Genomic DNA, 57,671 nt, shown 5'->3' with positions numbered 1-57,671 from the left:
AGGCGCTTGCTTGATCAGGCAAACCCACATAATTTGACGAAGAACTGTTTAACATCTATTGCTGTATTTCTGATAATACGGCTATCTTGTCGCGATTTACAAAGTTGTGTTTACACCCGGAAAGCTGACCAGCTCGTCTCGTTAGGATGCCATTATCTAGATAATTTTAATTAAATACGAAATATTACTAATATTTATATTCATTGAATTACCGATAACGAATCATGGCAGACTTACTCTTCTGGATACCAGTAGAATAAGTGTAACATAGCGCAATTCCAACAACTAGCCAGAGCAATCTTGCCGAGTACCCCTTTATTATAAATGGTTCTTTAAACTCAGAAATAAACATTAACATGATGAACACGATCCACAAACTTTTTAACTTAGTGATCACCAGAACTTTTATCGTCACGAAAATAACAAAGCCATAAAAAAGCAAAGAAAGTGGTAACCCTAACGCGGTCAACATTTTCATATATCCCGGATCGGCTCTGAGCTCTGCTGAAAATCCACCTGAATGAGATCCGATACCAAATATCAACTCTGCCCAATCATCAGAAATATTAAACATGGTAATTAATGCATTGATAGTTCCCTCCTCTTCTAACCCCTGCGCTCCATCGTAAAACATGTTCATTGAGTACATAATTACATTTCCAGGGAATAGCAGAGAAAACAATAGGGGTAACGTGAAAAATGAAGCTATTAATAATATATAGAGAAAAACTCTGCGCGAGGAAGCTTTCCTAGGTTCCAGCATTAGATTTAGCATATGAAACATAGCAATACCAAGAAAAGATATCAATATCCCCGTCCTGCCTATCAAAAGCAAAGATATGAAAATTATTATTGAAGATACACACAAACTTATTAAACCTATTTTTTTATTGATGTAGAGCGCTTGCAAAATTACCAAAGTAAGTCCATGAAATAATGAAAGGCTAGCTGCACCTGCTGAGGCTATACCTCGCAAACGGTACTCTCTCGTCAAATAGTTTATATTAGATTCCTCTGAGGTATAGAGAAACGACTCGACTAGTTTTCGAAAATCTGGGAAATAATATTCTGCTATAATGACCAGCGAGTTAATAAAAATAATAAATGAAGTAAATTTTAACAGCAACATAAGTGCTTCATCAAAACCATACCCCTTTCTTTGAATATAAAACCCTACAGAAACGCCCAAGAAAATATAAATACATACCTGAAATATATACACCTGGAAGGTAATGCTTAAAACTCTCAAACTGAATACCGAAACAAAAAGACTATAAAGCGCAAACAAGGAAAAAATAAAGATTAAATTATAAAATGATCTTACTTTTATGGCTTGCATCACTAAATTCGTTTTTACAAAAAAGAATAAAGCAATGGAAATTATCCCACCATGTAGCATAATGCCTGATATCACAAAATAAGGACTTAGCAAATAAAGGTAAACGAAGATCCCAAAAAATAAAATTTCGTGCGCCTTTATTCCTGGAATATCTCCCGGAAAACTTGTAGAAAATCCTTCATCACGCTGACTAATTAAAAACATATGCTACCTCACTGTACAAGATAATACTCAACCTTGTTTTATGTTTTTATTTTCATTTTTTAATGAACATGCCTTATTTCTTTAGGCTCCATACACTAACGTGTGACCATTCTCAAACGGTTAGTGTTGAAAATGGACAACGTGCACATATTTCAGCAGTATATATTATCATTTATTTAATGAAACAAACTGATTGAATACGCTATATTTTGCCGATTATTTGGAAAGATTTCATAGCCATCGCCAGCGGTAACTTTAAGCGCTTAACGTGGCACCATTAATTTTTAATCTTAGTCAATCTGGCAATTCATCCAATAATGAGCCATCGTGACTGCTAGTTCAGGAAGTCCTTGCGGACGTTGGCCAGCCGCTCGTATGCCTTGGCGACGGCCAACCGCGCCCTGGCACGGCAGCGACTGCCCTTCTGGCAGCGGGAGAGTGCCTTCTGCTTGCGCCGCAGGTTGGCGGATGCCTTGCGGAGGAAACATGGGTTGGCGATCTCGTGGCTGTCAAACCCGATTAAATGCCCGCTTTATACCGAGCTAAGCTGTCCGGTCATTACCGATGGATGGCCAGTCCAAACAGGTCTCGATCTCGGCCTCGGCTGTCTCCTCTTGGTCAGCGGTGCCGGAGACGCCTACCCGGTCTCCACCAGCAACGTGGCGTAATACTTGCCGGTCGCGGTGCGGGTGAGTGTGATGCTTTTCAGTTCGCCGACCAACTGACGATGAATGCGGGCCTTCATGGGCCCGGGCCTGGGCACCTTTATCCAGTCCTCACCGGCCTTGACACCGACACAGTCATAGCTCGACTGCTTGCCGCGTTTGCTTTTGAAGCGCGCATAACGCGCCTGAGTTTGGTTTTTTAAGAAATTCTGGAAGGCCTTTTCAAGATTGATGCAAGCCTGCTGGAGAACAATGGAGTCTGCTTCACGCAGCCATGCATTTTTGAAGCCCGCTTGAGAACCGCGGTACTGGAAGAATTTATATACATTGTGCCCTGCGCACAACGAACTCTAGGACGTACTTGATCTGTTCGGGCGTAATAACTATATCGCCAGTTATACCCTGTTCCTGTGTTGACACTTGCTTACATACGATAGGATGATAGACAAGACCAGTCTGCCAAGACAAGTCACGGAAACATGGCACCAGATAATTTTCAGAGAGTAGTTCAACCACTACGGTTCCCGGCTGACACCACACTACATTTGTCAATGCCGCACCATGAGGGGCAACTATAACCGCAGCTTCTGAGAATAAATGTTGTTGTTCCCTGACACTTAGCCCGTCGAGTGTATGAACGACGAACCCCTCTTTTAAGAGCGGCTCAAGCAGTATGTGTTCGTTTGAAAGACGTCTACGGGGAGCATTAGCCCGAGACAGATAGATCAAACGGTTACCAGCTATTCGTGTTTCCTTCCAGCCAACACTACTCCGAATCGCTTTAGATAGCCATGGCGGCAAAGTCCCGGCCCCTTTATCTCTAATTGGTACAATCAAGGATTCTACAGCTATGTGGTCGTGCTGATGAAAAGGAATTACCTTATCCATATTGATTCCACATAACTCCAAGATTTGCCTTTGCCATGGTAAGTCCACAAAAGGTATTAGATATCGTTCTGGCCTTTTATCTTCTGGCAATATTTGATTGATGAACCAGATATCCGCAATCGTATCTGCCCAAAAATGATAGTAATTATAGCTATCCATAACAAAGTTTCCTAAAATGGCGACACGACCTTGGAAGTTATTCCTTTTATTTTTATCAAGCAACCATGAGCGCCATTGACCACGAAAAATATATGGTAGCACCCGGCGGCCGCCAGGGCAGGATATACGTTTTCCATTCCGATTAAAAATTATAGCTTGTCTAAGCATCTGATCACGAAATAATGAGTCTTTGGGTCGCAACATCCACACTGCGGCATCTTCTACGACACAAACACCCGAGTTTTCAATAGGTTTTTGTCCCTTCCAGATTCTGCCAGCCTTACTATAGGTTATCCTTTCAGAATGGTTAGCCTCAAATATATTATCCGTGGGGATTTGCTCTAGCCAAATTGCCCTTCCAGAGTCTTGAGGAGCAACCGTACAACAATCTTCGATGAGACTATAAAAACGGCGCGCCAGACTACGTACCGAATAGTTTTTTATCTTCATGGGAAGCCTAAATTATGATAAATAAAAAGACGAAATTCTAGAAAGCTCTCTGTATACCAAGCTGTTTTACCCCAAAATTTCTTGCCACCGTATTACGAAGCCATCCGATGAAGCTGAATTCGTTCGTCCAGGCTGAGCACCAGGAAACAAGAAGAAGGTTATCCTCCGAGAGCGGTCCTGACCCAGATGGATGCCCTGGTGCCATGGCAACAACTGATCGACGCACTGTCGCCATCCTACTTCCCCAACGCGGCGGACAAGCTTGGCCAACCGCCGGTTAGTCTGGAGCGTATGCTGCGGATCTAACCCTCCAGCAGGATAATCCTCAGATGCATCTACATTTTTCTTAATTCTAGAAGTCCACATTTTTTTATCAATCCTGAACGATATATCTTATTCCAGACCCCCCTGTGCCAAATCTTTTATAGCAAAAATATTTAAAAACATCACAAAAAACTAAAATTACATTATCATGATTGAACAAAACCTTTCTCAATTAGTGATTCTTCTTTTCCATTTTTTTTCAATACCACATATCACTATATTCAATCCGCAATCGGAAATTGATTTAACCACTTACATATACATTGCTGGCTTAACCCAGTCATCACTGTCAACAAGCCCTATTAACTCACCATTAGCCACTGTTACTCCTGATTTACGTGAAGAATGTATTCTTGATTTTTTTGAGCGTATCATTTTTAGATGCTGATCATATCTTTTCAGATCTGTGAAAATTTCCACATTATTGTATATCGAACAATCGTCAACCGATGTTAATTCATTATTATGGCATATTTGTTTTTAAATAGAAATCGCATAATAATATAAAAACTAGCATTATATCCAATAACGAAAAAAGAGATTAACAGGTTTCGAATCGCCATAACAAATCTTTCAATTAAGCTTCGTTATGGCAGAATATTATTTGCAATATTATCTAGGAGTTTCTGCTAAGGCTACATATTATTTTCAGCTTTATTTTTAATATTACTTTCTTCATGAGTTATTGATGAATTTTTTTTATCATCATGATGAAATATTGAGGTGTCGTATTCTGATATAAAACAATTTATATCTTTCCAGGCTTTATCATTTCCTGTTAAAGAGAAGCCGAGGTTTCCAAGGATTAAGCTTAGCAATTTATTATAAATTTTCAGAGGTAGTATTTTCCCTTTATATGAGAACAGATTATTATTTGCCAATCCTTTGTTATGCGGGAATTTAATATTTTCAGTATCAAAACTCGGATTAACATATACGGGCACGTTGTTTAACATGCTAGCTATTCTAAACCATAAGTCATCATTCACGCTGGCAATATCCAGGAATTTTCTATTATAAAAAAACTCTTCGAATAGCAAATGCTTCCTATAAACCACACCCGAACACCCTATTGGCAATAACCAAAACGAAGTAGTTGCATTACGAACGCGCTTCCAATTATTATAGTTTACCCATTTTCCAAATATATTTTTTTTAATGATCCTTGCCCTGGCGCATACGATAGCGTCAGGATGTTGGTCAGCTGCACCGACCATCATGCTTAGCCATTCTTTATGGTAAATCACATCATCGTCTATTGTAATTATTAAATCATCATGGCCAGCCATTCCATATGTTGGTATGAGCTTTCGATAAGAGCCTAGATTTTCTACAAAGTTAACCTCAATTAGTTCACTTTCTAGCCAGTCAGGTTTGGAGTCTACACCACTATCTCTAAGGTAAGGAGTTTTCGATAAATTTACATGTATAACATCCGGCTTAAATGTCTGCCTCAAAATCGACTGCAAGGAATAGTAAAGATATTCCATACGATCATGGGTTGATGTGCAGCTTATGATTACTTTCCCATGTCTTAACATTGGCACCTCCCAATATAATAGTTTTAAATATATACCTAGCCGTGCGCTTCCGAGTGTTGTCGCGGGGCCATCCAGGCACAAGTCGATTCAAGCAACGAAGGCAATAAAAATATGGAGTCATATCGTATAATGCCTGGTACTAGTATGTCATAAACAACACCATTGGCTATGCATGAACACCATAGGGCTTTGCGAGGGGTGTCAGTTCAGAGTGACGTGGTCAGTAACGCTCCAAGAGGTCTCGCCAATAGGCCCCTGAGCACATGATCCAGAGGATTCCATTTTGCACTTGTTACCATCACGACAGAGCCGGCCCACGGATTGCGGCGGCGTCATGATATCTTCGATCAGCGACACCGGCCTTTGTCAGAGTAATGCCAGTACCGTCATACAATAGGTAACCTGAACTGCTGCGCGTAGACGACGTAAGCCGATTCGACATTTCAGATAAACCCATTTATATGCGCTACTTGTTTTCACGCATGTTGCACCATACGTTGAAATATGTCATTTCTCTTTCTCAGCTCTTCATAGCATCCTTTATCTACTACACATCCATTTTTTATAAGGTATATACAGTGGCATTGTTTTACTGTTGCTAATCGGTGGGCAATCATAACAATAGTTTTTTTACCGAAAAAGTCATGGATTGCATCCATTACTAGCTTTTCTGTAATACCATCTAAGGCACTAGTTGCTTCATCAAGAACGAGTATTTCAGCATCATTGTAAAGAGCACGTGCTATGCCGATACGCTGACGTTGTCCACCTGATAGCTGTACACCACGCTCTCCAACACGAGTATCTAAACCATGCGGTAGTTCCATGAGAAGTTCATTTAAATGTGCCATTTTAGCTGCCCGACTAACGCGCTCCTCATCAATTTCTTTTGGTGGTAAGCCGAAAGCAATATTTTCACGAATGCTTGAATCAGAAAGAAAAATCGACTGTGGAACAAACCCGAGCATATTTTGCCAAGCTCTTTTTTTTGCCTTAGTCAAGGCCACACCATCGATTAGTATCTCACCACTATCAGGTTCTATTAGGCCCAGAAGGAGATCTATTGCAGTTGATTTACCAGATCCAGTTGCACCCACCAAACCTATCACTTTATTAACGGGGATCTCCAAACTGAGACCATCGAGTGCAGGTTCACTTTTTCCAGGATAGCGGAACGATATATTATTTAGCACTATAGATGACTTAACACTTAAATTTTCTTCATCTTCAAGGATTTTATAGCTTGTTTTTTGTTCATCCACTTCTGCGCTATTTCTCAACTCATCTCTAATGGCTTCAAATGCTGCCAGATTACCTCTAATTTTAGATATACTTGAATAAATTTGCTGAAATGCTGGCAATAATTTGAATCCTGCCAATGCGTAAACGGACAGAACTGGTAATATAGTCCCCAAATTCCCTTTGTGTGCAACTAAAAGATAAAGGACTAGAAATATTATACTCCCAAAGGCCACTAACTCCATTGCATAGCGAGGTACTAAACCGAGTGCCTGATTAGTACCCTGTGCAATAGCAAATTGATTGCTACTCTTAATGAAACTTTGTGTGAATTTTTGCTGACGCCCGAGAAGAAGAGTATCTTTTATTCCACCAAAACCCTCCGCCATAATTTTAAATCTTGATGTCTGAGCATCGGATATTTTTTTTCCGTTTTTCATTAATCTATTGCGTACTATTCGATACAGCAACATGTATGAAATGAAGAAAGTAGCCAGACCAACAAATGCAACCTTGGGGTTATAGAAAAATACGGCAATCATCATAAAAAAAGCCATCACCACCTTTGCATTCATTTGCATCAATGGTGTAATTATTGAATTTGTAACGCGTATGCACTCTTGTGCAATTTGCTTCGTTAGTTGGCTGCTACTTCCTGTTGCATGAAATATCCATGGCTGATGCATATAATAGCTAAAAAGACGATTACCTAGTTCTGCACCAACTTTTGACGCGTACATAGAAAGCCGCCATATCGTGTACATAGATATAGATGCAGAAATTGTAAGAACAACTAGAACACATACTCCCACCCAAAATAGAAAATCCGTTGGATTATCCATGCCACTAGCTTTATAAAGATCGGCAGCGAGGCCATCACCCTGCAATCGAGTCATGTCACCTACAATCGCCATGAAAGGACCAATAGCTAATACTCCGACTAACTCAGCGAATGACATCAATACGATAAGAATCTGAAGAAAGAAAAACTTCTTTCGCTGCTCTCTAGTCAGGAGGGAATAGAATTCTCTGAGGCTATTGATCATAATATGACATTCCGGTGATTGCACAATAGATCTTCAAAATTAATCGCTCGATCAGTGACATTACTTTAATCAGATTCAGCTCTGGAGAGTACGCCGATAGATAGACTAGATGCACATGACGTGACATCCACTCCATTATCTTCTCACTGAAGGCTTTCGAGCGATGCATGCAGGCATTATCGAGCACAACGACGGCGAAGGTAACGGAGTTTTCTGGACCACAAACTGGTCGAACGCCTCGATGCCCGTTTCGGTGGTCACTGGTTCGGTGGCCGTGTGGTAGACCAGCATTGCGACTCGGCTCAAGGTACGTTCAGTCTTTTGCTGTGTGAGTAGGCGTTTACCTCACAGGGCTTGCCGACAGGACTCCATGCATAGGGCACCGGTGATGATTGGGGAGCCCGATTCATCAAAGTAATTATGCCGAGGGCGGCGTCTGCTATTCAGCCTCAGTGAGAGGGGAAACGAAGCGGCGCCTTGTCATGGGTTAATCCGTATCTGAAATCCAAACACCGTCTTTACACGAGAACTTCAGATCAGGCACTTACCACAAGGTTCGCTAAAAGTGGCTGGCCAAAACATGAGCAACTCTTCATCCTGTTTGCCCTCGGCAATCTGGTGCTGGTTGGACGCTCCCAAATCCATGTTGACGGGTTCAGTGTGGCTTGAATCCGGCTGTCATGTATAACAAACCACTTGCAGTGGTCAGACAATGATCAGTGAGACGATGATCTGGACAATCCAAACGCTTCAGTCGCCCAGATCTTCATTGTTCACTTGTTACTAACATTAGCTCTAAGACTTTTTTGGTAATTGATCTCTTCTGGAATTCTTTCTTTCCTTTTAACAAGTGTTTCAAAGTATTCAATTGTTTTTATAAGCCCTTCTTCCAAAGAAACAGTTGGTTCCCATGATAGTATTTCTTTAGCCAAAGTAATATCTGGCCGTCTTTGCTTGGGATCATCCATCGGTAACGGACACATACTTAGTGTGCTATTGCTTCCTGTCAGCCGAATAACAGCCTCGGCAAGTTCAATCATTGTAAATTCACCACAATTTCCGAGGTTGATAGGACCGACAGTGTCTTCACTATTCATTAGTCTAACCAGGCCATCTACTAGATCGTCTACATAGCAAAAACTACGTGTCTGACTACCATCACCATAAATGGTAATGTCACACCCCTGTAGCGACTGAACGATAAAATTGCTTACAACGCGCCCATCATCTGGATGCATACGGGGTCCATATGTATTGAATATACGGGCCACCCTTATATCAACACCATGCTGGCGATGATAATCAAAAAACAATGTCTCTGCGCACCTCTTTCCTTCATCGTAGCAACTTCTTATTCCGATCGGGTTTACCAGCCCGCAATATGATTCAGGCTGAGGGTGCACCTCTGGATCACCATATACCTCGCTTGTAGATGCCTGGAGAATTCTAGCCTTTGTTCTCTTGGCCAGTCCGAGTAAATTAATAGCGCCGTGCACACTCGTTTTAACTGTTTGCACAGGATCGAGCTGATAATGAACTGGGCTCGCTGGACAAGCAAGATTATATATTTGTTCCGCCTCAACATAAAGTGGAAAGTTAACATCGTGCCGTATCAATTCAAAATAAGGGTTATTCATTAGATGTGCAATATTATTCTTACTTCCAGTATAGAAATTATCTACACATATAACTTCATTACCTTCGCTAAGAAGTCGCTCGCACAAATGCGAGCCTAGAAAGCCAGCCCCACCAGTAACAAGTATACTTTTTCTCATTTCACTACCCCTGCCTTATTTTTAAAGAAACTTAATAATCAAAATTGCTTAACAGTCTGTCCATTATTTTAAATATGCTTATGAAACTTTTAATGCTTTCACACTACCGGATACAGGCAATTTAATGCAGTAAATGTCCAAGCCTGCCGTGCCCATAAGCGCAGCCACTGCTGGCGATGAAGACCCACGTCCATCATCTCTCAGTCTTGGAGCACTATATGCAATACATTGCATAAAATAATTTTGACGTTTCCAAGCACGCTACCGCCGGGGAGTTGTTCCGGCGCTCTCCATTGCCTGCATCATTTACCGCTTTTGGTCTTGCAATTTTTTCTAGCCTTTGCGCACCGACAGGGGCGTCGGTAAACCTAGATTAAAAGCTATATTTTGAAACGTCCACACAACTATCGCTCACATAAAGTTACATAACGAGCGATTATTTTACCTCCTCAAAATCACCATCACTGATGTTTAGATATATACTTAAATAAGTATTAAAATTTTGGTGCAGGTTGGCATTACTTTTATCAACAATTCACACTGTGTGATCATCGACACACCAGCGCTTCTTTCGGCGCGTTTTCTTCATCTCTATGAAAATCCAATAGTTTTACATTTTCAGGTTATTACGCACGATCTGCTCCTGGGCGTCGATGACCTGCAAATCGTCGCGCAAGATGACGCGGATTTGCACGGTCTGGCCGCACAAGGCGTCTGGCACACTGTAGCGGCTGCCCCGCACCTCGACGTAGCCGTCCCATGCCACCTGTCGATGGTCGTGATAGGCGGTATCGAAACGCTGTCAGGGCAAGTAGCTGAACACCAGCTGCTTGTCCCGCTGGAAGCGCTCGTAAACGATCTCGCCATGGGTGCGATGTCGGCGTTGGTGGGCCGATTCGGCCAGCCACTGGTTCAACTGGCGGTTGATGTCGGCGTGGCGCAGCATGCATCTGCCGCGAGTAGCCCTGCACATTGTCGGCGATGTTGGCACTGGTGGGCTGGCTATCGATCCCGACCTTCAGCTCGCCCCAGTCATGCTGGATCTGGTGGCCGGGGCGCGTCTCGAAACGCACCGTCGCCTTCGACGGCGACAGCAAGCGCTTGGACCGGATGTAATCGAATAGCGTCATTCATTGCGGCGGCGCAGCCCGGTGAAGATCACCACGCTAAGAAGCTGGGGGGGGGGGGGGGGCGTAACGCCACAGCTGTGGCCTGGATCACCAAAGCGATCATGCATAAGCGGTCGCCAAGCGGGGGGCAACTTCATCGTCATGATCTACCTGATCAGCAAGCCGGTTGGCAGCTTGCTCGATCAGGTCAACTCCACATATTGTGACGAGGATCCTGAATTCTGCTTCAGAACACCCGATTCATCCCGTTCTGTGCGGCAACCCGGTAGGCCTCGGCCATGGTCGGGTAGTTGAAGGTGGTATTGATGAAGTACTTGAGGGTGTTGGCCTCTCCCGGCTGCTGCATCACTGCCTGGCCGATGTGGACGATCTCGGAGGCCTGGTCGCCGAAGCAGTGGATGCCGAGGATCTCGAGGCTGTCCTGGTGGAACAGTATCTTGAGCATGCCCACGGTGTCGCCGGTGATCTGCGCCCGGGCGGTATCCTTGAAGAAGGCCTGGGCGACCTCGTAGGGCACCCTGGCCTCGGTGAGTTCGCGCTCGGTCTTGCCCACCGAGCTGATCTCGGGAATGGTGTAGATCCCGGTGGGCACGTCGTCGACGAAGCGGAAGTCCTCCTCGAGCATGTCGTCGCTGGCGTTCTTGCCCTGGTCGTAGGCGGCGCTGGCAAGGCTGGGCCAGCCGATCACGTCGCCCACCGCGTAGACTGTCGGCACCGCGGTACGGTAATGGTCATCGACTTGGAGCTGGCCGCGGCCGTTAGCCTCCAGGCCGATGTTCTCCAGCCCCAGCTGGTCGGTATTGCCGGTGCGGCCGTTGGCCCACAGGAAGGCGTCGGCGCGCAGCCGCTTGCCGGACTGGAGGTGCACGGTGACCCCGGTGTCGTCTCCCTCGACCCGTTCGTACTCCTCGTTGTGGCGGATCAGCACGCCATGCTTGCGCAGGTGGTAGGAGAGCGCATCACTGATCTCGTCATCGAGGAAGGAGAGCAGGCTGCCGCGGTTGTTGATCAGGTCGACCTTGACGCCGAGCCCCGAGAAGATCGAGGCATATTCGCAGCCGATGACCCCCGCGCCGAAGATGATCAGGGTGCGCGGCGTATGGTTGAGGCTGAGGATGGTGTCGGAGCAGTAGATGCGCGGATGGCGGAAATCGATGTCGGCCGGGCGATAGGGGCGCGACCCGGTGGCGATGATGACCTTGTCGGCGACCAGCTCTTCCATGCCTTCGTGGTCGTCACGCACCAGCAGTGTGTGCGCGTCCTTGAAGCGGGCCACGCCGCGGAACAGGTCGATACGATTGCGGGCATAGAAGTTGGTGCGCATCGCCACCTGCTGGTCGATGGTGACGCGGGAGCGTGCCATCACGCGGGAGAAGGAGAACCAGCGGGGCTCGCCGATGTCGCGGAACATCGGGTTGGTGTTGAACGAGAGGATCTGCTTGACCTGATGACGCAGCGCCTTGGAGGGGATGGTACCCCAGTGGGTGCAGTTGCCCCCGACCTGCGCCTGCTTCTCGACCACCGCGACCCGCTTGCCGTGCTTGGCGGCATTGATCGCCGCGCTCTCCCCCGCCGGTCCGGTGCCGATCACTACCACGTCGTAGTTGTGGACTGCCATTTCTCCACCTTATTTTCCTAGCTAACATCATTGGGGTCAGACCCTTAAGCGGCCTTTGGGATTCTATCCCAAAGGCCGCTTAAGGGTCTGACCCCGAATCCACGAATCCACAAAAAAGATCAAGAGCCGCCGGCCCTTGATCCTCGTCGTTCATTTCTCGGCCTTCAGCGGCGGGTGGCGTCGTAGCCGAGGTCCGCCCCGCGGCTTTCGTCGCTGCGGCGACGCGCGCTGGCCTGCTTGCGGTTCTCCTCCTCGCAGACCTCATCCTTGCCGCCGCAGATGTCACAGCCATCCTTCATGCCGAGCTGGTTGAGGCCGCCACAGGAGCCGGCGATGGGCTTGCGTCCCATGATAACGCCCACGGCCATGGCGGCGACGATCAGCAGCATGAAGGCGAATACCACCAGGTAAATTGTCATTGCAACGCTCCTCGAGATCGGAAAAGGTTGGTCATCCTGCCTGTGTGACAACACGCTAGCGCTCGAGGTCCACAGTGCGGGAGGATCTGGTGCCTGAGATGCCGACAGGCGGCGTTGAGCCTGGCTATCGGCATGTCGGGCAGCAGAATCGAGGGGGACCGGCCTCTCGGCCGGCCCCGGGGTCGCCTTGCGGCGATCGAGATCAGCCGCCGAAGTCGTCCAGCAGAATGTTCTCGGGTTCCACGCCCAGGTCGACCAACAGCTTGATCGCCGAGGCGTTCATCATGGGCGGCCCGCACATGTAGTACTCGCAGTCCTCGGGGGCCGGATGGTCCTTGAGGTAATAGTCGTAGAGGACGTTATGGATGAAGCCGGTCGGCCCATCCCAGTTGTCCTCCGGCTGCGGGTCGGAGAGCGCCAGGTGCCACTCGAAGTTGGGGAACTCCTCGGCCAGCTGGTCATATTCCTCGTTGTAGAAGGTCTCGCGCCAGGAGCGCGCGCCGTACCAGAACGAGATCTTGCGGTCGGTCTTGAGCCGCTTGAGCTGGTCGAAGATGTGGCTGCGCATCGGCGCCATGCCGGCACCGCCGCCGATGAAGATCATCTCGGCATCGGTGTCCTTGGCAAAGAACTCGCCGAAGGGCCCCATCACGGTGACCTTGTCCCCCGGCTTCAGGCTGAAGACATAGGTCGACATCAGCCCCGGCGGGTGGTTGGTGTTGGGCGGCGGCGTGGCGATACGGATGTTGAACTTGAGGATGCCCTTCTCATCCGGATAGTTCGCCATGGAGTAGGCGCGGATGACCTCCTCCGGATTCTTGTGGGAGATGTCGAAGAGGCCGAACTTCTCCCAGTCGCCCCGGTACTCCTCGTCAATATCGAAGTCCTTGAAGGAGATGTCGTAGGGCGGTGCCACCAGCTGCACGTAGCCGCCGGCACGGAAGGCCACTTCCTCGCCCTCGGGGAGCCTCAGGTTGAGCTCCTTGATGAAGGTGGCGACGTTGGGGTTCTCGATGACCTCGCATTCCCACTGCTTGACGCCGAAGACCTCTTCCGGAACCTCGATCTTCATGTCCTGCTTGACCGGCACCTGGCAGGAGAGGCGCCAGCCTTCCTTCTTCTCGCGCAGAGTGAAGTGGGACTCCTCGGTGGGCAGGATGGCACCGCCACCCTCCTCCACGCGGCACTTGCACTGGGCGCAGGAGCCACCACCGCCGCAGGCGGAGGAGAGGAAGATGCCGTTGGCGGCCAGGGTGTTGAGCAGCTTGCCGCCGGCCTGGGTGGTGATGGTGTGATCGGGATCTTCGTTGACCTCGATCTGTACGTCACCGCTGCTGACGAGCTTGCTGCGGGCAGCCAGGATCACCACCGTCAGACTGATGACGATAACAGTGAACATGACCACACCGAGCAAGATGACTACTGAATCAACCATGTCGGTTTCCTATTGCTTGCGTTGCCTGGACCCCAGCGGCACGCCCGGCCGCCGGGAGAACACGACCTGCCTCAGAGCTGGATGCCGGAGAAGGACATGAAGCCCAGCGACATCAGCCCCACGGTGATGAAGGTGATGCCCAGCCCCTGGAGGGAGTCGGGGACGTCGCTGTACTTGAGCTTCTCACGAATGCCGGCCAGCGCGGTGATGGCCAGCGCCCAGCCGGTGCCAGCGCCGAAACCATAGACCACGGACTCGCCGAAGTTGTAGTTACGCTCGACCATGAACAGCACGCCACCCAGGATGGCGCAGTTCACGGTGATCAGCGGCAGGAACACGCCCAGCGCGTTGTAGAGCACGGGCACATACTTGTCGAGGAACATCTCGATGATCTGCACCACCGCGGCGATGACGCCGATGTAGGAGAGCAGCCCCAGGAAGGAGAGATCGATGTTCTCGGCGCCGGGAATGCCCGTCCAGGTCAGGGCGCCTTCCGCCAAGAGGAGGTTGAGGACCAGGTTGTTGACCGGCACGGTGATCGTCAACACCACGATCACGGCAATGCCCAGGCCGAAGGCCGAGGAGATCTTCTTGGAGAGCGCCAGGAAGGTACACATGCCCAGGAAGAACGCCAGGGCCATGTTCTCGACGAAGACCGAGGCAACGAAAAGGCTCAGATAGTGTTCCATGTTACACGGCCTCCTTCGGCTGGGTGTTTTCCTTCATCTTGAACTCGTTCTCCTCGACCTGCTCCGGGTTGACAGCACGCAGCACCCAGATGATCAGGCCGATGATGAAGAACGCCGACGGCGGCAGCAGCAGCAGACCGTTGGGCACGTACCAGCCACCATCCTGCACCGGTTGCAGCACGGTGAAGCCGAACACGCTGCCGGCGCCGAGCAGCTCGCGGAAGAAGCCCACGACCATCAGGATGAAACCGTACCCGATCCCGTTACCGATGCCATCCAGGAAGGAGAGCCCCGGGGGGTTCTGGGTGGCAAAGCCTTCGGCACGACCCAGTACGATACAGTTGGTGATGATCAGCCCGACGAACACCGAGAGCTGCTTGGACATCTCGTAGGCGTAGGCCTTGAGGATCTGGTCAACCACGATGACGAGGGAGGCGATGATGGTCACCTGCACGATGATGCGGATGGACGACGGGATATGGTGACGGATCAGCGACACGAACAGGCTCGAGAAGGCCGTCACGAAGATCACCGCCAGCGTCATCACCAGCGAGACGCTCATGCTGGTGGTCACCGCCAGCGCCGAGCAGATACCCAGCACCTGCAGGGCGATGGGGTTGTTCTTGAAGATTGGCGTCGTCAGGACGCTCTTTGCGCTCACATCAGACATGATCAGGCTCCTTCACTTTCGAGTTCGACGTCGGTGCCCTGGACCTCATCCTGGTCGACCCCGGCACGGAACCTGGCCAGGTAGTCACCGAAGCCTTCCGGGCTGAGCCAGAACTGCAGCATGTTGGTCACGCCCTTGCTGGTCAGGGTGGCACCCGAGAGGGCATCGACCTCGGTCTTCTCGTCGGCGCCGCCCTTGACCAGGCTGATCGCGGGCGCGATCTCGCCCTGCTCGTCGAAGATCTCCTTGCCTTCCCACTGGGCCTGCCAGCGCGGGTTGTTGACCTCGGCGCCCAGCCCGGGGGTCTCGCTGTGCTCGTAGTAGGTGATGCCGATGATGGTGTTGCCGTCGCCTTCCACGGAGAGGAAGCCACGCATCAGCCCCCACAGGCCCTGGCCGCGAATCGGCAGGATGATCTGCTCGGGATCGTCCGGGTCGCCCACCAGGTAGACGGTGCTGTAGAGCTCCTGACGCGTCAGACCGGCGATATCCTTCTCCCCCGACAGCGTCCGCCCGCTGGCCGGATCGCGGCGCGCCTCGAAGGCATTGTAGGTCGCCGGGTCATGCTGCTCGCTGTATTCACCGGTATCCAGATTCACCACTCGCGGCGTGATCATGGACTCGAAGGTCTCGTTCACGTCCATGCCGGGCTCGTAGAGCTGGGCCACCTCGAGAATGTTGGACTTGCGGTCGAGCTCCTGGTTGAACTGCTGCTTCGAACGCAGGGCCACCGCCGCGGTGGAGACGATGATCGAACACACGATACAAAGTGCGAACGCCACCGTCAGGATCTTCTTGATGGAGTTGTTGCTCTGTGCCATCAGGCAGTCTCCTCGGCCGGAACACCGGTGCGCTGCAAGCGGCGCTTGATGTTGGCCTGTATAAAGAAGTTGTCGATCAGCGGGGCGAACAGGTTGGCGAACAGGATCGCCAGCATGATGCCTTCAGGGAACGCCGGGTTGACGACGCGGATCAAGACCGTCATGACGCCGATGAGCGCGCCGAAGATCAGGCGGCCCTGGTTGGTCATGGAGGCGGAGACCGGGTCGGTCGCCATGAACACCATGCCGAAGGCGAAACCGCCCACCACCAGGTGCCAGTACCAGGGCATGGCGAACATCGGGTTGCTGTCGGAGCCGATCAGGTTGAAGAGCGCGCTGGTCGCCACCATGCCCAGGAAGACACCGAGCACGATGCGCCAGGAGGCGATCTTGGTCCACAGCAGTACCACCGCACCGATCAGGATCGCCAGGGTCGAGGTCTCGCCCACGGAGCCCGGCACGAAGCCGAGGAAGGCATCCCACCAGCTGAACTGGCTGGAGAGGGCCGCCATGCCGTCCTGGAAGGCGATGGAGAGCGCGGTTGCCCCGGTATAGCCGTCGGCCGCCACCCAGATCGCGTCACCGGAGATCTGTGCCGGATAGGCGAAGTAGAGGAAGGCACGACCGGTCAGCGCCGGGTTGAGGAAGTTCTTGCCGGTACCACCGAAGATCTCCTTGCCGATCACCACGCCGAAGGTGATGCCCAGTGCCACCTGCCACAGCGGGATGGTAGCGGGCAGGATCAGGGCATAGAGCACGGAGGTGACGAAGAAGCCCTCGTTGACCTCGTGGCCGCGCTTGATGGCGAACAGCACTTCCCAGAAGCCGCCGACCACGAAGGTCACCAGGTAGATCGGCAGGAAGTAGGTGGCGCCGAGCACGAAGTTGGCCCATAGGCTGCCCGGGTCATGGCCGCCGGCGAGCGTCATCATGATCGCCTCGCGCCAGGTACCCATGGAGTTGAAGCCCTCGGCGATGGCCATGTTGGCCTGCCAGCCGGCGTTCCACATGCCAAAGAACATGGCCGGGAAGGTACAGGCCCAGACGGTGATCATGATGCGCTTGAGATCAACGCCATCACGCACGTGGGCGGTGGTCTTGGCCACGTCGGGGGGGGAGTAGAAGATGGTGTCAACCGCTTCGAAGAGCGGGTAGAACTTCTCGTACTTGCCCCCCTTATGGAAGTGGGGCTCGAGATTGTCGAGTGTCTGTCGAATCGCCATCATCAGGCCTCTTTCTCAATCATGGTGAGATTGTCACGCAGGATGGGACCGTACTCGTACTTGCCGGGGCACACATAGGTGCACAGCGCCAGGTCCTCTTCATCCAGCTCCAGACACCCGAGCTGCATTGCCGTCTCGATGTCGCCGACGATCAGCGAGCGCAGCAGCTGAGTGGGCAGGATATCCAGCGGCATTACCTGCTCGTACGCGCCGACCGGCACCATGGCGCGCTCTGACCCGTTGGTCGAGGTGGTCGGCGCATAATGGTTCAGACCGGTGATCTTCGACAGGTAGATCCCCATCACGGAGTGGCGGTTCTTGCCGGGGGACAACCAGCCCATCCAGACGCGCTTGTTGCCCTCTTCGAGCAGGCTGACCTGGTTATGGAAACGGCCCAGGTAGCGCAGGCTGCCCTCGCAGATGGCACCGGCAAATACCGAGCCGGAGATCACGCGCGTGTCTTCCGGGTCGACAACTTCGCCGGCCAGCAGTTCATCGGTGCTGGCGCCGATGCGGGTACGCAGCAGGCGCGGGTTCTCGGCACGCGGGCCGCCCACGGCGATCACGCGGCTGACGTCCAGCTTACCCTGGGCGAACAGCTTGCCGAAGGCGATGACGTCCTGGTAGCCGATGTGCCAGACGCGCTTGTGCAGGGCCACGGGCGAGAGGTGGTGGATATGAGTACCTACCAGGCCGGCAGGATGCGGGCCAGCGAAGGTCTCGTGCTGCACGCCCTTGACGTCGGCCCCCGGGATGCGGGCATCCGGCGCCGTGCAGAGATAGACCTTGCCCTCGGTAAGGCGGGCCAGCACCTTGAGCCCATCCTCGAAGGTCTCGGCCTGCGCGTTGACGATCTCGGCAGGGTTCGCGGCCAGCGGGTGGGTGTCGATGGCCGTGACGAAGATGTCGGTCGGCGAGCTATCGACGGCCGGGGTGCGCGAGTAGGGCCGCGTGCGCAGCGCGGTCCACAGCCCCGACTCGACCAGTTGGTCGACGACGGCCTGGCGCTCGAGTCCCTCGAGCTTGTCGCGCCCGTGGGCGGTGAACTCGACCGCCTCCTCGGTCTCGTCGACCTTGATGACCACCGAGAGCAGCTTGCGCTTCTCGCCACGGTTGATGGCGACGACCTCGCCAGCCGCCGGCGCCGTGAAGCGTACCCCATCGATCTTCTTGTCGGTGAAGAGCAGCTGGCCCAGCTTGACCCTGTCCCCCTCACTGACCTCCATGGTCGGCTTCATGCCGACATAGTCGGTACCCAGGACGGCCACATGGCGCACCGGTCGCGCGTCCTCGATACGCGCTTCCGGCATCCCCGCGATGGGGAGATCCAGGCCTTTCTTGACTTCGATCATAGTCTCGCCCAGTTGATGGATCGGATAGCTGAAGAAAGGGGTTCGAATGGATTCGAATTCTTCTGTTTTCAGTACGTTACCAGTCAGGCCCGAGGCTCGCTCGAACCACCCCGAAAAATCCACCGTATTATAAAGAGAAGCGTAAGGGATGACCACCTGCCCTATGGTCGCAAGGCGTGATACGGGGCAAGAGAAAAATTGTCGCACCACCAAGCTGCCAAGCTGCCAAGCTGCCAAGCTGCCAAGCTGCATGATGGCTCTGCCACTCCTGGCATCAACACAAAGCCCCCATTGGATGCTTGATCCAGTGGGGGCTCGTTCTACCTCAGCACCTGCCGCCCGTCAGGGATCAGCTTGGCGGCTCGGGGCTTGGCCGCTCGGGGCTTGGCCGCTCGGCGCTTGGCGCTTGGCCGCTTGGCGCTGCCCGAAGGGCATCAGCCCTTGGCGCGCGGGAGCTTGAGGAAGTGCACATTGGAGACGTGCTGCAGGATACGGATCACCTGGCAGCTGTAGCCGAACTCGTTGTCGTACCAGACGTAGACCACGGCGTTCTTGCCGTTGGCGATGGTCGCCTTGGCGTCGACGATGCCGGCGTGGCGGTTGCCGACGAAGTCGGTGGAGACCACCTCGGGCGAGTCGACATAGTCGATCTGCTTCTGGTAGGGCGAGTCCAGGGACATGCGGCGCAGGAAGTCGTTGAGCGCCTCGGCGTCGGTCTCCTTCTCCAGGCGCAGGTTGAGGATCGCCATGGAGACGTTGGGCGTGGGCACGCGGATGGCGTTACCGGTCAGCTTGCCGGCAAATTCCGGCAGGGCCTTGGCCACCGCCTTGGCGGCGCCGGTCTCGGTCAGCACCATGTTGAGCGGGGCGCTGCGACCGCGGCGGTCACCCTTGTGGTAGTTGTCGATCAGGTTCTGGTCGTTGGTGTAGGAGTGGACGGTCTCGACGTGGCCATGCTCGACGCCGAACTCGTCGTTGAGCACCTTGAGCACCGGCACGATGGCATTGGTAGTGCACGAGGCCGCGGAGAGGATGCGATCCTGCTCGCCGATGTCCTGGTGGTTGATGCCGTAGACGATGTTGGCGATGTCGCCCTTGCCCGGCGCGGTGAGGATCGCCTTGGCCACCCCCTTGCACTGGATATGCTGGCCAAGGCCCTCCTCGTCGCGCCAGATGCCGGTGTTGTCGACCACCACGGCGTTGTTGATGCCGTAGTCGGTGTAGTCGATCTCGGCCGGCGAGTCGGCGTAGATCACCCGGATGACGTTGCCATTGGCGGTGATGGTGCGCGCCTCGGCATCCACGCTGATGGTGCCGTTGAAGGGGCCGTGCACCGAATCGCGGCGCAGCAGGCTGGCGCGCTTCTCGAGGTCCTTGGCGATATCGCCGCGGCCACGCACCACGATGGCACGCAGACGCAGCAGGTTGCCACCACCGGCCTTCTCGATCAGCACGCGGGCCAGGATCCGGCCGATGCGCCCGAAGCCGTAGAGCACCACGTCCTTGGGCTGGCCGTTGTGACCGGCTGCATCGCGGCCATCGACGATCTCGGCCAGTTCGTCACGCAGGAAGGCCACCGGGTCGCCGCCGTGCGCCTTGTAGGCCACGCCGAGCTTGCCTACGTCGACATGCGCCGGCCCCAGGTTGAGCTCGGTCATCGCCTTGACCAGCGGGAAGGTGTCCTGCACGGAGAGCTCGGTTCCCTCGATCTTGCGTACGTAACGGTGATCCTTGAGGATGCTGATCACGCTGCGGTTGAACAGCGAACGCCCGAACATGGTCACCACCACGTTGTTGTGGCGGTAGAGGCTGCCGACCATGGGGATCATCTGCTCGGCGATCGCCTGGTTGTCGTGCCATTCCTGGAAGACGGTATCGAGGGATTGCTGACTCACGGGTGGCCTCTCCTTGGTGAGAATAGTGGGATAGGGATACCCGGGCATTATCCGGGGCGGCACCTGCCGGGGCAATCGCAGGATGGTCGCAGCCGCTGTAGGGGGATTACAGGAACGGCCGTTTGACTACAAGAAACCGACGGACTGGTATGATGCCGTCACCTACGCACGCCGCTCACGACCACGGTTGGGTAACCGATAGCATGCCGAACTTCTCGCCGCTCGACCCGCCTCGCCCCCAGGGGCTTCGCGACATTCTCTACTGGCAGACGCCCCCGGGCAGCGCCACCGCCCTGGCCCTGGCCCATCTGGCCGAGGATGCCCCGCTGCTGGTGATCACCCCCGACACCGCCTCGGCACAGCGCCTGGAGAGTGATCTGGGCTTCTATGGCCACCTGCCGGTGCTGCCCTTCCCCGACTGGGAGACGCTGCCCTACGACAGCTTCTCGCCCCACCAGGATATCGTCTCCGAGCGGCTGCGCACCCTGCGCCGGCTGCAGGACGGCGAGCATGGCATCGTGCTGGCGGCCATGAACACCTTGATGCAGCGCCTGCCGCCGGTCGAGTATATCGCCGGGCGCGTGATGACCCTGGAGACCGGCCAGACGCTGGACCGCGAAGGGTTCCGCGACGCCCTGTCGCGGGCCGGTTACCGGGCCGTGGAGACGGTCTATGAACCCGGCGAATATGCCCTGCGCGGGGCGCTGATCGACCTCTTCCCCATGGGCGCCGAGGCGCCGCTGCGCATCGACCTGTTCGACGACGAGATCGACACCCTGCGCCACTTCGACCCGGACACCCAGCGCAGTCGCGACAGGATCGCGCGGGTCGAGCTGCTGCCCGCCCACGAGTACTCGCTTTCGCGCAGCGCCATCGCCTGCTTCCGCGAGGGCTTCGAGACCCTGTTCGACGTCGACCCGCGCCAGTGCCCGCTCTATGTGGACGCGCTGAAGGGCATTCCCTCGCCTGGCCTGGAGCAGTACCTGCCGCTGTTCTTCGAACGGACCGCCACGCTCTTCGAGCACCTGGCCGAGGGCACCCGGGTCGCCATGCTGCCCGGGGTGTTCGAGGCCGCGGAGCATCACTGGGCGGCCATCGAGAGCCGCTACGAGAACCTGGGGGTCGATCCTACCCGGCCGCTGCTGCCACCCCACCGCGCCTTCGTGCCCGTGTCCGAGGCGTTCGGCGCCATCAAGGGCCACCCACGGGTGGCCCTGACCGGCGATGCCGACCACCGGCATGCGGTGGCGCCGGCCACCCGCACGCCGCCGACGGTGACGGTGAATGCCCGGGCGAAGCAGCCGCTTTCCGCCCTGGAGGACTTCCTCGCCGACCACCCGAGCACGCGGGTGCTGTTCGTCGCCGAATCGCGGGGCCGCCGAGAGGCCCTGGAGGAGACCCTGGGGCCGCTGCGGCTCGATCTTCGCCATGTGCAGGACTTTCCAGCCTTCCTGGCCTGCGGCGACCGCCTGGCGATCACCGAGGGCGAGATCGATGCCGGCCTGTGGCTGACCGACCCGGACCTGGCGGTGATCAGCGAGACCGAGCTCTACGGCGAGGTGGTCCGCCAGAGCCGCCGTCGCGAGCGGGCCACCGATGACAACGAGATGGCGATCCGCCACCTCTCGGAGCTGCGCCCCGGCGCCCCGGTGGTCCACCAGGCGCATGGCGTGGGCCGCTACAAGGGGCTCGAGACGATCGAGGCCGGTGGCCAGGCGGCCGAGTTCGTGACCCTGGAGTATGCCGACGGGGCACGCCTCTACGTGCCGGTGGACAGCCTGCAGCTGATCTCGCGCTACGCCGGGGCCGACGATGAGCTGGCGCCACTGCATCGGCTGGGCTCGGACCAGTGGGAGAAGGCCCGGCGGCGCGCCGCCGAGAAGATCCGCGATACCGCCGCCGAGCTGCTCGACATCTACGCCCGTCGCGAGGCCCGGGAGGGCTTCGCCTGCGCCCCGCCCGACGCGGAGTACGCCCGCTTCGCCGCCAGCTTCCCGTTCGAGGAGACCCCCGACCAGCGAGCGGCCATCCAGGCCGTGATCGGCGACATGACCGCCCCGCGTCCCATGGACCGGGTCGTCTGCGGCGACGTGGGCTTCGGCAAGACCGAGGTCGCCATGCGCGCGGCCTTCCTGGCCGTGCACTCCGGCCGCCAGGTGGTGGTGCTGGTGCCCACTACCCTGCTCGCCCGCCAGCACTACGAGAACTTCCGCGACCGCTTCGCCGACACCGCGGTGAACATCGAGCTGATCTCGCGCTTCACCGCGGGCAAGGGGCAGGCCGCGTCGCTGAAGCGCATCGAACAGGGCCAGGCGGACATCGTCATCGGCACCCACAAGCTACTGTCGAAGAGCACGAAGCTTCCCCACATGGGGCTGCTGATCATCGACGAGGAGCACCGCTTCGGCGTGGCCCAGAAGGAGCGCCTCAAGAGCCTGCGGGCCGAGGTGGACATCCTGACCATGACCGCCACGCCGATCCCGCGCACGCTGAACATGGCGATGAGCGGGATCCGCGACCTGTCGATCATCGCCACGCCCCCGGCCCGGCGCCTGTCGGTGAAGACCTTCGTCCAGCAGCGTGACGAGGCGGTGATCAAGGAGGCGATCCTGCGCGAGATCCTGCGCGGCGGCCAGGTCTACTACCTCCACAACGAGGTCAAGACCATCGAGACCGCCGCCGAGAAGGTGCGCGAGCTGGTGCCCGATGCCCGGGTCGGCGTCGCCCACGGCCAGCTGCCGGAGCGCTCCCTGGAGCGGGTGATGTCCGACTTCTACCACAAGCGCTTCAACGTGCTGGTGTGCTCGACCATCATCGAGACCGGCATCGACGTGCCCAGCGCCAATACCATCGTCATCGAGCGGGCCGACAAGTTCGGCCTGGCCCAGCTCCACCAGCTGCGCGGCCGGGTCGGGCGCAGCCACCACCAGGCCTACGCCTACCTGCTCGCCCCGCCGCCAAGGGTGATGAGCAAGGATGCCGTCAAGCGGCTGGAGGCCATCGCCGGTGCCGAGGACCTGGGCGCGGGCTTCACCCTGGCCAGCCACGACATGGAGATCCGCGGCGCCGGCGAGCTGCTCGGCGAGGAGCAGAGCGGGCAGATGGAGGCCGTTGGCTACGGCCTCTATATGCAGATGCTCGATCGCGCCGTGACGGCGATCCGCGAGGGCCGCACCCCCAACATCGAGGCGCCGCTGGACCAGGGGGTCGAGGTGAGCCTCAACCTGCCGGCCCTGATTCCCGACGACTACCTCCACGACGTCCAGCAGCGCCTGGTGATGTACAAGCGCATCGCCAGCGCGGCCGACGAGGCCGAGCTCAAGGAACTGCAGGTGGAGATGATCGACCGCTTCGGCCTGCTGCCGGACCCGGTCAAGACGCTGTTGCGCCAGACCAAGCTGCGCCAGCGCGCCGAGCGGCTGGGCATCACCCGCCTCGAGGCCGGCCCCGAGAAGGGTCGGGTGATCTTCGCCGGCCAGACTGTCGTCGACCCGCTGGTGCTGGTGGAGCTGATTCAGCGGGCACCCGAGCACTATCGCCTGGATGGCGCCGACACGCTGCGCTTCGAGGCGGAAATGGAGAAGGCAGAGACCCGCTTCCAGGCGGTGGAACAGCTCCTAGACACCCTCAACCTCAAGGCCGAGGCGGCGTAAGGGCCGGAAAGATTGCACCGGGGTCAGCCCCCAACGGATTGCACCGGGGTAGTGGCGGATGTCTACCCGTCCGGGCGATACTATAGGGTCAGGACGCCCAGGATGGGCCCATCGCAGCCCCCGACCCACGGCAACCACGAGAACATGACGTCGATGAAGCACTCTTCCCCGCTCGGGCACGCCGCCCGATTCGCCATGACGCTGGGGCTTTGCGCCGCGCTGGCGACGCCGCTCCATGCCAGCACCGAGGAGTGGCCCCGCGGCCACTACCCCCTTCCCGAGGAGGGGGACCTGGTCGGCGAGGTCTATACCGTCGTCGCCGAGAGCGGCGACACCCTGATCGATATCGGCCACGAGCACGGCATCGGCTACGAGGAGATGGTGCGCGCCAACCCGGAGATCAGTATCTGGGCGCCCTTCGAAGGCACCGAGGTCGTGATTCCCGGCCGTTTCATCCTCCCCGAGGGGCCCCGCGAGGGCCTGGTGGTCAACGTGGCGGAGATGCGTCTCTACTACTATCCCCCGGCGGATGAGGGCGAGATGCAACGCGTCGAGACCTATCCCATCGCCGTCGGGCGCATGGACTGGAAGACCCCCCTGGGCACTACCCACATCACCGAAAAGGTCAAGGACCCGGCCTGGTATCCGCCGGCATCGATCCGTCGCGAGCATGCCGAGGCCGGCGACCCTCTCCCCAGCGTGGTGCCACCGGGCCCCGACAACCCGATGGGCACGCGCAAGATGCGCCTGGGCATCCCCGGCTACCTCATCCATGGCACCAATCGCCCCGAGGGCGTGGGCATGCGCGTGACCCACGGCTGCATCCGCATGCTGCCCGAGGACATCGAGGCCCTCTTCCCGCGCCTGCCCATCGGTACCCAGGTCACGCTGATCAACGAGACGCTCAAGCTCGGCTGGGCGAACGGCACCCTGCACGTCCAGGCCTACCCCTACCTGGACGAGGAGGACGGCACCACCATCCAGCGCATCACCGAGGCCCTCGACCAGGTGGACACGGCGACCGACGGCCTCGACTACCCGGTGGACTACGCCCGTCTTCGCGAGGTCGTGGAGGTCCCGCGGGGCATGCCCGTGGCCCTGGAGGTCACCGTACCCGAGACGCTCTGGGACCGTCTGGAGCTGATTGCCGCCGATACCGAGTCCCGCGAGAGCCAGGCCGAGGAAAGCTGAGCCTCTGCTAGCCTGATCGCGCAGCAAGCTGTGCTCCCACAACATCATGTTGTGGGAGCGATCTTCAGATCGCGAAGAAGTGGCCACCCCATCGCGCAGCATGTCGAAGCGTCGAACCGTTCGCTCCCACAAGGGCACGGGGCCATCAACATGTCATGTGGTGGGAGCGACATCCGCCAATGACAAGGGCCTCGCCGTTACCGGCGAGGCCCTTGTCTTGAACGTACTACTACCGCCCTACCGGGCGGTGGAGAACGATCACTTGCGCATGGAACGCTCGAACATGCGGTTCATCTCTTCGCGGTTCTGCTCGGACATCTGCAGGGCCGCCTGAGCGTCGCGCTGTGCCTGGTTGGCAGTGTTCTGCGCCTGGGTGGCGATGCTGCGTGCTTCGGCAGCGTCGGCCTGGGCAGACTCGGCGGTCATGCGGACTTCTTCCAGAGCGCTGTTGGAGGCACAACCGGCCAGAACGGCCAGAGAGGCGGCAGCGGCGGTCAGCTTCAGGGTAGTCTTCAGAGTCATGGTGTTCTCCTTGAGTCTTCCTTGGGTACTGCGTTGGTGTTGCCTGAAAATCAGGCTTCCTGCGGAAGCAGGCCTTAATGCAGCGACTTCTGCTGCGAAGCACAGGAGTCAAACGCTGTTTTATAATAAGCAGCGGCGATTGTCCATAGCTTAGAACGTCCCTAGCGCATGTAAAGCCTAGCGGATCACGACGCGTGTGCCAATGTCGATCAACGACGACAGCCGTTCGACCTGCGGGTCGGTCACCGCCACACAGCCATCGGTCCAGTGGAAGCGCTGGTGGATGTCGAGATCCCCCTTACCGACACCATGGATGCCGATGAAGCCGCCGAGCACCGTATCCTGCGGCGGGTAGCCGTGTCGACGGTAGTAGGAAAAGTAGTCGTCATAGTCCTGCTGGCTGTACACCCCGGCCTCCAGCGCCATGCGGGCGTGAGTCGGCGTGGGGTAATCCAGGCCGATGAAGATGTGGAACTTGCTGCGGCGGTTGAAGCGGTTGACCCGGAACTCGCCGAGCGGCGTGGCCCGGTCGCCCCGCTTGCGCTGTGGCCTGGCTCCCCCTCGGCCCAGGGAGATCGGCTCGAAGCGCTCGACAAGCCGGTTGCCCCGGTAGACGCTGAGTGCCACCTCGCGGTCCTCGACCAGCACCCACAGCTCGCCGTCATGGCGAGGGACGATGGCCCGGGACAGCAGGCTGTCCATCAGGCTGGCAGACGCAGGCGGGGCCAGCAGCAGCAGGGGCGAACTCAGTGCCAGCAGGCCGAAGCGGCGACGGGAGAGATGCTTCATCGGTGATGTCTCTGGAACATGCAGGAAATGAAAGGCTTCGCACTGACCGCCGTTATACCGGATTGCCCCCCGCCTGTCAGGGGGGTAGCAATAACAGCCGGCAGGCCCCATCCGGGGTCATCAGGCGGGCAGGATGGCGCCCATCCGGAAGACCTCGCGCAGGGTGGTGATGCCGGCGCTGGCCTTGGCCAGGCCATCGGCAAACATCAGGGTCTCACCGCGTTCCAGCAGGCTGCGTCGCAAAACGGCGTCATCGGCATGGCGCAGCAACAGGCCGTGATCCTCCGGAGTGGGCTGCCAGATCTCGAAGACGCCAGTGCGCTCCCGGTAGCCCAGGCCATCACAATGCTCACACCCCACCGGTACCCACGCATGCTCGGGCACCTCGAGCCCCACCGCCTCGAGCCACTGGGCATCCTGGGACGGTGTCAGGCGCTGTTCACGGCAGTGTTCGCAGAGCCGGCGAACGAGCCACTGGGCATCCTGGGACGGTGTCAGGCGCTGTTCACGGCAGTGTTCGCAGAGCCGGCGAACGAGACGCTGGGCGATCACCAGGCCGAGGGTGGCGCTGATCTCGGCATCTTCTAACTCCAGTTGTCGCAGTGTGGAGACAGCCCCCACGGCATCGCGACTGTGCAGTGTACCCATCAGCGACCGACCGCTGCCGGCCACACTGACGGCGGCCGCGGCGGAGCCGGGATCACGGATCTCGCCGATCAGCACATAGTCCGGGTCCAGGCGCAGCGTGGAGCGGGTACCGGTGGCGAAGTCCAGCCCGTTCTCGGCGTCCACCTGGATCTGGTTGATGCCGGGAATGGCATATTCCACCGGGTCCTCGAGCAGCACATGGGCCATCAGGGTGTCATCGTCAGGCCCCGGCGGGTCGGCCAGCAGGGCCTCGAGACGTGGCAGGAGCCGACGCCCTGCCGGCTGCCGTTCTTCGGCCATCAATCGCGACGCTCGACGATGAACTGGGACATCAGCTTGTCGGTGCGGCCGCGCAGGTGCATCTCGGTGGTGTCGAAGGGAAAGCGATCGATGTAGTCACGGTTCAGCGGCGGCTTGTGGACATTCACCAGCGCCGCCTCGAGCCGTTCACGGTAGACATAGGTTGCCGCCGCCACGCTATAGCAGAGCACCTCTCCTGCTTCCAGCCGGCTGGCCCACGCCTCACGCAGCTCGTGATGGCGAATGCGCTGGCGCACATCCCCGGATTCGCCGATATAGAGCAACCGCTCGATGCCGGGCTCGCCATCATCTGCGGCCGTGCCGGCATAGACACAGAAGATTCCCGATATGTCGGGTATCTCGCCAAGCTGCTCGTCCGTCCAGTAGCCCAGCAGCTTGAGTGACAGGATCTGATCCGACATCGCCTTCTCCTCAGTAGTCCTCGAGTCGTTGCATATCGCGGGCCAGGCGGCGAACCTCGGCCTCGTGTCCGCTGGAGAGCGACGCGAAGAACTCACGCTCAGCCTCAGCGGATGCCCGCTCCATGCGATGAGCATACAGGTCCTGAAGCGTCCTGTGCATCGTCAGCGCCGTGGTCAGCACGTCTTGCACGCTGTCGCAGGACACACACTCGGTGAGGCGATCGAGGGTGGGCGCATGGGGAAAGTCGGTGGGGTCGTCGAACCAGGTCTCGAGCACCTTGCGATGCTCGCTCTTTTCGTCGAGATAGTTGGCGAGCTCGGTCTGCATCTTGCGCTCGTGCTCGGCCAGGTACTCCAGGGCCATGCGTACCCGGTCGCTCACGTCACCGGCGGCCAGCTGGTCATACTGCTCGGCGAGCCCCCGGTGGTAGTCGGCCGCCCAGGCGACCAGTTCCTTGACTTGATGAAAGCGCATTTCGGCTCCTCCCACTGATGCCCTGACACGGGCGGATAGTCCATGCCTTCATCCTAGCCAAGCCGCGTCCATCACGCTTGATGCATATCAACGCGAGGAGATATGGGCATGGCAGGAGGAGCCTCGAGCCCCCTCCAGCAAAACACCGATCAGCCGTAGAGCCCCTGGCTGCGCAGGTAGTCGTCGTAGCTGCCGCTGAAGTCGGTGATCCCCTGCTCGCTCATGTCCAGGATGCGGGTCGCCAGGGAGGAGACGAATTCGCGGTCATGGCTGACAAATATCAGGGTGCCGGGGTAGTTCTCCAGGGCCAGGTTGAGCGCCTCGATGGACTCCATGTCCAGGTGGTTGGTGGGCTCGTCCATCAGCAGCACGTTGGGCCGGGTCAGGGCCAGCTTGCCGAACAGCATGCGGCCCTGCTCGCCCCCGGAGATCACCTTGACCGACTTGCCGATGTCATCGCTTGCGAACAGCATCCTGCCCAGGGCGCCGCGCACCTCCTGCTCCCCGCCCTGGGTCCACTGGGCCATCCACTCGAACAGGGTGGCCTCATTGGCGAAATCGTCGGCGTGGTCCTGGGCGAAGACCCCGAGCTCGGCACTGTCGGTCCAGCGTACGCTGCCGGCATCGGGGTGCAGCTCGCCGGCCAGGGTGCGCAGCAGGGTCGTCTTGCCGATGCCGTTGGGGCCGATGATGGCGATGCGCTCGCCGGCTTCCACGGTCATCGAGAAACGTTCGAAGAGCGGCGCCTCCTCGCCGAAGCCCTTGGTGATGGCCTCGACGTTGACCGCGTTGCGATGGATCTTCTTCGTTTGTTCGAAGCGGATGAAGGGGCTGACGCGGCTGGAGGGCTTGATGTCCTCGAGCTTGATCTTTTCGATCTGGCGTGCCCGGGAGGTCGCCTGCTTGGCCTTCGAGGCATTGGCCGAGAAGCGACTGACGAACTGCTGCAACTCGGCGATCTGCGCCTTCTTCTTGGCGTTGTCGGCGTGCTGGCGTTCGCGAACCGCGGTGGCGGCGGTCATGTAGTCATCGTAGTTGCCGGGAAACAGCGTGATCTCGCCGTAGTCCAGGTCCGCCATGTGGGTGCAGACGCTGTTGAGGAAGTGGCGGTCGTGGGAAATGATGATCATGGTGCTGTTGCGCGCCGTGAGCATCCCCTCCAGCCAGCGGATGGTGTTGATGTCCAGGTGGTTGGTGGGCTCGTCGAGCAGCAGCACGTCGGGGTCGGCGAACAGCGCCTGGGCCAGCAGCACGCGCAGCTTCCAGCCCGGCGCGATCTCGCTCATGGGCCCCGTGTGCTGGTGCAGCGGGATGCCGAGCCCCAGCAGCAGCTCGCCGGCCCGGGCCTCGGCGGTGTAGCCATCGAGCTCGGCGAAGCGCACCTCCAGGTCGGCCACGGCCATGCCGTCCTCCTCGCTCATCTCCGGCAGCGAGTAGATGCGCTCGCGCTCGGCCGCCACCTGCCACAGCTCGGCATTGCCCATGATCACGGTATCGATGACCCGCTCGTCCTCGAAGGCGAACTGGTCCTGGCGCAGCTTGCCGAGCCGGGCGCCAGACTCGACCATCACCTGCCCCGAGGAGGGTTCCAGGTCACCGCCGAGGATCTTCATGAAGGTGGACTTGCCGCAGCCGTTGGCGCCGATCAGGCCATAGCGGTGGCCATTGCCGAACTTGATGGAGACATTCTCGAACAGCGGCCTAACGCCGAACTGCATGGTGATATTGGCGGTGGAGATCAATGAAGGGTCCAGTCAGTGCATGAAGAAAGGGCGCGATTGTACCGGTTATCGCCGCCGCTCACACCCGGCGCCGCCTAGAGCAGCAGCTCCCCCTCGATGGGCACGAAGTGGCTGGCCGCGCGGATCAGCGAATCGGCCGTCAGCCGTTCCACACCGACCACCTCCACCACCACCCCGTAGCGCTCGCGCATACGCTCGACCAGCAGGTCGAAGTCGCCATCGCCCGAGACCAGCACCACCCGGTCGACCAGTGGCGCGGCCTCCATGGCATCCAGGGCGATGCCCACGTCCCAGTCGCCCTTGGCCGAGCCGTCACGGCGCTGGATGTAGGGCTTGAGCTTCACGGTAAAGCCGATGCCGCGCAGGATGGCCTGGAACTGGCGCTGCCGGGGGTCGCCGCGGTCCACCGCGTAGGCGTTGGCCACCACCACCTCGCGACCGGCTGCAAAGCGCGCCCAGAAGGCGTTGTAGTCGAAGTGCCGACCGAACGCCTCGCGGGTGGTGTAGTAGACGTTCTGGACATCGACGAAGATGGCTAACGTTTCCTTGGGGTCAGATCCCAAAGTTTGATTAGCCGCCGGCACTACCACTCCTCGCTGGTCTCGCGCAGGGCGGCGATCTCGGCCTTGGCCTCGGCCAGGCACCAGCGCAACTCGTCGCCCAGCGCCGCGCCGCTGCCCACGGCGATCAATCCCCGGGCAGCGCCGGTGTTGCGCCTGGCCACGCCGTCGCTGCCATGCAGGGCCTCGAGCTTGCCGACCAGCCAGGCCAGCCAGCTGCCTTCCCGCATGGCCAGCTCGCGCAGACGATGCAGTTCGGCAATGCCGGCGCCCTCGGCGCCGAGCAGTTCGCGCCAGTCGTGGCGCTCCAGGTGGGCGTGCTCGGTGACCTCACGCAGCAGCGACTGCAGCGCCAGTTCGGCCAGCGCCAGGCTGCCCTCCTCCGCCGCCATGCGCCTAGCCTCGGCATGCTCGTCGCCGCCGGCCGGCAGGTCGAGCAGCAGCTCCGCCTGGTAGAGCAGCTGGTTGGTGCGGGATCTCGGGGTCACTTGCGCTTGTCCTCCACCTGCCACTTGCGGCCGTCGAAGGTCGCTCGCCAGCCGGTGGCCTTGCCGCCCTCGTCGGTCATCACGAACTGCTCCTTGGCCTTGCGCGAGTAGCGGATCTGCGCCGGACGGCCGTCCGGGTCCTCGCTGGGGGCGTCGAGCAGGTAGCGGTACTTGTCGGGCAGCTCCTCGGCGTGGGCCTTGAGCTCCTTGACCAGTGGCGGGCGGGTCTCGCGGTTCTTGGGAAACTTGCTGGCCGCCAGGAACAGGCCGCTGGCGCCGTCGCGAAGGACGTAGTGGTCCTCAACCTTCTGGCAGGCGAGCTCCGGCATGTCGATCGGGTCCATCTTCGGCGGCGCCACCTCGCCGCTGCGCAGCAGCTTGCGGGTGTTCTTGCACTCGCTGTTGGTGCAGCCGAAGTACTTGCCGAAGCGCCCGGTCTTGAGCTGCATCTCGCTGCCGCACTTGTCGCACTCGATGGTCGGGCCGTCATAGCCCTTGATGCGGAACTTGCCGTACTCGATCTCGTAGCCGTCGCAATCCGGGCTGTTGCCGCAGATGTGCAGCTTGCGGGTCTCGTCGATCAGGTAGCTGTCCATGGCGGTGCCGCACTTGGGGCAGCGGTGCTTGGCCCGCAGCGCATCCGTCTCGGCCTCCTCGCCGGCATCGGCGGCCACTGCCTCGTCGCCGGGCAGCAGGTCGATGGTGGTCTTGCAGCGCTCCTTGGGCGGCAGGTTATAGCCGGAGCAGCCCAGGAAGACCCCGGTGGAGGCGGTGCGGATCTGCATCTTGCGCCCGCAGGTCGGGCAGTCGATGTCGGTGGGCACCGGCTGGTTGGGCCGCATGCCCTCCTCGCTCTCAGCCTCCTCGAGCTCCTTCTTGAACTCGGCGTAGAAGGCATCGAGCAGCGCCTGCCAGTTGCGCTCGCCCTCGGCCACCTCGTCGAGGCCATCCTCCATGCGGGCGGTGAAGGAGTAGTCCATCAGGTCTGGGAAGGACTCCTTGAGCCGTTCGGTGACGATGTCACCCAGCTTCTCGGCGTAGAAGCGCCGGCTCTCCAGCTTGACGTAGCCACGATCCTGGATGGTGGAGATGATCGAGGCATAGGTGGAGGGCCGCCCGATACCGCGCTTCTCCAGCTCCTTCACCAGGCTCGCCTCGGTGTAGCGGGCCGGCGGCTTGGTGAAGTGCTGCTGGGGATCGAGGTGCTCCAGGGTCATGGGCGTGCCCTCGGCGAGGTCCGGCAGCGACTGGTCCTCCTCCTTGCGCCCCATGGGCTTCATCACCCGGGTGTAGCCATCAAACTTCAGCACCCGCCCCTTGGCGCGCAGCTCATAGCCGTCGACCTCGACGGTCAGGGTGCTGGAGAGGTATTCGGCGGGCGTCATCTGACAGGCCACGAACTGTCGCCAGATCAGCTCGTAGAGGCGCTCGGCGTCGCGCTCCATGCCGGCCAGCTCGGTGGCCCGGCGAGCCACGTCGGAGGGGCGGATCGCCTCGTGGGCTTCCTGGGCGCCCTCCTTGCTGGAGTAGCGATTGGGCGCCTCGGGCAGGTAGCGGGGACCGAACTCCTCACCGATGAACTCGCGTACGCTCTCCACCGCGTCCTTCGAGAGGTTGGTCGAGTCGGTGCGCATGTAGGTGATATAGCCGGCCTCGTAGAGGCGCTGGGCCAGGGTCATGGTCTTCTTCACCGAGAAGCCCAGCCGGCCACTGGCCGCCTGCTGCAGCGTCGAGGTGATAAAGGGCGCGTTGGGCTTGGAGCGGGTAGGCTTGTCTTCCCGCGCGGTGATCGCCAGGCTCGCCTTCCTGAGCGCGGCGATGCGCTCCAGGGTCTCGTCCTCGGAGGTGGGCCGGAACGCCTTGCCGTCCTGGCGCACCAGCTCGAAGCGCACCGCCGCCTGGTCGTCGCCTGCCGGGCGCAGGTCGGCATGGACGTCCCAGAACTCCTCGGGGATGAAGGCATGGATCTCGCGCTCGCGCTCGACGATCAGGCGGGTGGCCACCGACTGCACCCGGCCGGCGGAGAGGCCACGGGCGATCTTGGCCCACAGCAGCGGCGAGAGCATGAAGCCCACCACCCGATCGAGGAAGCGACGGGCCTGCTGCGCCTCGACGCGCGGGATGTTCAGGCTGCCGGGATCCTGAAAGGCGTCACGGATGGCGTTCTTGGTAATCTCGTTGAACACCACCCGCCGGTAGCGGGACTCGTCGCCGCCGATGGTCTCGCGCAGGTGCCAGGCAATGGCTTCCCCCTCGCGGTCAAGGTCGGTGGCCAGATAGACCGCGTCGGCCTTCTCGGCGAGCTTCTTGAGCTCGGCCACCACCTTCTCCTTGCCCGGCAGGATCTCGTAATGCGCCTTCCAGCCATGCTCGGGGTCGATGCCCATGCGCCGGATCAACTGGTCGTGGGCCTTGCGCTTGCGATGCTCGGCCTTCTGCTCCGCGGACATCTTGCGGGTCTCCGCGGCCTGGCGCGCACGCTCCTTGGGATCCGTGGCCGCCTTGCCCGAGCCGCTGGTGGGCAGGTCACGGATGTGCCCCACGCTCGACTTCACGATGAAGTCGTTGCCGAGATACTTGTTGATCGTCTTGGCCTTGGCGGGCGACTCGACGATGACCAGTGACTTGCCCATAGTGCTCCACTGTGCTGATGGCGCCAGCTCCAACGCTGGCGCCAGACGGTTTCGTCCCGCCCTCTCTGGCGGGTGAAAAATGCGCTTACCCTACCCCAGCGGTCGCCGTCACGCCAGTCGCCGCCCGAACCCCCGGTCAGGCAACCGCGACCGCCCCGGGGTGGGCGGCACCTTGAACCTAGCTCCCCGGGCACCATCACGCCACGCCGGCAGGGCCCTCCCCCTCAACGAGAGCGCCCCCGCCGGACAGGGCGGGGGCGCGGGTACCACAGGGCGGGCGATCAGCCCTTGCGAGGCTTGCGCGGCGCCTGCCGGCGCGACGTGGCACGGCTGGCCGGCTTGCGCTTGGCCGGCGCCTTGGTGCTGTTGGCCCCCTCCTGGCCCGCCGGCGAGGTTCTGCTGGCATCGGCCTTGGCGGCAGGCGCGGCCTCGCTGCTCTGCTCGCTGCTCTGGGAGGTCGTCTCGTTGGCAAGTCTTTCCACCGGTGCCTCGGGGGCGGTCTCCCTGGCCGTCTCCTGTGCAGAGGGCTCGGAAACCGCCTCACTGGCCGGCTCTTGCGCCGGGGCCTCGGTGACGGACTCTGCCGCCGGGACCTCGGCGACGGACTCTGCCGCCGGGACCTCGGCGACGGACTCTGCCGCCGGGACATCGGAGGCCGCCTTGTCCATGGCCTGCTCCACTGCGGGCTGCTCTGCGGCCGCAGCCGGCGCCGGCTCGGCGACGGGGAGCGACTCCATCAGGCTCTCCACCTCACGGCGCGCCGCCTCTCCGGCCTGGGCTTCGCTTGCCACCCTGGCCTGGGCTTCCTGGCGCGACTCCTGCTCCTCCTGGGGCGCATGCCGGATGGCACGCTGGAACAAGCCCTTGATACGCTCGAAGCGATCCGCCGCATGCTCGCTGAGCTCGCCGCTGGCCGCCAGCACGTGCTCGATATGCGCCAGGTGAGCATCGATCTGGTCGGCCGTCTGCCCTTCCAGCAGGGCCGGGATTGCCTCGAGTGCCGCTTCGTGATCCTGCTGGAGGGTGAAGAACTGCTCTCGCACCAGGTGCTTGAATTCGGCCAGCTGGATACCCGGCTCGAGCTCGGCCCGCGAGGCGCGGAGCCGCTTGAAGTTGCGCTCGTCGGTGGCCGGGGCCCCACCCAGCACATGGATCACCGAGCGCATGACCGCCTCATGGCTGCCCCCCTGGGTGATCGCGTGATGGACCTCGTCACGGCGACGCTCGATGAAGCGGCGATGCTCGGGCTCGGCCCCCGGACGACGGCGATGCACATGGGCATCACCGCCCAGGCCGACCATCGCCTGCAGCATCGGCTGGCCATAGACGTCGAGGAAGAACCGCTCGCTGCTGCTGTCGCGAAGGTCACGCCAGGCATTCAGGCTGCGGGTCACCTGATCGGAGAAGATGCCCTCCACCGCGCGGAAGACGTTGTCCTCGTGCACCGGGTGGCGGTCGGCACGCACCTTCTCGGCCAGCACCGGCACGGCGGTCATCAGCGGGTTGCGATCGGAGAGCAGGCGGTAGCCCATGCGGTTGGGGTGCATGCGGCGCATCCACTTGGCCGACTCCGGGGTCGCCAGGGCACGGACCCAGGGCTGCATGAAGAACCGATAGAACCCCAGGTTGATCTCGGAGATCCGCGCCACCGCGGCGAAGCGGGTGTCGTCCTCGGGGCGATGCTGGACCTCCTGGTCGAGCTCCTCGATGGTCCGCGGCGAGAACTCCAGCAGGTAGTCGCGCTCGATCAGCTCGGCATCCTCGCGCTCGGCGGCACTGGAGACCGTGGTCTCGTAGAGCCCGGGCGGCAGGACGTCGATGTAGTCCATGTTGGCGGTGAACTCGGCATGCTCCTTGCGGGAGACGCTGCCGGATACGAAGATGCCGAGATGGCCGGTGGTGTCGTGGACGCAGTAGACGATGGTCTGCTCGTTGGCGATCACGTCCTCGACCCCCTCGTAGAGGTCGCGCACCCAGCCGAGCGCCTGGGGCGGCGGCGTGATGTCGTCGCCGCGCGAGCAGAACACCACTACCGGGGAGCGCACGTTGCGAAGGTCGATGCGACGCCCGTCGGAAGTCACCAGCTGGGCGGTGGAGAGGCGATTGCCGACGAAGAGGTTGTCGACGATGTACTGGATCTCGTCACCTCCCAGCACGACGTGCCCTCCCCACCAGCGCTCGAACTCCAGGTAACGCTCCGCCTCGGTATCGACCCTGGCGTAGAGCTGGTACTGCTTGGACCACCAGGTGTTGGCGGGATTGAGGCGCTCGAAGTTCTGCACCAGCCAGGCGCCATCGAAGAGCCCGGCTCCCAGGTCACTCAGCAGCGAGGTCATCCAGCTGCCGCCGGTCAGGCCCCCGGTATAGCGCATCGGCGCCTTGCCGCGCTCGCCGGCCCAGTAGGAGAGCGGCGAGCCGGCGATGAGGATCGGGCCGAAGAGCTCGGGCTCGAGGGCCGCGGCCATCATGATCTGCCAGCCGGCCTGGCAGTTGCCGACCACCATCGGCTTCTCGGAGGTCTCCGGATGCCGCTCGATGACGCGGCGCAGGAAGGCCACCTCGGCCTCCACCACGTCCTCGACGGTCTGTCCCGGGACCGGATAGGGCAGAAAGCCGATGAAGTAGCAGGGATGCCCTGCCCGCAGGGCCACGCCAATCTCGCTGTCGGGCTTGAAGCCGCCGATACCCGGGCCGTGGCCGGCACGCGGGTCTACCACCACGAAGGGGCGCATCTGCAGGTCGGTCTCCACGCCCTCGGGAGGCAGGATGCGCAGCAGCTCGTAGTTGACCGGGCGGGCCAGCTCGCGCCCGTCCACCAGCACCTCGGCATCGAAGCCCAGCACGTTGGGCTTGGTCTTCTCGATATGCTCCAGGTACTGGTTGCCGCGCTGGCGCATGACATCCATGAAGAGCACGCTGCGCTCCAGGGTGTCGCGCCAGTAGTCGCAGGCGGCGCGTCCGAAACCGAACGGATCCACGAAGGGCAGCACGCTGGCTGCGGGAGTCGGTATCAGGGGATTCATCTTGAGCTCCAGGGTTGCTCGATGCCCGGTACAACCGTGACACCGATGCATGAAATCGGGCTTTGTTGCAGTGCAATATAGCGCATGAACGTTTCCGCTGCGAGCGCCGCATGCCGCAGTCCTAAGCGGCGTTCAGGCCAGCCACGTCATGGGATCGGCCGTCTGCCGGCGACAGCGTGCCTGGCATCGCCGCCGCTGACGCAGGTCAGGCGGGCCTCGTACTCGGCTGTCCAGGGGGGCGAATCCTGTGGTATTTTATCGACTTTGAGACTAGGTATCATTCGATGTGCCAGGCTGCCTGCAAGCGCCGACCGGCGCACGCCCGGAGACCCCGCGGCAGCGCCCCCAAGGCATCGACAGCCGGCGAGCAGAGAGGCTCACTGTTATGAGCGACACCCCCTCCCCACGCGTCTCCAGCGGCGAGAAGTACCGCAACGATCACGGCACCGCCGCCATCAAGGACGGCATGAAGGCGCGTCGCCAGGTCGAGGACGGCGGTGCCGACGGCCGCAAGCCGAAGTGGCTGCGCGCCCAGATTCCCGGCGGCGAACGCTTCGAGGCGGTCAAGAAGAACGTGGCCACCCACCGTCTCAGCACCGTCTGTGCCGAGTCGCACTGTCCCAACCAGGGCGAGTGCTGGAGCAACGGCACCGCGACCATCATGCTGATGGGCTCGGTATGCACCCGCGCCTGCCGCTTCTGCGCGGTGGATACCGGCAATCCCAGGGGCTGGCTGGATACGGAGGAGCCGGAGAATACCGCCCGCTCGGTCGACCTGATGGGCCTGCGCTACATCGTGCTGACCTCCGTGGACCGCGATGACCTCCCCGATGGTGGTGCCACCCACTACGCCGACTGCATTCGTGCCATCAAGGCCCGCACCCCCGAGGTGGTCGTCGAGGCGCTGACCCCTGACTTCGATGCCGAGCCTGCGGCGATCGAGCGGGTCGTCGACTCGGGGCTCGAGGTCTTCGCCCAGAACGTCGAGACCGTCGAACGGCTCACCGGCCGTGTCCGTGATCCCCGGGCCGGCTACCGCAAGACGCTGGACGTGCTGGCCCACGCCAAGCGCCACCGGCCGCAGGTGATCACCAAGACCAGCCTGATGCTCGGCCTCGGCGAGACCGAGGAGGAGATACTCGCGACCTTCGACGACCTGCGGGCCATCGGCGTCGACATCGTGACCCTGGGCCAGTACCTGCGCCCCACCCGCAACCACCTGCCGGTGGAGCGCTGGGTCACCCCGGAGGAGTTCGACCGCTATCGCGTGCTGGGTCTGGAGAAGGGCTTCATGGAGGTACCGTCCGGCCCGCTGGTGCGCTCAAGCTACCGCGCCGACCGGGTGTTCGAGAAGAACAACCTGGGCCTGGCAGCACCCGCCGAGGTGCCCGGCCAACCGGCCGACCCGAACCGCATCAATGCCGTGAATGTGGGGTAAGCGCCGAGCGCCGAGCGCCGAGCGCCGAGCGCCGAGCGCCGAGCGCCGAGCGCCGAGCGCCGAGCGCCGAGCGCCGAGCGCCGAGCGCCGAGCGCCGAGCGCCGAGCGCCGAGCGCCGAGCGCCGAGCAGGATGATGGCTCCAGCCGCCATGGTGTCAAGACTGACTAGCTGCTTGCCCGCTTGGCTGCCTGGCCGCTTGGCTGCTTGGCGCTGCCCGAAGGGCCTGCCGCCCATCACAGGTCAGCTTGGCAGCTCGGCGCATGGCTGCTTGGCGCTTTTAACTCACGCCGCAGTTCGCGGGCCAGGCACTGGGCCAGGCGCTCCCCTACCGCCTCGACGCCGGGACAGTCATCGACCAGGTCCGCCAGGCGCGTCATCGCCATGCCGGCATAGCCGCAGGGATTGATCCGCGAGAACGGCGAGAGGTCGCCGTTCACGTTGAGGGCCACCCCGTGGAAGCTGGCGCCGCGACGGATCCGCAGCCCCAGCGAGGCGATCTTGGCCTCCCCCACGTATACACCGGGCGCATCGGGACGCGCGTGGGCCGCCACGCCCTGCTCGGCCAGCAAGGCAATCACCGCATTCTCCAGGGCAGTGACCAGGTCGCGCACGCCGAGCCGCGCGCGCCGCACGTCGAGCAGCGGATAGAGTACGACCTGGCCGGGGCCATGGTAGGTCACCTGCCCGCCGCGGTCGGTGGCCACCACCGGGATGTCGCCGGGCATCAGCAGGTGTTCGGGCTTGCCGGCCTGCCCCTGGGTGAACACCGGGTCGTGCTCGACCAGCCAGAACTGGTCGGGGGTCCGCGCATCGCGGCCATCGGTGAGGTCACGCATGGCCTGCCAGACGGGCGTATAGGGGCGACGGCCCAGACGATGCAAGAGGATCGGCGACGCTTCGCTTGCCATCAGACGACCATGTGCACGCGGCCGGTGGCCTTGAGCTCATCGAAGAGCGCCTTGAGCTGCGCCTCGCCGGTGGCGCGGAGCGTCAGTCGCACCGACTGGAATCGGCCCTGGCGGCTGGGCACCACCTGGATGGCACTCGCATCGAAGCCAGGATCATGGCGGATGACGACCTGGCAAACCGTGGCGGCAAAATCCTCGGCGGCATCACCCACGACCTTGATCGGGTAGTCACAGGGAAAGGTGATCTTCGGCGGTTTGCCACCCGCCTGGCGACGGGGCTTGCGAAGGTCACGCAGGGAGTTGTCGTTCATGAAGCCTTCCGGCGGGTCGTGAATATCCGAGTATTTTACTCAACCTGGCGCGGGGAGACCAACACCAAGCCGCCAAGCCGCCAAGCCGCCAAGCCGCCAAGCGAGATGGTACTACCCAAGTCAGCAACAGCAGAAACCCCACGGACTCGTCCGTGGGGAATCCTGGTCTATCTCCTCAGCATCTGCCGCCCGTCACCGGTCAGCTCGGCGCTCGGCGCTTGCCGCTTGGCGCTATCCGAACCAGCCGCCGATCAGGTTGGTGAAGAAGCGCCGCACCTGGTCGAAGAAGCGCTTGAACAGCCCGCCCTCCTCGATGCTCTCGAGGGCGACCAGTGGGCGCTCGCCGACCACCTCCTCGCCCTGGCGCACCTCCATGGTCCCGACCCGGTCGCCGGCCGCAATCGGCGCGGTGAGGTCGGCCTGGATATCGAGCTTGGCGGTGAGCTCCTCGCTGCGAGCGCGCGGCACGGTCATGACCACGTTGCTGTCGACACCGACACGCAGCTCGTTCTTGTCACCGCCCCAGACCCGTGGCGTATTGAGCACGGCACCTGCGTCATAGAGCTTGAGGGTCTCGTAGTAGCGAAAGCCGTAGCTGAGCAGCTTCTGGGTCTCCTGGGCGCGCGCCTCATCGGATTCGGTACCCATCACCACCGAGATCAGGCGCATGTCGTCGCGCTTGGCCGAGGCCACCAGGCAGTAGCCCGCGGCCTCGGTCCAGCCGGTCTTCAGGCCATCGACAGTGCTGTCGCGCCACAGCAGGCGGTTGCGGTTGGGCTGCTCGATGCCACCGTAGCTGAACTGCTTGTGGGCATAGGTCGCATAGTGTTCCGGATAGTCGTTGATGATGTGCTGGGAGAGCAGCGCCAGGTCGCGGGCCGAGGAGTAGTGGTTATCGTCGGGCAGGCCGGTGGCATTGACGAAATTTGTGTTGTGCATGCCCAGCCGGGTGGCGTGCTGGTTCATCAGGTCGGCGAAGGGGCGCTCGCCCCCGGCCAGGTGTTCGGCCATGGCCACGCTGGCATCGTTGCCCGAGACGATGATGATGCCCTTGAGCAGCTCGTCGACCGCCACCAGGGTGTCGACCTCGATGAACATCTTGGAGCCTCCGGTGCGCCAGGCCTTCTCGCTGATGGGCACCAGATCGTCCGGGGCGATATTGCCCCGGTCGAGCTCGCGCTCCACGAGGTAGGCCGTCATCAGCTTGGTCAGGCTGGCCGGCGGCAGGCGCTCGTCGGCATTGTGCTCCACCAGCACCCGGCCGCTGTCGGCATCCATCAGGATCCAGGAGCTGGCCGCCAGCTGCGGCGGCGAGGGGATCATGGTCTGCGGCGCCGGGATCACCTGGGCAGAAACCGGTGAAACGACCAGCAGCAGGCTGACCAGCAGCGGCAACAGCCGGCAGCGACGGAAGAAAAGCATGAATCTCATGGCAGGGGTTCTCATCAAGGACATCGCGGGATAGTTCGAAAAAAGGGGCACCGACTCAGTCGGCATCGTTGACCACAAAGGCCTGGGCAAAGCCCGCTCGGCGCAGCTGCTCGCGGACGGGGTCCACCTGGCGGGCATCGTCCAGCGGGCCGACCTGGACGCGATGCAGGCCGGTGGCACTGGCGACGCGCACCGGCCGGTCGATCTCGCCCTCAAGGCGCGACTTGAGCTGCCGGGCACTGTCGGCAGAGCCCAGGGCCGCCACCTGCAGGAAGACGCCGCCCTCGGCCGTCCGCGCCTCGCGCCCCGGCACCGAGGCGCCCGTGGCCACCGGTCGCGCCTCGCGGCGCGGGACCTCCACCCGGGGTGACGCACGCTCCCCCGCCCGGGGGGCATCGCCGTTGTCGGCGATCCAGCGCTCTACGTCGATGGCCTCGACCTTCACCCGGCCGGTGCCCTGCTTGAGGATGCCCAAGCGGGCCGCGGCCGCATAGGAGAGGTCGATCTCGCGGTCGCTGTGGAAGGGCCCGCGGTCGTTGACTCGCACGATCGCCGAACGGCCGTTGTCCAGGCTGGTGACGCGGACGAAGCTGGGCAGGGGCAAGGAGCGGTGGGCGGCGCTCATCTTGTACATGTCGTAGATCTCGCCGTTGGAGGTGGCGTAGCCATGGAACTTCTTGCCATACCAGGAGGCCCTGCCCTGGCGACTGTAGCCGCTGGCATCCGCCATCACCTCATAGCGCTTGCCCCACACCTCGTAGGGCGACTTGTTGCCGCCCCGGGAGCGCGCCTCGCGACGCGGCACCGCATCGGGCACCTCGGCGACATCGGGCGGATCCTCGGGATAGGCGTCACCGGCCAGGGCATAGCGCTCGCCGTTTCCCGATGTGACCGGCGCCTGGCTGGACGCCTCACCGGGGGATGGACGGGAGCCGCCACCGCCCCCAGCACAGCCGGCCAGAAGCAGCAGCACGCTCAAGGCGGCACAGATGCGTCTCATGAGGCCTCCTCCGGGGTGGTATCGGTGGCATCGAGCCAGTGGGCCTCCAGGCCCCGCGCCTCGGCAATCGCCTCGGCAAGCTCGGTCACCGCCATGGCATACAGGTGGCTGTGGTTGTAGCGGGTGATCACGTAGAAGTTGTGCTCGCCGAGCACGTAGCGCCAGCTCTCCTCGCTATCCTCCAGCGCCACCGGCAGCAGGCGATGATCGTCGGCCAGCGAGTCCGGGACCTCGAGGCCCGCCCTGGCGACCTCTGCCGCCGGCACTGCGGGCGGCCGCGCGGCGCGGTTGAAGTCGATGCCGTCGGGAGGCGAGGCAGGCCCCTCGACCTCGTGGTAGATCGGCTCACCGGCGCGCCAGCCGTGCTCGGCGAAGTAGTTGGCCACGCTGCCGATGGCATCCACCGGGTTGGTCCAGAGGTCGCGCAGGCCATCGCCGTCGAAGTCCACGGCGTAGGCGCGGTAGCTGGTGGGAATGAACTGCGGATAGCCCATGGCCCCCGCGTAGGAGCCGGTCAGGCTGCCGGGCGTGCGCTCCTCTTCAAAGGCGATCTCCAGGAAGGCGGCCAGTTCGCCGCGAAAGAAGCGGCCGCGGCCGGGATGATGGAAGGCCAGGGTCGCCAGGGAGTCGAGGACGCGATGATTGCCGGTAACGCCGCCGTAGCGGGTCTCCACACCGATGATGGCGGCGATCACTTCAGGAGGCACGCCGAACTCGGCCTCGGCCCTCGCCATGGCGGCCTCATGGGTCTCGATGAAGGCCACCCCGTTGGCAACGCGCGGGGCATCCAGGAAGATGGCGCGATATTCGTCCCAGCGCAGGCGACGTTCGGCGGCGCCGGCCATGGCATCCAGCACCGACTGGCGGAACTCGGCCTCCCCCAGGGCGGCCTGGAGCCAGTCGCGGTCGACCCCTTTCTCGGCCAGCTCCTCCACCAGCCGAGCCGCTTCGGCATGGCGCTGCGGGTCGAAGTCCGCCGCCAGGCCGGTCGTCGCCCCCCATGCCAGCAGCCCGCCCGCGAGCCAGGCCATCCAGCGTTTTCTCCGTGGTGACGACACCGTCATCGTAGCTCTCCCTGAATCCTGACAGCTGCCTAACGCGGCAGCAGGCGGCGGTGGGCATGAATGGCCATGAGAATACCGAAACCGGCCATCAAGGTCACGCTGGAGGTCCCCCCGAAGCTGACCAGCGGCAGCGGCACGCCGACCACCGGCAGGATGCCGCTGACCATGCCCACGTTGACGAACACATAGATGAAGAAGGTCAGGATGATGCTGCCCGCCACCAGGCGCCCAAAGGTTTCCTGGGCGGCGCCGGCGAGCCATAGCCCGCGCCCCACGATCAGCAGGTAAAGCAGCAGGAAGGCCAGCATCCCCACCAGCCCGAACTCCTCGCCGAGCACCGCGACGATGAAGTCGGTATGGCGCTCGGGAAGGAACTCCAGCTGCGACTGGGTGCCCTGCAGCCAGCCCTTGCCCCAGAAGCCCCCGCTGCCGATGGCGGTGGTCGACTGGATGATGTTCCAGCCCGCGCCCAGCGGGTCGCTCTCGGGGTCGAGGAAGGTCAGCACCCGCTGGCGCTGGTAGTTGTGCATGTTCATCCACAGCAGCGGCAGCGCGGCCGCCGCCAGCACGCCGCAGAACAGGATGAAGCGCCAGGAGAGCCCCGCCAGCAGGATCACGAACACCCCGGCGGTGGTGACCAGCAGCGAGGTGCCGAGGTCGGGCTGCTTGGCGATCAGCACCACCGGCATGCCGATGAGCACCGCACAGACCAGCAGGTCGCGCCAGCGCGGCGGGAGCGGCTGGCGGCTCAGCCAGGCGGCGACCATCATCGGCATGGCCAGCTTCATCAGCTCCGAGGGCTGGAAGCGGATCACCCCGGGGATCACCAGCCAGCGCTGGGCCCCCATGCCCATGTCGCCAATCAGTTCAACGGCGACCAGCATCAGCACCCCGGCCACGTAGACCGGTGGCGTCCAGCGCAGCAGGGTGGTCGGCGAGAGCTGGGCGAGCCCGGCCATCACCACCAGGGCCACGCCGAAGCGGATGGCCTGGGCGGTTACCACCGGCAGGCGCTGGCCGCTGGCACTATAGAGCACCACCAGTCCGGCCAGCATCAGCACCAGCAGCATGCCGAGCAGCCAGGGGTCCAGGTGGATGCGCTCCCAGAGGCTGCGCCGCCGGGCGATGCCGCTCAGGGAGGGTTTCACGGGATGGGCCCGCAGGCCACGGGTCAGCTCGCTCCAGATCATCGTCAGTTCCCCGTCACCCGGCCGTCCTCGCGCTCGAGCACCTCGCGTACCTCCTCGGTATCGGGGGCCTCGTCCTCGAGCAGCCAGGCATCGGTCATCGCCTTGGCCAGGTGGGCGGCGTGGGTGCTGCCGCCGCCGGCATTCTCGACGATCACCGCCACGGCGATCTGGGGGTCCTCCACCGGGGCAAAGGCCATGAACAGGGCATGGTCGCGCAAGCGCTCCTTGAGCTCATCGGCGTTGTACTTCTGGTCCTGGCCCAGGGAGAACACCTGGGCGGTACCGGACTTGCCCGCCATCCGGTACTCCAGGTCCTTGCCGATACGCCGCGCGGTGCCCTCATGGCCGGAGACCACCTTCTCCATGCCGGAGAAGACCCGGTCCCACCACCCCTCGTTGGCGAGCGTGATGTCAGGCGGGGTGTCGGGCAGGTCGACGGGCACCTCCTCGTCGCCGATCCGCTGGGCGAGGCGCGGCTTGACCCACTGGCCACGGTTGGCCAGCACCGCCGTGGCGGTGGCCAGTTGCAGCGGCGTGACCTGCAGATAGCCCTGGCCGATGCCCACCGAGAGGGTCTCGCCGGGGTACCACGGCTGGTTGAAGCGACCCCGCTTCCAGTCCCGCGAGGGCATCAGCGCATCGCTCTCGCCCTGGACGTCATGGGCGACCCGCTGACCGAAGCCGAAGGCCGACATGTTGTCGTGGATGTGGTCGATCCCCAGGTCGTGGGCCAGGGAGTAGAAGTAGGTGTTGTTGGAGACGGCGATGGCGCGCTCCAGATCGACCCGGCCATGCCCCCAGCGCAGCCAGTTGCGGTAGCGCCGCGAGTCGTTGGGCAGCTGGTAGTAGCCGGGGTCGCGGATGGTGGTGTCGGGGGTGATCACACCTTCCTTGAGACCGGTGATGGCCATGAACGGCTTGATGGTGGAGCCCGGCGGGTAGTGGCCACGGATCGCCCGGTTGTAGAGCGGCAGGTCCAGGTTCTCCTGGAGGCCGCGATACGAGGCGACGTCGATGCCGGTGACGAACTGGTTGCTGTCGAACCCCGGCACCGAGGCGAGGGCAAGGATCTCGCCGCTGCCGGGGGCGATCGCCACGATGGAGCCGCGGCGGCCGTCGAGCAGCTCCACGGCCAGCTTCTGCAGTTCGCTGTCCAGCGTCAGGGTCAGGTCCTTGCCCGGAACCGGGTCGGTGTGGCCGAGCTCGCGCAGCACCCGGCCGCGAGCGTTGGTCTCCACCTTGCGCAGCCCTGCCTGGCCATGCAGCTCGTCCTCGTAGAAGCGCTCCACCCCGGTCTTGCCGATGAAGTGGGTACCGGCATAGTTGCCCGAATCCAGGCCCGCGAGCTCCTCGGCGTTGATCCGCCCCACATAGCCCAGGGCGTGCACCATGGTCTCGGCATCGGGATAGTAGCGCAGCAGTTGGGCCTCCACCTCGACGCCGGGCAGGCGGTGGCGATTGACCGCCAGCCGGGCGATCTGCTCTTCCTCGAGATCGCTCATCAGCAGCGCAGGCTGGAAGGGACGCTGGCGCTGGCGGGAGCGCACCCGGAAGGCCTCGACCTCCTCCTCGGGGATCTCCAGCAGGTCGACCAGCAGCGACAGGGTGGCATCGAGGTCCTCGACCCGTTCTCGCACCAGGGTGAGGTTGTAGGTGGGGCGGTTCTCGGCCAGCAGCACGCCGTTGCGATCGTAGATCAGCCCGCGGGTGGGTGGCAGCGGCTCGACCCGCACCCGGTTCTTCTCGGAGCGGGTGCTGTACACCTCATGCTGCACCACCTGCAGGTAGAACAGCCGCCCGCCCAGCAGACCGGTCAGGCACACCACCACCAGCACGGCCAGCAGCGAGCGCATGCGGAAGACGCGCAGCTCCTGTTCCGGGTTCTTCAGGGTTTCGCGGCGCCGACGCATGCTCGGTGATGACCTCGGAGTGATTGAGTAGAAGAGCCTTCAGCGGTCCTGAAACAGAACAGCCTTCAGCGGCCCTGAAACAGAACAGCCTTCAGCGTTGTTGGAGCAGAAAACAGGCTTCAGCGATGATAGGGATGGCCGACCAGCAGGGTCCAGGCGCGGTAGAGCTGCTCGGCGAGCAGGATGCGTACCAGCGGATGGGGCAGCGTCAACGGCGACAGCGACCAGCGCTGGTCGGCACTCGCCGAGAGCGACGGCTCCAGGCCATCCGGCCCCCCCACCAGCAGCACCACGTCACGCCCCGCGTGGCGCCAGGCGTCGGCCTCACGGGCCAGCTGCTCGGTGCTCCAGGGCTTGCCCCCGACCTCCAGGGCGACCAGGTGCTCCCCGCCCTTCAGACGCCCCCGGATGCGCTCGGCCTCCAGGGCCATGGCCCGGGTCACATCGGCATTCTTGCCGCGCTGACCGGGCGTGATCTCCTCCACCTCCAGGGCGAAGTCCCTGGGCAGGCGCTTGCGATACTCCTCGACGCCGCGCGTTACCCAGTCGGGCATGCGCGTGCCCACCGCCAGCAGGCGGAGCCTCATGAACCCGGCACCCCCTCCTCGATACGCGATTCCGTATCGCTGGGCAGGTCGGCCCAGAGTCGCTCCAGGTCATAGAGCTGCCGGGTCTCGGGCAGCATCACGTGCACCACCAGGTTGCCCAGGTCGACCAGCACCCAGTCGGCACCGCTCTCCCCCTCGACACCCAGCGGCGCAATGTCCTGCTCCTTGGCGGCCTGGACCACATTCTCGGCGAGCGCCGCCACATGGCGGCTCGAGGTGCCGCTGGCCACCACCATCAGGTCGGTCACGCTGGTCAGTCGTGAGACATCCAGGACGGCAATGTCCTGGGCCTTGAGGTCCTCCAGTGCGTCGGTCACCAGAGTCTTGAGTGCGTCGATATGCATAGCCCTTCGTGTCAGCCCTTCGTCCGCGGGAAATCCTCACACCCATTGTACCGACTCGACGCCCGCGTGGGCAGCACTCAGCCGTGCCGATAGAGGCCCCGCGAGAGGAGTTGCGTCTCCACTGCCTCCGGCAGCAGGTAGCGCACGCTGAGGCCCGCCGCCAGGCGCCGGCGCACCTCGGTGGCCGAGATCGCCATGCGCGATGGCAGCTTGAGGCGCAGCAGCCGTCCGGCGGGCCGGGTCATCAGCGCCTCGCCCTCCTCGACCTCGCGCCCGGCCAGCAGCGCAACCAGCGGCTGGGGCAGCGACGCCCGATGGTCGGGTCGATCGATCACCACCACATGGGCCAGCTCGAAGAGTCGCTCGGGCTCGTGCCAGTCAGCCAGGCGCAGGAAGGCATCGTGGCCCAACGCCATCACCAGTCGCGCCTCAGGGCCCAGTTCACGACGCAGCGAGGCAAGGGTATCGGCACTGTAGGAGGGCCCGTCACGCTCGAGCTCCCGGGGATCGGCGACCAGGCCCGGCGTGTCGCCGATCCCCAGGCGCAAGAGGGCGAGGCGGTCGGCGGGCGAGACGCGAGGCTCGCCGCGTAGCGGCGGCATGGCAGCGGGTACCATGTGCACCCGGTCCAGGGCCAGCGCCTCGCGAAGCTCCACGGCACTGCGCAGGTGCCCCAGATGCACCGGATCGAAGGTGCCGCCGAGCATGGCGACCCGGGGCGATGGTGACGGGTCGCGGTCGGCCCTGACGGGCAGCCCAGGTTGGCTCACCGACGCACCTGGCCGTCGCCGAGCACCACGTACTTGCGGGTGGTCAGCCCCTCGAGCCCCACGGGGCCCCGGGCATGCAGGCGGTCGGTGGAGATGCCGATCTCGGCGCCCAGCCCGTACTCGAAGCCGTCGGCGAAGCGGGTCGAGGCGTTGACCATCACCGAGCTGGAGTCCACCTCGGCGAGGAAGCGGCGCGCCAGGCCGTAATGCTCGGTGACGATGGCGTCGGTGTGGCGCGAGCCATAGCGCTCGATATGCGCCATCGCGGCATCGATGCCGTCGACCACGCGGATGGCCAGCACCGGGGCCAGGTACTCCGCCTGCCAGTCCGCCTCGCTGGCCTCGGCGATGTCGCCGAGGATCGCCCGGGTCCGCTCGCAGCCGCGCAGCTCGACGCCATGCTCGCCATAGGCACGGGCCAGGTCGGGCAACAGGGTCTCGGCCACCGGCGCATCGACCAGCAGGGTCTCCATGGTGTTGCAGGTGCCGTAGCGATGGGTCTTGGCATTGACCGCGATGGCCAGGGCCTTGTCGAGGTCGGCGCTGGCATCGATGTAGACGTGGCAGATGCCGTCGAGGTGCTTGATCACCGGCACCCGCGCCTCCCGGGTGATGCGCTCGATCAACGACTTGCCACCGCGCGGGATGATCACGTCGACGTACTCCGGCATGCTGATCAGGCGGCCCACGGCGGCGCGATCCGTCGTCGCCACCACCTGGACGGCCCCCTCGGGGAGGCCGGCCCGGGCCAGCCCGGCGCGGATGCAGGCGGCGATGGCGGCGTTGGAGTCGCGCGCCTCGGACCCGCCGCGCAGGATGGCCGCGTTGCCGGACTTCAGGCACAGGCTCGCCGCTTCCAGGGTGACGTTGGGCCGCGACTCGTAGATGATGCCGATCACCCCGAGCGGCACCCGCATCTGGCCCACCTGGATGCCGCTGGGCCGCGAGCGCAGGCCGTCGATCTCGCCGACCGGGTCCGGCAGGGCAGCGACCTGGGCGAGGCCATCGATCATGGCATCGACACGCGCGTCGTCCAGCGCCAGGCGGTCGAGCAGCGCCGCCTCCAGGCCGCTCTCGCGCCCCCGGGCAAGGTCGCGGGCGTTGGCGGCCAGCACCTCGCCGCGGGCCTGCTCGAGCAGCTCGGCCATGGCCAGCAGGGCGGCGTTCTTGGCTGCGGTGTCGACGCGGCGCATCCGGGTGGCCGCCTCACGGGCGCCCTGCCCCAGGCGCTGCATGTAGGCGTCGACGTCGCCGATATCGGGGGGCGCGGGGTCGTGGTCCGAGCGGGAGGCTTGAGCTGTCATGCCGTTGCGTGTCTCCTGGGGCCGGCGACGCCGCGACAAGGGCGCTGCCGGCGTTATACTGTGCCGTAAACCGGGAAGGGAATCATACTAAGCCACCATGCAGACCAAGTACAAAGTCGGGCTGCTGCGCGGCAACCTGCTGGTCGCGGCGCTGCTGCTGGCACTGCAGGCCATCGCCACGACGACCCTGACCGAGGCCCTGCTGCTGTGGCTGGCCGCGAGCTGGCTGGCCGTCACCGCACTGCTGCTCGCCTTCAACCATCGCCGCCCCGCCACGGTGCCCTGGCAGCTGCTGCCCGGCCTGCTGCTCGCCGCCCTGCTGTGGGTGAATCCCGAGCGGCATGTCACCTGGCTGTGGGCCTGGGCAGTGCTGCTGATGCTTCCCCAGCCCCGCTGGACCCTGCTGCTCGAGGCCCTGCTGGCGCTGGCCACCTGGTGGCCACTGCGCGAGCTGCTGGGGCTCGAGCAGTGGGCCCTGGCCGGCCTGCTGCTCGCCGCCCTAATGCTGCTGGGACTCTCCAGGGCCCTCGACCTTCGTGCGCTGCGCCAGAGCACCCTGCACCGAGCCCGCCTGGTTCCCGGCCTGCCGCTCTGGCCCGGTGAGCGGCTTCCCCAGGACCTCGCCCTCGCGCGGGGCCGCAGCCATCGCGAGGGGGTGCATGCCGAGCTGCTGCTGCTGCACGCCCCGCGACACCGCTGCTGGACCCTGGCCCACCGGCTCTGTCGGCTGACCCACAGCTTCGAGCCCTGCTACCGCCTCGACCCGCGAACCCTGGCGGTGATCCTGACCAGCCGCAACCGTCGCGAGGCCGGGGAGCGACGCGACGCGCTGTGGCGCCACCTCGATACCCCAGGCCCGGCCCGGGTGATCGACCTGTCCGGCCTGGCGTCCCTGGAGGACGAACGACAGGCGCTGGCGCGGCAGGCGGCAGGGCTCCAGATCACCGGGGTAGCGGCCAATGCCTGAACGCCGGGTGCGTTTCCTGAGGCTGTACGCGGCGTGGTACGCCAGCGGCGCGCTGCTGCTGCTGGGCATGGCCCTGTGGCTCTACCTGATGGGCGAATACGAACGCATCCCCCTGCCCGCTGCCCTCTTCCTGCTGATGCTGGTGGCCACCCTGCTCAGCGTGACGCGCGAAGATCACTCGCGGCTGGCCGCCTACCTGGTGCTGATCTGCGGTTACCTGCTGATCGCCGTCGAGCTGCCTCGGCAGTCGGGGCTGCCGTCGCTCTGGGTGGGGGTACCGCCGGTCCTCACCCTGCTGCTGCTGCCGCTGGGCCCGGCCATGCTGCTCAACGTGGCGCTGACGCCGGTCTGGCTGGCCCTGCTCGGCAATGGCGAGCTCGACCGGGACATGCTGCTGGGCTACCTGACACTTGTGGTGGTGGCAGCCCTGGTCCCCTGGGAGCAGGTCCGCCAGCATGCCCTGCTGCGGGCCACCGACCCCCGCGACCCCGAATGTCCGGCGGTGGGACGCGAGACCCTCCACGAGCAGCTGGCCAGCGAAGCCGAGCGCGCCGCGCTGCTCGGCCAGCCGCTGGCCGTGTTGCTGGTCCACCTACCCCAGCTGGAGATGGCCGAGGAACAGTTCGGTCAGCGGGCGCGACAGGCCCTGCTGGACGTCCTCTGCCAGGCCGTCGCCAGCCGCTGCCGCGACCAGGACATCCTGGGCCGGGAGGGCCCGGCGGATTTCTGGCTGGTGCTGCCGGATACCACCGAGAGCGGTGGCCTGCTGGTGCAGCAGCGGCTCGGCCAGGCCCTCGAGCAGGCCACCCTGACGGAGACCGGCCCGATGGAGGCGCGGCTGCGACTCTGCCGGCCGCGCCCGGGAGAGTCCCGGCAACGATTCGAGCAACGCCTGCAGGCCGTCAGCCAGTCGCTGGTCGATGGCTGACCCGCGAGCCCGCGAGCGCACCACACGGCAACGGAGCACCCTTTGAGCATCGCCGACACCCTCTTCCAGCTGGCGCCGCCGCCGGGGCTGCTGCTGCTGATCATCGCCGCCATCGCCCTGGTGGAATCCCTGGCGCTGGTGGGGCTGCTGGTCCCGGGGGTGGTGCTGATGACCGCCGCCACCTCCCTGGCCGGCCACCAGGACCTGGCCGTGGGACCGGTGCTCGGCGCCGCCTTCATCGGCGCGGTGGCGGGCGACGGCCTGAGCTTCCTGCTCGGCTATACCCAGCGCGAGCGGGTGACCGCCCTGTGGCCACTGTCTCGGCACCCCGAATGGCTCGCGCGAGGGGCCCGCTTCTTCCAGCGCCACGGCCCGCTGTCGGTCTTCCTGGGCCGCTTCGTGGGCCCGGTCAGGCCCGTGGTGCCGCTGATCGCCGGCATGCTGAGGATGTCGCCCCGCACCTTCACCTGGGCCAACCTGAGCTCGGCACTTCTCTGGGCACCGGCCTACGTGCTGCCGGGCTACCTGCTGGGTCGCACCTGGCAGCAGCTGCTGGACCTGCCCGAGGGCCTCCAGCCCTGGCTGGTCGCCCTGGGCGTGCTGGTGGTCATTCTCGCCGTGGTGTTCTCCTGGTGTCGCCACCTGGTGACCCGCGACGGGCTCGCCTACCGCGGCCTCGCCTGGCTCTCGCGGCGCACGCCCCTGGGCCGGCGCCTGTGGCGGCTGCTCGCTCCGCCCCATGCGGCGGAACCGCCCCTGGCCTCCTGGCTGCTGCTGATCCTCTCCCTGGCGGCCCTCTCGGCCTGGACCCTGGTGGTGATTCACCACCAGGGTCCATTGGCCATGGACCTGCGTCTCGCGAGACTGCTGGAGAGCCTCGCGCTGCCGGGCCTGGCCGCCTTCGGGGACGTGATGGCCAGGGCCGGCGACCTGCTGGGCGTGCTCGCCCTGACCCTCCCCTGGGCGGCCTGGCTGCTGTGGCGACGCCAGCTGCCGGCCTTCTGGCACATCGCCGGCGGGCTCGTCGGCATCGCGCTGCTCAACACCCTGTTCAAGGCGACCATCGGTCGGGCGCGACCAGACACGCCGGCCTACCTGGCCGACTCGCTTTCCTACCCCAGCGCCCACACCTCGACCGCCGTGGTGCTGTTCGGCATGGCCGCGGCCTTCGCCAGTCATGAGCTGCCCTATGGCCGGCGCTTCCTGGCCTACTGGGCCGCCATTGCCGTGATCCTGCCGATGGCCCTGTCGCGCCTGCTGATCGGGGTGCATTGGCTCAGCGACCTGATCGGTGGCGCCCTGCTCGGCTTGGTGGTCTGTGCCCTGGTGCAGCTGGCCTGGCAGCGACATCCGCGCCCGCGCCTCGGCCCCTGCCCCTGGCACCTGCTGGGTGTCGCCTCGCTGTTGCTGGCCGCGGCCCGGATCGCCTGGCTGCCGCCTGTCTAGCCCAGGGCCAGCCAGAGCCCCACGCCGACCATCAGGGTCCCGGCGACGCGGTTGAGCAGCCGCACATTGCCGCTCTCGCCGAGCAGCCGGCGCAGGGTGCGTCCGCCGGTGGCATAGAGCAGCAGGCAGAGGAATTCGATGGAGAGGATCACCGCGATCAGCGCCAGAAGCTGGATGACCAGCGGGCGAGAGGCATCCAGGAAGGGCGGCAGCAGGGCCATGAAGAAGGCCCAGCCCTTGGGATTGGCCACCGCGGTGACCAGCCCCTGCAGGGCCAGCTGGCCGCGGGCGGCGGCGGGCCCCGCCTCCAGCGCCAGGGGGATGGCCATGCGTCCCCGGGAGCGCCACATCATCACGCCCAGATAGCCAAGATAGGCGCCACCCAGCCACTTGAAGAGCGCGAACAGCTCGGGCTGGCGCAGCATCAGGGCCGCTACCCCGGCGCCGGCGGCGAAGGCCACCAGGCCCACGCCCACCAGCTCGCCGACCATCATCCACAGGGTGCGCCTCACGCCCTGGGTCATGCCCAGCACCATGGCCAAGGTCATGCACATGCCGGGAGTGAGCGAGACCAGCAGGAAGGTCGGCACGAAGACCGACAGCAGGGAGAGGTTGATCATCCCTCGCCCCAGCGGGGCATCAGGCGATGCGCGATCCCCAACTGGTTGAGGATCCGCGCCACGATGAAGTCGACCAGGTCGTCGACCGACGCCGGCTGGTGATAGAACCCCGGCGCAGCGGGCAGGATCACCGCCCCCATGCGGGTCAGTGCGAGCATGTGCTCCAGGTGGATCGCCGAGAAGGGGGTCTCGCGGGGCACCAGGATCAGCTTGCGGCGCTCCTTGAGCGCCACGTCGGCGGCACGCTCGATCAGGTTGTTGCTGGCCCCGGTGGCCACCGCCGAGAGGGTCCCGGTGCTGCAGGGGCAGATCACCATGGCCGAGGGCGCCCCTGACCCCGAGGCGACCGGCGCCATCCAGTCCTCGCGCGCGAAACAACGGATCTGCCCGGGTGCGGCCCCGCTGCGCTCGATGAGGACCTCGGCCAGCCGGACAGGGTTAGCCGGCAGTTCGCGATCGGTCTCGGTGGCGATCACCAGGTGGGCGGCCTTGGAGATCATCACCCAGACCCGGTGGTCGGCCGCCACCAGCGCCTCGATCAGCCGCAGCCCATACTGGGCCCCGGAGGCACCGGTCAGGGCCACCGTGACCGGGTCACGCAGTTCCGTCGGCATGGGCCACCTCCAGCGCCGCCAGCAGCTTCTCGTGGATGCCGCCGAAGCCGCCGTTGGACATCACCACGATGCGGTCCAGCGGCCGTGCCTCGGTGACCAGGACCTCCACCAGGGCATCGAGGTCGTCGAGCAGCCGGGCCGGCACCGGGCTCGCCTCGAGCACCGGCGACAGCGACCAGTCGAGCCCCGGCGGCTGGAACCAGTAGGCGGCATCGGCGGCGGCGACGCTTGCCGCCAGCCGGTCGCGCAGCGTCCCCAGCCGCATGGTGTTGGAGCGCGGCTCGATCACCGCCAGCAGGCGCCCGCGCGGCGTCGCGGCCCGCAGCCCTTCCAGGGTGGCGGCGATTGCCGTGGGATGGTGGGCGAAGTCGTCGATGACCTCGATCCCCGCCACCTCGCCGCGCAGCTCCTGGCGACGCCGCGGGGTCGCGAAGCGCGACAGCGCCGCGGCGGCGCGCGGCAGGTCGACCCCGCAGGCGCTCGCCGCCGCCAGCGCGGCAAGCGCATTGCGGGCGTTGTGGGCACCGGTCAGCGCCCAGTCCACCACCGCGTCCTCGTTCACCTCGGCTTCGCCATCGTGGCGCTCATGGATCACCCGGAAGCGCGAGGCGTCCTCGCGCTCGAGTTCCAGCCGCCAGGGGCTTGCCGCCCGGGTGCCGAAGCGCTCCACCGGGGTCCAGGCCCCCATCTCGAGCACCCGCTCCAGGGCCGGCTCGCCATCGGCCACCAGAAGGCGCCCCCGCCCGGGGACGGTACGCACCAGGTGGTGAAACTGGCGCTCGATGGCGGCCAGGTCATCGAAGATATCGGCGTGATCGAACTCCAGGTTGCCGAGGATGGCGATCTCGGGGCGGTAGTGGACGAACTTGGAGCGCTTGTCGAAGAAGGCCGTATCGTACTCGTCGGCTTCCACCACGAAGGGGGCATCGTGGGCACCGAGCCGCGCCGAGACGCCGAAGTTGCGCGGCACCCCGCCGATCAGAAAGCCCGGCGCCAGGCCGGCGGACTCCAGCAGCCAGGCCAGCAGGCTCGCCGTGGTGGTCTTGCCGTGGGTACCGGCCACGGCGATCACCCGCCGCCCCGGCAGCACCTGCTCGGCCAGCCACTCGGGGCCGGAGACGTAGGGCAGCCCCTGGTCCAGGACCGCCTCGACCTCGGGGTTGCCACGCGAGAGGGCGTTGCCGATCACCACCCGGTCCGGGCGCGGCGAGAGGTTGTCCGGCGAGTACCCTTCGCACAGCGCGATGCCGGCCTCCTCGAGTTGGGTGCTCATGGGCGGATAGACGTTGGCATCCGAGCCGCTGACGGTGATGCCCAGCTCTCGGGCCAGCAGGGCCAGGCTGCCCATGAAGGTACCGCAGATGCCGAGGATATGAAGGTGCATGCGCTCTCCGGGAATCTTTCCGCCGCCAGCCGCGGCGCGACCTGCGCGAGACTAGCATGGCGCCCTCGACGCGCTCCAGCCGCCAGCGTCGCCCGCGGCGCCCAAGGCGACTTGGGCTCCCCGGGCACGCAGGTGCAGCCCATGCCACTTTCGGCTAGACTCACGGGCTTTCGGAACCCTCGACGTGCTTTCAAATCTCTTGACGTGACAACGAACAGGTAAGCCCCATGGCCCAGCACAACGCCTTCTACGCCCAGTCCGGCGGCGTCACCGCCGTGATCAACGCCAGCGCATGCGGCGTGATCGAAGCCTGCCGCCGCCATCCGGACCGGATCGGCAAGGTCTATGCCGGCCATAACGGCATCATCGGCGCCCTCACCGAGGACCTGATCGACGTCAGCCAGGAGTCGGATGAGACCATCGCCGCGCTGCGCCATACGCCCGGCGGCGCCTTCGGCTCCTGCCGCTACAAGCTCAAGGACATCGAGTCCCACCGCGCCCAGTATGAACGGCTGATCGAGGTCTTCAGGGCCCACGACATCCGCTACTTCTTCTACAACGGCGGCGGCGACAGCGCCGATACCTGCCTCAAGGTCTCGCAGCTCTCCGAGAAGCTCGGCTATCCGCTGACGGCCATCCACGTGCCCAAGACCGTGGACAACGACCTGCCGATCACCGACAACTCCCCGGGCTTCGGCAGCGTGGCCAAGTACATCGCCACCTCCACCCTGGAGGCCTCGCTGGACATCGCCTCGATGTGCGCCACCTCCACCAAGGTGTTCGTGCTCGAGGTGATGGGCCGTCACGCCGGCTGGATCGCCGCCGCCGGGGCGCTGGCCGGCCAGGGCGAGGGCGAGCCGCCCCACCTGGTGATCTTCCCCGAGGTCCACTTCGACCGCGCCCGGGTGATGGCCCGGGTGGAGGAGTCGGTCAAGAAGTACGGCTACTGCGTGATCGTGGTCTCCGAGGGCGCGCGCTACGAGGACGGCACCTTCCTCGCCGACTCCGGCAACACCGATGCCTTCGGCCACCGCCAGCTGGGCGGCGTGGCGCCGACGCTTGCCGGCATGGTCAAGCAGGACCTGGGCTACAAGTACCACTGGGCCGTGGCCGACTACCTGCAGCGGGCCGCTCGTCACCTGGCCTCGAAGACCGACGTCGAGCAGGCCTACGCGGTGGGCGAGAAGGCCGTGGCGCTGGCCATTGAAGGCAAGAACTCCATGATGCCGGCGATCAAGCGCATCAGCGAGACCCCCTACGAGTGGCGCATCGAGGCGGCCCCGCTGGCCGAGGTCGCCAACCGCGAGAAGTTCATGCCGAAGGAGTTCATCCGCGAGGATGGCTTCGGCATCACCGAGGCCTGCCGCCAGTACCTGTCGCCGCTGATCCAGGGCGAGGACTTCCCGCCCTTCGAGAACGGCCTGCCGAAGGTGGCTCACCTCAAGCTGGCCCGGGTCGAGCGCAAGCTGCCGGAGTTCAAGATCTAAGCAGCCAAGCGGCCAAGCGGCCAAGCGGCCAAGCGGCCAAGCGGCCAAGCGGCCAAGCGGCCAAGCGGCCAAGCGGCCAAGCGGCCAAGCGGCCAAGCGGCCAAGCGGCCAAGCGGCCAAGCGGCCAAGCGGCCATCAGTGTGTACGTCTCTCAAGCAAGAGCAACATCCGGGACCATGCTTCGGGGTTTGCTTGTAGCTCGGCACTGGCCGACGGCCCTATCTCAACAGCCAGGAGAGCACCAGCAGCAGCAGCAGAATGCCCGCCACGCCCTGCCAGAAGCGGGTCGGCTCTCCCAGCCTGCGCGCGCCGCCCTCCCCCGCGACATGGGCCGGGTCTCGCGGCGGGCGCAGCGCACGACGGAATTCCGACATGCGCCGGAAGCGCAGCGCACGCTGGGGGTCCAGGGCGCGGCGCAGGGCATCGTCCAGGGCCGCGGGCACCTCCGGATTGAGGGTGCGGGCACTGCGATAGGCCAGCTGCTCCAGGTCGGTATGGCTGCGCAGCCGGTTCGGCGCCAGGGCGTAGGGCAGCTCGCCGGTGAGCAGCCAGTAGATGGTCGAGGCCAGGGAGTACTGGTCGCTGCGACGGCCGACATCATCCTCCAGCGCATACTCC

Annotated in this window: 51 protein-coding genes and 2 pseudogenes (1 of these 53 cut by a window edge); 8 read left to right on the top strand and 45 right to left on the bottom strand. The window is 62.7% G+C overall.

Annotated features, from left to right (window positions below):
* Window positions 1–208: 208 nt before the first annotated feature.
* The 4 genes from M8009_RS11450 to M8009_RS11440 all read right to left on the bottom strand — a co-directional run bounded on the left by M8009_RS11450 (window position 209) and on the right by M8009_RS11440 (window position 3,705).
* A complete protein-coding gene (locus M8009_RS11450) occupies window positions 209–1,543 on the bottom strand; it encodes a hypothetical protein (protein ID WP_250061153.1) in 1,335 nt (444 codons plus the stop codon).
* 334 nt (window positions 1,544–1,877) lie between these two features.
* Entirely contained in the window at window positions 1,878–2,042 is a 165-nt protein-coding gene (locus M8009_RS19335; protein WP_430886912.1) for a transposase, read from the bottom strand.
* 138 nt (window positions 2,043–2,180) lie between these two features.
* Window positions 2,181–2,552: a hypothetical protein gene (locus M8009_RS11445; protein WP_250061151.1), complete on the bottom strand. Its 372-nt coding sequence runs from the start codon at window positions 2,550–2,552 to the stop codon at window positions 2,181–2,183.
* Window positions 2,527–3,705, bottom strand: a complete 1,179-nt coding sequence (locus M8009_RS11440; RefSeq protein ID WP_250061149.1) for a glycosyltransferase family 61 protein — start codon at window positions 3,703–3,705, stop codon at window positions 2,527–2,529. The genes M8009_RS11445 and M8009_RS11440 overlap by 26 nt, the downstream gene beginning before the upstream one ends.
* A 117-nt stretch (window positions 3,706–3,822) precedes the next feature.
* Between M8009_RS11440 and M8009_RS19435 the strand changes: the two genes are divergently transcribed.
* Window positions 3,823–4,011, top strand: coding sequence for a transposase (locus M8009_RS19435; RefSeq protein WP_488592966.1), 189 nt, complete (start codon window positions 3,823–3,825; stop codon window positions 4,009–4,011).
* A gap of 270 nt (window positions 4,012–4,281) precedes the next feature.
* Here M8009_RS19435 and M8009_RS19330 read toward each other — a convergent pair whose 3' ends face one another.
* The 16 genes and pseudogenes from M8009_RS19330 to M8009_RS11360 form a co-directional block, all read right to left on the bottom strand.
* On the bottom strand, window positions 4,282–4,503 hold the full coding sequence (locus M8009_RS19330; RefSeq protein WP_430886911.1) for a glycosyltransferase: 222 nt from the start codon (window positions 4,501–4,503) through the stop codon (window positions 4,282–4,284).
* A 161-nt stretch (window positions 4,504–4,664) separates the two neighbouring features.
* The gene (locus tag M8009_RS11430) at window positions 4,665–5,570 is read right to left on the bottom strand and encodes a glycosyltransferase (protein WP_250061147.1); all 906 of its coding nucleotides are present in this window, start codon (window positions 5,568–5,570) and stop codon (window positions 4,665–4,667) included.
* A 476-nt stretch (window positions 5,571–6,046) separates the two neighbouring features.
* A complete protein-coding gene (locus tag M8009_RS11425; protein WP_250061139.1) occupies window positions 6,047–7,855 on the bottom strand; it encodes an ABC transporter ATP-binding protein in 1,809 nt (602 codons plus the stop codon).
* Window positions 7,856–7,913: 58 nt separating this feature from the next.
* A pseudogene (locus M8009_RS11420) lies at window positions 7,914–8,272 on the bottom strand (transposase); the annotation flags it as partial.
* A 356-nt stretch (window positions 8,273–8,628) separates the two neighbouring features.
* Window positions 8,629–9,630: a UDP-glucuronic acid decarboxylase family protein gene (locus tag M8009_RS11415; protein ID WP_250061137.1), complete on the bottom strand. Its 1,002-nt coding sequence runs from the start codon at window positions 9,628–9,630 to the stop codon at window positions 8,629–8,631.
* 610 nt (window positions 9,631–10,240) lie between these two features.
* Window positions 10,241–10,417: pseudogene (locus tag M8009_RS11410) on the bottom strand (Mu transposase domain-containing protein); the annotation flags it as partial.
* 15 nt (window positions 10,418–10,432) lie between these two features.
* Window positions 10,433–10,576, bottom strand: a complete 144-nt coding sequence (locus tag M8009_RS11405; protein WP_250061197.1) for a hypothetical protein — start codon at window positions 10,574–10,576, stop codon at window positions 10,433–10,435.
* Between the two features lie 410 nt (window positions 10,577–10,986).
* Complete coding sequence (gene sthA / locus M8009_RS11400) at window positions 10,987–12,378, bottom strand: Si-specific NAD(P)(+) transhydrogenase (protein WP_250061135.1); 1,392 nt, start codon at window positions 12,376–12,378, stop codon at window positions 10,987–10,989.
* Between the two features lie 164 nt (window positions 12,379–12,542).
* Window positions 12,543–12,797 (bottom strand): (Na+)-NQR maturation NqrM, encoded by a 255-nt coding sequence (nqrM, locus tag M8009_RS11395; RefSeq protein WP_250061133.1) that lies wholly within the window; start codon window positions 12,795–12,797, stop codon window positions 12,543–12,545.
* Between the two features lie 202 nt (window positions 12,798–12,999).
* Window positions 13,000–14,232, bottom strand: a complete 1,233-nt coding sequence (gene nqrF / locus M8009_RS11390; protein WP_250061131.1) for an NADH:ubiquinone reductase (Na(+)-transporting) subunit F — start codon at window positions 14,230–14,232, stop codon at window positions 13,000–13,002.
* Between the two features lie 71 nt (window positions 14,233–14,303).
* Window positions 14,304–14,921, bottom strand: coding sequence for an NADH:ubiquinone reductase (Na(+)-transporting) subunit E (gene nqrE / locus M8009_RS11385; protein WP_250061130.1), 618 nt, complete (start codon window positions 14,919–14,921; stop codon window positions 14,304–14,306).
* 1 nt (window position 14,922) lies between these two features.
* Window positions 14,923–15,591, bottom strand: coding sequence for an NADH:ubiquinone reductase (Na(+)-transporting) subunit D (locus M8009_RS11380; RefSeq protein ID WP_250061128.1), 669 nt, complete (start codon window positions 15,589–15,591; stop codon window positions 14,923–14,925).
* A 2-nt stretch (window positions 15,592–15,593) separates the two neighbouring features.
* Window positions 15,594–16,412 carry a Na(+)-translocating NADH-quinone reductase subunit C gene (locus M8009_RS11375; protein WP_250061126.1) on the bottom strand — a complete coding sequence of 273 codons (819 nt, stop codon included), beginning with the start codon at window positions 16,410–16,412 and terminating at the stop codon, window positions 15,594–15,596.
* The gene (locus M8009_RS11370) at window positions 16,412–17,638 is read right to left on the bottom strand and encodes an NADH:ubiquinone reductase (Na(+)-transporting) subunit B (RefSeq protein ID WP_250061124.1); all 1,227 of its coding nucleotides are present in this window, start codon (window positions 17,636–17,638) and stop codon (window positions 16,412–16,414) included. Before M8009_RS11370 ends, M8009_RS11375 begins: the two co-directional genes overlap by 1 nt.
* On the bottom strand, window positions 17,638–18,987 hold the full coding sequence (locus M8009_RS11365; RefSeq protein WP_250061122.1) for a Na(+)-translocating NADH-quinone reductase subunit A: 1,350 nt from the start codon (window positions 18,985–18,987) through the stop codon (window positions 17,638–17,640). The genes M8009_RS11370 and M8009_RS11365 overlap by 1 nt, the downstream gene beginning before the upstream one ends.
* Before the next feature lie 434 nt (window positions 18,988–19,421).
* Complete coding sequence (locus M8009_RS11360) at window positions 19,422–20,882, bottom strand: glyceraldehyde-3-phosphate dehydrogenase (RefSeq protein WP_250061120.1); 1,461 nt, start codon at window positions 20,880–20,882, stop codon at window positions 19,422–19,424.
* A 203-nt stretch (window positions 20,883–21,085) separates the two neighbouring features.
* On the opposite strand from M8009_RS11360, the gene mfd reads away from it, so the two are divergent.
* Window positions 21,086–24,535, top strand: a complete 3,450-nt coding sequence (gene mfd, locus M8009_RS11355; protein WP_250061118.1) for a transcription-repair coupling factor — start codon at window positions 21,086–21,088, stop codon at window positions 24,533–24,535.
* Window positions 24,536–24,688: 153 nt separating this feature from the next.
* Window positions 24,689–25,726 carry a L,D-transpeptidase family protein gene (locus M8009_RS11350; protein ID WP_250061116.1) on the top strand — a complete coding sequence of 346 codons (1,038 nt, stop codon included), beginning with the start codon at window positions 24,689–24,691 and terminating at the stop codon, window positions 25,724–25,726.
* Between the two features lie 258 nt (window positions 25,727–25,984).
* Here M8009_RS11350 and M8009_RS11345 read toward each other — a convergent pair whose 3' ends face one another.
* The 10 genes from M8009_RS11345 to M8009_RS11300 form a co-directional block, all read right to left on the bottom strand.
* Complete coding sequence (locus M8009_RS11345; protein ID WP_106230326.1) at window positions 25,985–26,248, bottom strand: Lpp/OprI family alanine-zipper lipoprotein; 264 nt, start codon at window positions 26,246–26,248, stop codon at window positions 25,985–25,987.
* A 177-nt stretch (window positions 26,249–26,425) separates the two neighbouring features.
* Window positions 26,426–27,037, bottom strand: coding sequence for a L,D-transpeptidase family protein (locus M8009_RS11340; protein WP_250061114.1), 612 nt, complete (start codon window positions 27,035–27,037; stop codon window positions 26,426–26,428).
* 120 nt (window positions 27,038–27,157) lie between these two features.
* A complete protein-coding gene (locus M8009_RS11335) occupies window positions 27,158–27,985 on the bottom strand; it encodes a GspE/PulE family protein (protein WP_250061112.1) in 828 nt (275 codons plus the stop codon).
* Window positions 27,985–28,407, bottom strand: coding sequence for a GIY-YIG nuclease family protein (locus M8009_RS11330; RefSeq protein WP_250061110.1), 423 nt, complete (start codon window positions 28,405–28,407; stop codon window positions 27,985–27,987). The genes M8009_RS11335 and M8009_RS11330 overlap by 1 nt, the downstream gene beginning before the upstream one ends.
* Before the next feature lie 10 nt (window positions 28,408–28,417).
* On the bottom strand, window positions 28,418–28,882 hold the full coding sequence (locus M8009_RS11325; RefSeq protein ID WP_250061108.1) for a 2-hydroxyacyl-CoA dehydratase: 465 nt from the start codon (window positions 28,880–28,882) through the stop codon (window positions 28,418–28,420).
* Window positions 28,883–29,031: 149 nt separating this feature from the next.
* On the bottom strand, window positions 29,032–30,624 hold the full coding sequence (locus M8009_RS11320) for an ABC-F family ATPase (protein ID WP_250061106.1): 1,593 nt from the start codon (window positions 30,622–30,624) through the stop codon (window positions 29,032–29,034).
* A 74-nt stretch (window positions 30,625–30,698) separates the two neighbouring features.
* Window positions 30,699–31,187: a LabA-like NYN domain-containing protein gene (locus M8009_RS11315; RefSeq protein ID WP_250061104.1), complete on the bottom strand. Its 489-nt coding sequence runs from the start codon at window positions 31,185–31,187 to the stop codon at window positions 30,699–30,701.
* A gap of 20 nt (window positions 31,188–31,207) precedes the next feature.
* Window positions 31,208–31,672: a DUF6586 family protein gene (locus M8009_RS11310; protein WP_250061102.1), complete on the bottom strand. Its 465-nt coding sequence runs from the start codon at window positions 31,670–31,672 to the stop codon at window positions 31,208–31,210.
* Window positions 31,669–34,305, bottom strand: coding sequence for a type I DNA topoisomerase (topA, locus tag M8009_RS11305; RefSeq protein ID WP_250061100.1), 2,637 nt, complete (start codon window positions 34,303–34,305; stop codon window positions 31,669–31,671). Before topA ends, M8009_RS11310 begins: the two co-directional genes overlap by 4 nt.
* Before the next feature lie 281 nt (window positions 34,306–34,586).
* Window positions 34,587–37,328 carry a DUF3141 domain-containing protein gene (locus tag M8009_RS11300; RefSeq protein ID WP_250061098.1) on the bottom strand — a complete coding sequence of 914 codons (2,742 nt, stop codon included), beginning with the start codon at window positions 37,326–37,328 and terminating at the stop codon, window positions 34,587–34,589.
* Window positions 37,329–37,713: 385 nt separating this feature from the next.
* Between M8009_RS11300 and lipA the strand changes: the two genes are divergently transcribed.
* Entirely contained in the window at window positions 37,714–38,766 is a 1,053-nt protein-coding gene (gene lipA / locus M8009_RS11295) for a lipoyl synthase (protein ID WP_250061096.1), read from the top strand.
* Between the two features lie 234 nt (window positions 38,767–39,000).
* Here lipA and lipB read toward each other — a convergent pair whose 3' ends face one another.
* The 11 genes from lipB to M8009_RS11240 all read right to left on the bottom strand — a co-directional run bounded on the left by lipB (window position 39,001) and on the right by M8009_RS11240 (window position 49,607).
* Window positions 39,001–39,675, bottom strand: a complete 675-nt coding sequence (gene lipB / locus M8009_RS11290; RefSeq protein WP_250061094.1) for a lipoyl(octanoyl) transferase LipB — start codon at window positions 39,673–39,675, stop codon at window positions 39,001–39,003.
* On the bottom strand, window positions 39,675–39,986 hold the full coding sequence (locus M8009_RS11285; RefSeq protein WP_250061092.1) for an HP0495 family protein: 312 nt from the start codon (window positions 39,984–39,986) through the stop codon (window positions 39,675–39,677). Before M8009_RS11285 ends, lipB begins: the two co-directional genes overlap by 1 nt.
* A 231-nt stretch (window positions 39,987–40,217) precedes the next feature.
* A complete protein-coding gene (locus M8009_RS11280; protein ID WP_430886910.1) occupies window positions 40,218–41,408 on the bottom strand; it encodes a D-alanyl-D-alanine carboxypeptidase family protein in 1,191 nt (396 codons plus the stop codon).
* A 64-nt stretch (window positions 41,409–41,472) separates the two neighbouring features.
* Window positions 41,473–42,417, bottom strand: a complete 945-nt coding sequence (locus M8009_RS11275; protein WP_250061088.1) for a septal ring lytic transglycosylase RlpA family protein — start codon at window positions 42,415–42,417, stop codon at window positions 41,473–41,475.
* Complete coding sequence (gene mltB, locus M8009_RS11270; protein ID WP_250061086.1) at window positions 42,414–43,448, bottom strand: lytic murein transglycosylase B; 1,035 nt, start codon at window positions 43,446–43,448, stop codon at window positions 42,414–42,416. The genes M8009_RS11275 and mltB overlap by 4 nt, the downstream gene beginning before the upstream one ends.
* Window positions 43,449–43,510: 62 nt before the next feature.
* Entirely contained in the window at window positions 43,511–44,671 is a 1,161-nt protein-coding gene (gene rodA, locus M8009_RS11265) for a rod shape-determining protein RodA (RefSeq protein WP_250061084.1), read from the bottom strand.
* Window positions 44,672–44,673: 2 nt separating this feature from the next.
* Complete coding sequence (gene mrdA / locus M8009_RS11260; protein WP_250061077.1) at window positions 44,674–46,581, bottom strand: penicillin-binding protein 2; 1,908 nt, start codon at window positions 46,579–46,581, stop codon at window positions 44,674–44,676.
* A gap of 119 nt (window positions 46,582–46,700) precedes the next feature.
* Window positions 46,701–47,168, bottom strand: a complete 468-nt coding sequence (gene rlmH / locus M8009_RS11255; RefSeq protein WP_250061075.1) for a 23S rRNA (pseudouridine(1915)-N(3))-methyltransferase RlmH — start codon at window positions 47,166–47,168, stop codon at window positions 46,701–46,703.
* Window positions 47,165–47,533 (bottom strand): ribosome silencing factor, encoded by a 369-nt coding sequence (gene rsfS, locus M8009_RS11250; RefSeq protein ID WP_250061073.1) that lies wholly within the window; start codon window positions 47,531–47,533, stop codon window positions 47,165–47,167. Before rsfS ends, rlmH begins: the two co-directional genes overlap by 4 nt.
* 77 nt (window positions 47,534–47,610) lie before the next feature.
* Window positions 47,611–48,240 (bottom strand): nicotinate-nucleotide adenylyltransferase, encoded by a 630-nt coding sequence (nadD, locus tag M8009_RS11245; RefSeq protein ID WP_250061192.1) that lies wholly within the window; start codon window positions 48,238–48,240, stop codon window positions 47,611–47,613.
* Between the two features lie 59 nt (window positions 48,241–48,299).
* Window positions 48,300–49,607 carry a glutamate-5-semialdehyde dehydrogenase gene (locus M8009_RS11240; protein WP_250061071.1) on the bottom strand — a complete coding sequence of 436 codons (1,308 nt, stop codon included), beginning with the start codon at window positions 49,605–49,607 and terminating at the stop codon, window positions 48,300–48,302.
* Window positions 49,608–49,704: 97 nt separating this feature from the next.
* On the opposite strand from M8009_RS11240, the gene M8009_RS11235 reads away from it, so the two are divergent.
* From M8009_RS11235 to M8009_RS11225, 3 genes are read left to right on the top strand one after another with little or no spacing between them, the layout of a single operon-like run.
* The gene (locus tag M8009_RS11235; RefSeq protein ID WP_250061070.1) at window positions 49,705–50,574 is read left to right on the top strand and encodes a hypothetical protein; all 870 of its coding nucleotides are present in this window, start codon (window positions 49,705–49,707) and stop codon (window positions 50,572–50,574) included.
* Window positions 50,567–51,502, top strand: coding sequence for a GGDEF domain-containing protein (locus tag M8009_RS11230; protein ID WP_250061068.1), 936 nt, complete (start codon window positions 50,567–50,569; stop codon window positions 51,500–51,502). The genes M8009_RS11235 and M8009_RS11230 overlap by 8 nt, the downstream gene beginning before the upstream one ends.
* Before the next feature lie 42 nt (window positions 51,503–51,544).
* Entirely contained in the window at window positions 51,545–52,948 is a 1,404-nt protein-coding gene (locus tag M8009_RS11225; protein ID WP_250061060.1) for a bifunctional DedA family/phosphatase PAP2 family protein, read from the top strand.
* Here the strand turns inward: M8009_RS11225 and M8009_RS11220 are convergent.
* Genes M8009_RS11220 through mpl form a run of 3 tightly spaced genes read right to left on the bottom strand, consistent with a single transcriptional unit; the run spans window position 52,945 to window position 55,566 of the window.
* Complete coding sequence (locus tag M8009_RS11220; RefSeq protein WP_250061058.1) at window positions 52,945–53,568, bottom strand: LysE family translocator; 624 nt, start codon at window positions 53,566–53,568, stop codon at window positions 52,945–52,947. The two genes, M8009_RS11225 and M8009_RS11220, sit on opposite strands and share 4 nt — an antisense overlap.
* On the bottom strand, window positions 53,565–54,182 hold the full coding sequence (locus M8009_RS11215) for a flavin prenyltransferase UbiX (protein WP_250061056.1): 618 nt from the start codon (window positions 54,180–54,182) through the stop codon (window positions 53,565–53,567). Before M8009_RS11215 ends, M8009_RS11220 begins: the two co-directional genes overlap by 4 nt.
* Entirely contained in the window at window positions 54,163–55,566 is a 1,404-nt protein-coding gene (gene mpl / locus M8009_RS11210; protein WP_250061054.1) for a UDP-N-acetylmuramate:L-alanyl-gamma-D-glutamyl-meso-diaminopimelate ligase, read from the bottom strand. Before mpl ends, M8009_RS11215 begins: the two co-directional genes overlap by 20 nt.
* Before the next feature lie 227 nt (window positions 55,567–55,793).
* Here mpl and M8009_RS11205 point away from each other — a divergent pair, with 227 nt between their 5' ends.
* Window positions 55,794–57,053, top strand: a complete 1,260-nt coding sequence (locus tag M8009_RS11205; protein ID WP_250061052.1) for a 6-phosphofructokinase — start codon at window positions 55,794–55,796, stop codon at window positions 57,051–57,053.
* Window positions 57,054–57,271: 218 nt separating this feature from the next.
* Here the strand turns inward: M8009_RS11205 and M8009_RS11200 are convergent, their stop codons facing one another.
* Window positions 57,272–57,671, bottom strand: partial view of a bifunctional protein-serine/threonine kinase/phosphatase gene (locus tag M8009_RS11200; RefSeq protein ID WP_430886909.1) — the final stretch only. 1,256 nt of this gene lie beyond the right edge of the window; 400 of the gene's 1,656 nt are visible here — the last part of the coding sequence; its start codon lies beyond the right edge, outside the window; its stop codon occupies window positions 57,272–57,274.

The organism is Halomonas gemina (assembly GCF_023554995.1).
GTDB classification, from domain to species: Bacteria; Pseudomonadota; Gammaproteobacteria; order Pseudomonadales; family Halomonadaceae; genus Halomonas; species Halomonas gemina.
This window is presented reverse-complemented; position numbering and strand designations above follow the sequence as displayed.

Bases quoted from the DNA above. Each gene is read 5' to 3' on its own strand.
- M8009_RS11340 (WP_250061114.1), bottom strand. From the start codon at position 27,037: ATGAAGCATCTCTCCCGTCGCCGCTTCGGCCTGCTGGCACTGAGTTCG.
- M8009_RS11300 (WP_250061098.1), bottom strand. From the start codon at position 37,328: ATGAATCCCCTGATACCGACTCCCGCAGCCAGCGTGCTGCCCTTCGTG.
- sthA (WP_250061135.1), bottom strand. From the start codon at position 12,378: ATGGCAGTCCACAACTACGACGTGGTAGTGATCGGCACCGGACCGGCG.
- M8009_RS11335 (WP_250061112.1), bottom strand. From the start codon at position 27,985: ATGGCCGAAGAACGGCAGCCGGCAGGGCGTCGGCTCCTGCCACGTCTC.
- rodA (WP_250061084.1), bottom strand. From the start codon at position 44,671: ATGATCTGGAGCGAGCTGACCCGTGGCCTGCGGGCCCATCCCGTGAAA.
- M8009_RS11235 (WP_250061070.1), top strand. From the start codon at position 49,705: ATGCAGACCAAGTACAAAGTCGGGCTGCTGCGCGGCAACCTGCTGGTC.
- M8009_RS11275 (WP_250061088.1), bottom strand. From the start codon at position 42,417: ATGAGACGCATCTGTGCCGCCTTGAGCGTGCTGCTGCTTCTGGCCGGC.
- M8009_RS11220 (WP_250061058.1), bottom strand. From the start codon at position 53,568: ATGATCAACCTCTCCCTGCTGTCGGTCTTCGTGCCGACCTTCCTGCTG.
- M8009_RS11205 (WP_250061052.1), top strand. From the start codon at position 55,794: ATGGCCCAGCACAACGCCTTCTACGCCCAGTCCGGCGGCGTCACCGCC.
- M8009_RS11240 (WP_250061071.1), bottom strand. From the start codon at position 49,607: ATGACAGCTCAAGCCTCCCGCTCGGACCACGACCCCGCGCCCCCCGAT.
- M8009_RS11405 (WP_250061197.1), bottom strand. From the start codon at position 10,576: ATGCTGCGCCACGCCGACATCAACCGCCAGTTGAACCAGTGGCTGGCC.
- nqrE (WP_250061130.1), bottom strand. From the start codon at position 14,921: ATGGAACACTATCTGAGCCTTTTCGTTGCCTCGGTCTTCGTCGAGAAC.
- mrdA (WP_250061077.1), bottom strand. From the start codon at position 46,581: ATGCGTCGGCGCCGCGAAACCCTGAAGAACCCGGAACAGGAGCTGCGC.
- mpl (WP_250061054.1), bottom strand. From the start codon at position 55,566: ATGCACCTTCATATCCTCGGCATCTGCGGTACCTTCATGGGCAGCCTG.
- nqrM (WP_250061133.1), bottom strand. From the start codon at position 12,797: ATGACAATTTACCTGGTGGTATTCGCCTTCATGCTGCTGATCGTCGCC.
- M8009_RS11450 (WP_250061153.1), bottom strand. From the start codon at position 1,543: ATGTTTTTAATTAGTCAGCGTGATGAAGGATTTTCTACAAGTTTTCCG.
- M8009_RS11280 (WP_430886910.1), bottom strand. From the start codon at position 41,408: ATGCTTTTCTTCCGTCGCTGCCGGCTGTTGCCGCTGCTGGTCAGCCTG.
- nqrF (WP_250061131.1), bottom strand. From the start codon at position 14,232: ATGGTTGATTCAGTAGTCATCTTGCTCGGTGTGGTCATGTTCACTGTT.
- M8009_RS11415 (WP_250061137.1), bottom strand. From the start codon at position 9,630: ATGAGAAAAAGTATACTTGTTACTGGTGGGGCTGGCTTTCTAGGCTCG.
- M8009_RS11430 (WP_250061147.1), bottom strand. From the start codon at position 5,570: ATGTTAAGACATGGGAAAGTAATCATAAGCTGCACATCAACCCATGAT.
- M8009_RS11380 (WP_250061128.1), bottom strand. From the start codon at position 15,591: ATGTCTGATGTGAGCGCAAAGAGCGTCCTGACGACGCCAATCTTCAAG.
- M8009_RS11325 (WP_250061108.1), bottom strand. From the start codon at position 28,882: ATGCGCTTTCATCAAGTCAAGGAACTGGTCGCCTGGGCGGCCGACTAC.
- M8009_RS11375 (WP_250061126.1), bottom strand. From the start codon at position 16,412: ATGGCACAGAGCAACAACTCCATCAAGAAGATCCTGACGGTGGCGTTC.
- lipA (WP_250061096.1), top strand. From the start codon at position 37,714: ATGAGCGACACCCCCTCCCCACGCGTCTCCAGCGGCGAGAAGTACCGC.
- mltB (WP_250061086.1), bottom strand. From the start codon at position 43,448: ATGGCCTGGCTCGCGGGCGGGCTGCTGGCATGGGGGGCGACGACCGGC.
- mfd (WP_250061118.1), top strand. From the start codon at position 21,086: ATGCCGAACTTCTCGCCGCTCGACCCGCCTCGCCCCCAGGGGCTTCGC.
- M8009_RS11345 (WP_106230326.1), bottom strand. From the start codon at position 26,248: ATGACTCTGAAGACTACCCTGAAGCTGACCGCCGCTGCCGCCTCTCTG.
- M8009_RS11215 (WP_250061056.1), bottom strand. From the start codon at position 54,182: ATGCCGACGGAACTGCGTGACCCGGTCACGGTGGCCCTGACCGGTGCC.
- rlmH (WP_250061075.1), bottom strand. From the start codon at position 47,168: ATGAGGCTCCGCCTGCTGGCGGTGGGCACGCGCATGCCCGACTGGGTA.
- M8009_RS11365 (WP_250061122.1), bottom strand. From the start codon at position 18,987: ATGATCGAAGTCAAGAAAGGCCTGGATCTCCCCATCGCGGGGATGCCG.
- lipB (WP_250061094.1), bottom strand. From the start codon at position 39,675: ATGGCAAGCGAAGCGTCGCCGATCCTCTTGCATCGTCTGGGCCGTCGC.
- M8009_RS11350 (WP_250061116.1), top strand. From the start codon at position 24,689: ATGAAGCACTCTTCCCCGCTCGGGCACGCCGCCCGATTCGCCATGACG.
- M8009_RS11440 (WP_250061149.1), bottom strand. From the start codon at position 3,705: ATGAAGATAAAAAACTATTCGGTACGTAGTCTGGCGCGCCGTTTTTAT.
- M8009_RS11330 (WP_250061110.1), bottom strand. From the start codon at position 28,407: ATGTCGGATCAGATCCTGTCACTCAAGCTGCTGGGCTACTGGACGGAC.
- M8009_RS11425 (WP_250061139.1), bottom strand. From the start codon at position 7,855: ATGATCAATAGCCTCAGAGAATTCTATTCCCTCCTGACTAGAGAGCAG.
- M8009_RS11285 (WP_250061092.1), bottom strand. From the start codon at position 39,986: ATGAACGACAACTCCCTGCGTGACCTTCGCAAGCCCCGTCGCCAGGCG.
- nadD (WP_250061192.1), bottom strand. From the start codon at position 48,240: ATGCTCGGCGGCACCTTCGATCCGGTGCATCTGGGGCACCTGCGCAGT.
- topA (WP_250061100.1), bottom strand. From the start codon at position 34,305: ATGGGCAAGTCACTGGTCATCGTCGAGTCGCCCGCCAAGGCCAAGACG.
- M8009_RS11370 (WP_250061124.1), bottom strand. From the start codon at position 17,638: ATGATGGCGATTCGACAGACACTCGACAATCTCGAGCCCCACTTCCAT.
- M8009_RS11230 (WP_250061068.1), top strand. From the start codon at position 50,567: ATGCCTGAACGCCGGGTGCGTTTCCTGAGGCTGTACGCGGCGTGGTAC.
- rsfS (WP_250061073.1), bottom strand. From the start codon at position 47,533: ATGCATATCGACGCACTCAAGACTCTGGTGACCGACGCACTGGAGGAC.